Raw genomic sequence first — 56,071 nt, forward strand, 5'->3', positions numbered from 1 at the left:
AGGTCACACCCGTTCCCATACCGAACACGGAAGTTAAGCTCTCTAGCGCCGATGGTAGTTGGGACCTTGTCCCTGTGAGAGTAGGACGTCGCCAAGCAACTAAACACGAGTCAAATGACTCGTGTTTTTTCGTGTTTTCTTTTATAATCCATAGTAATTAAAAAATGTGTTTAAATAATTATTATTTTGATTAAATACAGGGGAATGTGGCTAGGATAGTGAATAAGCAAAAGAGTTGCAAATTTTATTAATACGTATATAATTAAAGTCAAAGATAGTCAAAGTCAATAAAGGTGGCGGATAAATGAGAAATATATCTGATATCATTGAGCAATATCTAAAGCAAGTTATTGACTTAAGTAATAATAATGTGATTGAAATCAAAAGAAATGAGATTGCGGATCGATTCGAGTGCGTACCATCTCAAATCAATTATGTAATCAATACCCGTTTTACGATAGAAAGAGGATTTGTAGTAGAAAGTAAACGTGGTGGAGGAGGTTACATTCGCATTATAAAAGTCAAACTGCATGACGATATAGACATGATTGATCAAATGCTTCATATGATTGATCATAGCGTTGCGCAAGGGAATGCAGAGAGTATGATTATACGTTTAATAGAAGAGGGAATCATAACAAATCGTGAAGCTAAACTTATGTTAAGTGTACTAGATCGTTCTGTATTATCAATGGATGTTCCTTCTCGAGATGAACTTAGGGCTCGAATATTATGCGCAATGTTAAGAACACTGAAATATAAATAAATATAGCTTTTGTAAAAGAATAATAACTAAGAGATAAGGCAGTTAAATATTGTAGAGGTTTTGAAAAAAGAACACGCACTTTTATTTAAACAAGTAAAGGAAAGTGAACAATCTAGTAATGTATGAAAAGTACTATCAGATAGATCGTTCCTATTGTAAAGGTGGGGATAGTGATGACTTGTCAAAACTGTAATATAAGACCAGCAACTTTACATTATACAAAAGTAATCAACGAAAAGAAGACGGAAGTTCATCTTTGTGAGCAATGTGCAGAACAAAGTGGCTATACGTCTTTCTTTCAATCACCGCAGTCTAACTTTTCATTCCATGATTTATTTGCTGGGTTATTACACGGTGAATCAACAATGTTTGAAGAAGGACAAAACGGGCTTTCGAATACAAGTATATTAAGGTGTCCAGATTGTAAGATGACATATGAGCAATTTACAAAGGTGGGACGGTTTGGATGTGCTTCTTGTTACGATACATTTAAGGAACATTTAAAGCCATTATTAAAACGTCTGCACGGTGGACATACAGATCATTGTGGAAAAATTCCGGAACGTATAGAAGGAAATCTTCACTTAAAGAAAGAATTAGATGAACTAAAACTCATTCTGAAACAATACGTACAGAAAGAGGAGTTTGAGAAAGCTGCTGAAGTAAGGGATAATATTCGAGGTCTTGAAAATCAGCTTAGTGAGCATAGAGAGGGGGAATAGTTCTATGTCACTGGACAAAATTATGAATGAAGCGATTAGTCCATGGATGAAGGGGGATGGCCCTGATTCTGATATTGTTTTAAGTAGTCGAATTCGTTTGGCTCGTAATTTTAAAAAATATCAATTCTCTACTATGCAAAACGAAGGAGAAGCTAGACAGATTCATGAATTATTTAAAAAGGAATTTATAAATAAAACGGTAGAACCTTTTGGAGATTTTGAACTATTAAAAATGAATGAATTAACGCCTCTTCAAAGGAGAGTATTAGTTGAAAAGCATTTAATTAGTCCTAACCTTGCAGGAACAGAATATGGAGCATGTCTATTATCAGAAAGCGAACATATTAGTGTTATGCTTAATGAAGAAGACCACATTAGGATACAGTGCTTATTTTCAGGGTTACAGTTATCAGAGGCCATTCAAAGTGCCAATCTAATAGATAATTGGATAGAGGAAGAGGTTGAATATGCTTTTGATGAATCACTTGGATATATAACGAGCTGCCCTACTAACGTTGGTACAGGATTGAGGGCTTCCGTAATGATTCACTTACCGGGACTCGTTTTAACGAAAAGAATTAGCCGCATTATACAAGTAATTCAAAAATTAGGGTTAGTAGTAAGAGGAATATACGGTGAAGGTAGCGAAGCGTTAGGTAATATATTTCAAGTGTCAAATCAAATGACGCTAGGAAAATCTGAAGAAGATATTATTGCAGATTTAAAAAGTGTCATTCAACAAATCATACAGCAAGAAAAAATGGCTAGAGAATTAATTGTACAAAATTCAAGTATTGAGCTTGAAGATAAGGTTTATCGCTCTTATGGCATACTAGCAAACAGTCGGTTAATTCAATCTGCAGAAGCGGCCACTTGCTTATCAGATGTACGACTTGGTATTGATTTAGGATATATAAAAGGTGTATCGAGAAATATTTTGACTGAGCTAATGGTTCTTACACAACCAGGCATTTTACAACAATATGCAGGCGGACCTTTAGGACCAGAAGAAAGAGATTATCGAAGAGCAACCTTAATCCGTGAGCGATTACGTATTGAAAAAAACTAAGCGCAAGTAGGAGGCGATTTCTATGATGTTTGGAAGATTTACAGAAAGAGCACAGAAAGTATTAGCTTTATCTCAAGAGGAAGCAATTCGTATTGGGCATAATAATATTGGAACAGAACACATTTTACTTGGGCTTGTACGCGAAGGGGAAGGAATTGCAGCAAAAGCGTTAATTGCTCTTGGGTTAAGTCCAGAGAAGGTTCAAAAAGAGGTAGAAGCGTTAATTGGACGCGGAACAGAAGCTTCTCAAACTGTACATTATACACCGCGTGCTAAAAAGGTTATTGAGTTGTCTATGGATGAAGCTCGTAAATTAGGTCATTCTTACGTTGGAACAGAACATATCTTACTTGGTTTAATCCGTGAAGGTGAAGGTGTAGCAGCACGTGTTTTAAATAACTTAGGCGTTAGCCTAAATAAGGCAAGACAACAAGTATTGCAACTTCTTGGAAGTAATGAAGCAAGTTCAGGTCACCAAGGTGGTTCTTCAACGAATGCAAATACACCAACACTGGATAGCTTAGCACGTGATTTAACAGTTGTTGCACGTGAAAACCGTCTAGATCCTGTTATCGGTCGTGGTAAAGAAATTCAACGTGTAATTGAAGTTTTAAGTCGTAGAACAAAAAACAATCCTGTATTAATTGGAGAACCTGGTGTAGGTAAAACGGCAATTGCAGAAGGATTAGCACAACAAATTGTAAATAATGAAGTTCCTGAAACATTAAGAGATAAGCGTGTTATGACACTAGATATGGGTACAGTTGTAGCTGGAACGAAATATCGTGGTGAATTTGAAGATCGTTTAAAGAAAGTTATGGATGAAATCCGTCAAGCTGGAAACATTATTCTATTTATTGATGAACTTCATACATTAATTGGTGCAGGTGGAGCAGAAGGTGCAATTGATGCATCGAACATTTTAAAACCATCTTTAGCACGCGGAGAGTTACAATGTATCGGGGCGACAACCTTAGATGAATATCGTAAATATATTGAAAAAGACGCGGCTTTAGAAAGACGTTTCCAACCAATTCACGTTGATGAGCCAAGTTTAGACGAATCAACTCAAATCTTGAAAGGTTTACGTGATCGTTACGAAGCGCATCACCGTGTATCTATTACAGATGATGCAATTGATGCAGCTGTAAAGCTTTCAGACCGCTATATTACAGATCGTTTCTTACCAGATAAAGCAATTGATTTAATTGATGAAGCTGCTTCAAAGGTTCGCTTACGCTCTTATACAACACCACCAAATCTAAAAGAGCTTGAAGTAAAACTTGAGGAAATTAGAAAAGAAAAAGATGCAGCTGTGCAAAGTCAAGAATTTGAAAAAGCTGCTTCCTTACGTGATATGGAACAACGCTTACGTGAAAAGTTAGAAGATACGAAGCGTCAATGGAAAGAGCAACAAGGAAAAGAAAACTCAGAAGTGACAGTAGAAGATATTGCAAATGTCGTTTCTACGTGGACTCGTATACCGGTTTCTAAACTTGCACAAACAGAGACTGATAAATTATTAAACTTAGAATCCATTCTTCACAACCGTGTTATTGGTCAAGATGAAGCGGTAGTAGCTGTAGCGAAAGCTGTTCGTCGTGCTAGAGCAGGATTGAAAGATCCGAAACGTCCGATTGGTTCATTTATTTTCTTAGGACCAACAGGTGTAGGTAAAACAGAACTAGCAAGAGCATTAGCAGAATCTATGTTCGGTGATGAGGATGCAATGATTCGCATCGATATGTCTGAGTACATGGAGAAGCATTCGACTTCTCGTTTAGTTGGATCTCCTCCAGGATATGTTGGATATGAAGAAGGTGGACAATTAACAGAAAAGGTTCGCCGTAAGCCATATTCAGTTGTCCTATTAGATGAAGTAGAGAAAGCTCATCCTGATGTGTTTAACATTTTACTACAAGTATTAGAAGATGGTCGCTTAACGGATTCTAAAGGGCGTACAGTTGATTTCCGTAATACAATTGTTATTATGACATCTAACGTTGGTGCAGATGCGTTAAAACGTAATAAACATCTTGGATTTAACGTACAAGATGAGAGCCGCGATTATTCAGATATGAAAGGTAAAGTAATGGATGAACTGAAAAAGGCATTTCGTCCAGAGTTCTTAAACCGTATTGATGAAATTATCGTGTTCCATATGCTTGAGAAAAAACATATTCAAGAGATTGTAACACTTATGGTGAATCAGTTAGTGAAGCGCTTAAAAGAGCAAGAGATTGAATTGCATTTAACAGAAGGAGCGATTTCAGCCATTGCTGATAAAGGGTTTGACCGAGAATATGGTGCTCGTCCGCTTCGTAGAGCAATTCAGAAACATGTAGAAGATAGACTATCGGAAGAACTTTTAAAAGGTGCTATTGAGAAAGGACAAAAAGTTATCTTTGATGTTGAAGGGGAATCATTTGTCATTCATAGCGCTGAAAAGGTAAAATAAGTATAGACAAACTAAGAGGGCTACGAGATAGCCCTCTTTCTTGTACGAGAAGGATAAACTGTTTATAGATGAAAGTGAAGTGAAATATAAAACGATATGGCTAAAAAGAAAACAAAATTCACATGTCAAGAGTGTGGTTATCAGTCACCAAAATATATGGGGAAATGCCCTGGTTGTGGTCAATGGAATACGCTTGTTGAAGAGATGGAACCGGTTGTATCATCAAGACGGCTTAATTATGCCAATGCAATTCAATCGGAAGTAACAAAACCAAGACGCCTAACAGAAGTAGAAACAAAATCTGAGGCACGTATTGAAACGAAATTCCAAGAGTTTAACCGTGTACTTGGTGGTGGGATTGTAGATGGATCCTTAGTACTTATTGGTGGAGACCCTGGGATCGGGAAATCAACATTGTTATTACAAATTTCATCGCAATTAGCAGATTCTTCATATGATGTACTATACATATCAGGTGAGGAGTCAGCAAAGCAGATTAAACTTCGTGCAGATCGTTTGCATGTAAAGGGTAGTAATCTATTTGTTGTAGCAGAAACTGATCTACAGCGAATTGCAGCGCACATTGAAGAGATGAATCCAGCTTTTGTTGTTATTGACTCTATTCAAACGATACATTTACCTGAAGTGACGTCAGCCCCAGGAAGTGTAGCGCAAGTACGTGAATGTACAGCGGAATTAATGAAACTTGCAAAAACGAAAGGAATTCCTATTTTTATCGTCGGACATGTAACAAAAGAGGGGGCAATTGCAGGACCTCGTATGTTAGAACATATGGTCGATGCAGTTCTTTACTTTGAAGGAGATCGTCATCATACATATCGTATCTTGCGAGCTGTGAAGAATCGTTTTGGTTCCACGAATGAAATGGGTATTTTTGAAATGAAAGAGCTTGGTCTTGCGGAAGTCTTAAACCCTTCTGAAATTTTTCTTGAGGAAAGACCCGTTGGAGTCGCAGGATCAACAGTAGTTGCCTCAATGGAAGGAACAAGACCGGTTTTAGTAGAAATACAAGCATTAATCTCCCCTACTAGTTTTGGAAACCCTCGAAGAATGGCGACGGGAATTGATCATAACCGTGTATCGCTTATTATGGCAGTGCTAGAAAAAAGAACAGGTTTATTATTGCAAAACCAAGACGCATATTTAAAAGTAGCAGGTGGTTTGAAATTAGATGAACCAGCAATTGATTTAGCTGTGGCTTTAAGTATTGCTTCAAGTTTTAGAGATAAATCTACGCCACCAACTGATGCAGTAATAGGAGAAGTAGGATTAACTGGAGAAATAAGAAGAGTATCAAGAATTGAACAACGTGTACAAGAAGCAGCTAAATTAGGATTTCAACGTGCTATTATTCCTAGAAAAAATTTGGGGGGATGGACAATTCCGGATGGGATTGAGGTAGTAGGTGTATCTAATTTAGGGGAAGCGCTTCGTTTGACATTAGGAGGCTAGGCTATGGAAGAAAACAAGCAACGTGTCAAAAGCATGATTAATATTTTACAGCTCGTGGCCCCAGGAACACCACTGCGCGAAGGGATAGATAACGTGCTTCGCGCACAAACAGGGGGACTAATTGTTCTTGGGTATAATGAACAAATTAAAAGTATTGTTGATGGGGGATTTCACATTAATTGTGCATTCTCTCCTGCTAGTTTATACGAATTAGCAAAAATGGATGGGGCACTTATTTTAAATGAAACTGGAAGTAAAATTTTAATTGCAAATGCACAGTTAGTTCCAGAGGCATCTATTGATTCTATTGAAACAGGTATGCGCCACCGGACGGCAGAGCGTGTAGCAAAGCAGACAGGTAGTCTTGTTGTGGCTATTTCACAAAGACGTAACGTAATTACACTATATCAAGGGAATTTACGTTATACACTAAAGGATATAGGTGTTATTTTAACAAAGGCAAACCAAGCTATTCAAACGTTAGAAAAATATAAGGCTGTATGGAATGATGGTATTACGAATTTGGGCATTCTAGAATTTGAAGAAGTCGTTACAATGTCCGAGGTGGTTCATGTGTTACATAGTGTTGAAATGGTACTGCGGATTAAAAATGAAATATTGAGCTATATTCATGAGCTAGGAACGGAAGGTAGGTTAATTCGTTTACAACTTACAGAACTACTAGCTGATTTAGAGGCAGAGGCAGCGTTATTAATTAAAGATTATTATCAAGAAAAAACACAAGACCATCATCAAATTTTGAAAAAGTTACAAGATCTTGCGAATACACAACTTCTAGAGGATAGCGATTTAGTTAAATTGCTTGGCTATCCAGGACAAATGAGTTTAGAAGAAAGTGTGACGCCGAGAGGATACCGAATCACGAGCAAAATTTCGCGCGTTCCGCCACTTATCATTGAAAATTTAATTAATCGATTTAAGACTTTGCAAGGTGTTTGTCGAGCAACTATTAATGAATTGGATGATGTGGAAGGAATTGGAGAAGTCAGGGCGAAGAAAATACGAGAAGGCCTAAAAAGAATCCAAGAGCATCTCTATATGAGTAGACACAATTAAGAATATTACATTGATTCCATAATATAACGACACTAGAACATTTTTGGTATATGATATGGTATATTGGTAAATAAAACTATTTATAAAAAAAAACACGTCCGCTTTTGCATTCGGCGTTTTGATTAGCGAAACAATGGTTAATAATGAGTAGGAGGTGGTTCGATGTTAAAACGGATTGTACAGCTCTTCTTTCTAGTAATTGGCGGAGCGTTAGGGATTTACTTAATCCCAAAAGTTATTAATGTATTAGACATCGGTGCTGTTCCATTATTGGAAGGATCGTATGTTCGTGCAATTATTGGTGCAATTATTTTATTTTTAACAACATTTTGGCTTGTAGATTATATTGTTCAACTTATTAAGCATATTGAAGAGGCTCTTGTAAAGGCGCCTGTAGCGGATGTTTTATTTGGTACATTAGGATTAATCTCTGGTCTTATTGTTGCATATTTAATTTTAATACCAATTCGTGAATTTACAATTCCAGTTATTAGTACAGTGTTGCAAGTGTTCTTTACTCTTTTACTTGGATATTTAGGATTCCAAGTAGGGTTTAAAAAGAGGAATGAATTACTAGGATTATTTACATTACCACAACGTGGGAAGAAGAAAAATAATAATAGTGAGAATGAAGAAACTGAGGTAGAAGAATCTACAACTCATTGGAAAATTCTCGATACGAGTGTAATTATTGATGGGCGTATTGCTGATATTTGCCAAACAAAGTTTTTAGAAGGAACAATTGTGATCCCACAATTCGTGTTAGAAGAACTTCAGCACATTGCCGATTCTTCTGATGCTTTAAAGCGTAATCGTGGTCGCAGAGGATTAGATATTTTAAATCGTATTCAAAAAGAGATGCCAATTCCGGTAGAAATTTATGAAGGCGATTTCGATGATATTCAAGAAGTGGATAGCAAACTTGTAAAGTTGGCGAAAATCACTGGTGGAACGGTAGTAACGAATGATTTCAACTTAAACAAAGTTTCGGAATTACAAGGGGTAACGGTGTTAAATATTAACGATTTAGCTAATGCAATTAAACCTGTTGTACTCCCAGGTGAAGAACTGAGTGTTTATGTTGTCAAAGATGGAAAAGAACAAAATCAAGGTGTTGCATATTTAGATGATGGCACGATGATTGTAGTAGAAGATGGTAGAGAATATGTAGGTTCACAACTCAATGTGCTCGTTACTAGTGTGTTACAAACATCGGCTGGGCGTATGATTTTCGCCAAACGTAAATTATTAGAAAAAGCATTATAAGTAGAGGATTATTAATATGTATACATTAATTATTCCAGCAGCTGGTCAAGGTAAGCGGATGGGTGCTGGTAAAAACAAGTTGTTTTTACTTATTAATGAAGTACCAATTATTGTGCATACGTTACGTGCTTTTGAAAAAGATAAAGCATGCAAAAGTATTATTATGGCCATTAACGAAGAAGAACGTCCGTATTTTGAAGAATTAATGCAGAAGTATCCAATTGAAAAGCCAGTACAATTTATTCAGGGCGGAGCCGAAAGACAAGATAGTGTATATAACGCCATTCAGCATACTAGTGATGTTGAGTATGTTCTTGTACATGACGGCGCGCGTCCATTTGTAACGAAAAAAGTGATTCAAGATGTATTAACTGCAGCGGAAAAATATGGAGCGTCCATTTGTGCGGTACCAGTGAAAGATACAGTTAAGAAAGTAGAGCAGGGTATCGTTGTCGAAACGGTAGAAAGATCTCAGCTTAAAGCTGTACAAACACCACAAGGGTTCGCTGTTTCTCTTTTGTTAGAAGCTCATAGAAGTGCAAAACAGGGTTGTTTCCTTGGTACAGATGATGCAAGCCTCGTAGAACGTATCGGGAAGCAAGTAGGTGTAGTAGAGGGGAGTTACTATAATATTAAAGTGACGACTCCAGAGGATTTATTAATTGCTGAAAGTTTCCTTCATGTTCAAAAGAAATGACATTGATGATTATAGCGAAAAAAAGCTCGGCAACAGCCGGGCTTTTCTTTATAAGGATAGCAATATAATATAGAATCATAAAGCTCTGTAGTTTAGCTTGAGGAGGATGTAAAAAATGTTTCGAATTGGACAAGGTTTTGATGTGCATGAGTTTGCGGAAGGTAGACCGTTAATTATTGGTGGAATTACAATTCCTCATGAGAAAGGATTAATTGGTCATTCAGATGCAGACGTATTGTTACATACGATTGCGGATGCATGTTTAGGTGCAATTGCAGCTGGGGATATTGGAAAGCATTTCCCTGATACAGATCCTGCTTTTAAAGATGCTGATTCAGCTGTATTGCTGCAAAAAGTTTGGGAATTTGTACGTGAGCAAGGTTACGAGTTAGGGAATCTAGATTGTACAATTATTGCTCAAAAGCCAAAGATGGCACCACATATTGAAAGTATGCGTAAACGTATTAGTGAACTATTAGAAACGTCTATTGACAATATCAATGTAAAAGCAACAACAACAGAAAAATTAGGATTTACAGGTAGAGAAGAAGGAATTGCTTCTCAAGCAGTTGTTTTATTACAGAAAAAATAATGGTTTTTAATTCGTAAGATGGATAATCACATTTTTTTGGTGTACAATTATAGAATGTGTTGACATTAAGAATGGAAGGTGTACCAATTATGGAAAAGCAAGTGAGAGTGCGCTATGCGCCAAGTCCAACAGGACACTTACATATCGGAAATGCGCGTACGGCATTATTTAATTATTTATTTGCTCGTCATCAAGATGGTAAGTTTATTATTCGTATTGAAGATACTGATGTGAAACGTAATGTTGCTGGTGGAGAAGAAAGCCAATTAAAATACTTGAAATGGCTCGGTATGGACTGGGATGAAGGTGTTGATGTTGGTGGTGAATTTGGACCATATCGTCAAACAGAGCGTTTAGATATTTATAAAAAATTATATGAAGATTTATTAGAGCGCGGTTTAGCTTACAAATGTTATATGACAGAAGAAGAGCTAGAAGCAGAGCGTGAAGGTCAAATCTCTCGTGGTGAAACACCGCGTTATGCTGGAAACCACCGTGATTTAACTGAGGAGCAAATGAAGGGATTTGAGGCTGAAGGCCGCATTCCGAGTATTCGTTTCCGTGTACCGGTTGATCGCGACTACACGTTTAAAGATATCGTAAAAGATGAAGTTGCATTCCACTCAAATGATTTCGGTGATTTCGTTATCGTGAAAAAAGATGGAATTCCAACTTATAACTTTGCGGTAGCAGTAGATGATCACTTAATGGAGATTACACATGTACTTCGTGGTGATGATCATATTTCAAATACGCCAAAACAAATGATGATTTACGAAGCTTTCGGTTGGGATATTCCGCAATTTGGTCATATGACTTTAATTGTAAACGAAAGCCGTAAAAAGTTAAGTAAGCGTGATGAATCTATTATTCAATTTATTGAGCAATATAAAGAGCTTGGATATCTTCCAGAAGCAATCTTTAACTTTATTGCACTATTAGGTTGGTCGCCAGTAGGAGAAGAGGAAATCTTCTCTCAAGATGAGTTTATCAAAATGTTCGATGCAGCTCGTTTATCAAAATCGCCTGCATTATTTGATTCTCAAAAACTAAAATGGATGAACAACCAATATATGAAAAAGCAAGACTTAGATATGGTGGTAGAGTTAAGTTTACCGCATCTAGTGAAAGCTGGACGTATAGGTGAAACTTTAAGTGAACAAGAACAAGCTTGGATTCGTGATGTAATTGCGTTATATCATGAACAAATGAGTTTTGGAGCTGAAATTGTAGAGCTTTCTGAAATGTTCTTCAAAGATCATGTTGATTATGAAGAAGAAGGACAAGAAGTATTAAAAGGTGAACAAGTACCAGAAGTACTTCGTGCATTTGCGGGTCAAGTAGAAGCACTAGAAGCGATGGAACCAGCAGCAATTAAGGCGGCTATTAAAGCAGTGCAAAAGGAAACAGGTCATAAAGGTAAAAACTTATTTATGCCAATCCGTGTTGCAACTACTGGTCAAACACATGGCCCAGAGCTTCCTAATGCTATTGCACTTCTTGGAAAAGAAAAAGTTTTAAATCGTCTTCAAAAAGTAATTGGTTAACATTTTCTAGATTTAGAAATATAATAAGTATACTTAAAACCTAATAAGGAAAAGCGACGAGAAGGAGAAGTAGAAAATCAGGCTTTTTACAGAGAGAACCACCTTTAGGCTGGAAGTGGTTTATAAGCGGATTTTTGAAATGCCCCTTCGAGTCTTCTGCTGAACAGCGAATTGTTTTGTGAAACGTCTTAGGGCGTAAAGTAAGCAGAAGCGGTGTAAACCGTTATCATAGATGAGTTTGAGGCTTTCTTTAGCCTAAACAGAGTGGAACCGCGCTTATAAGGCGTCTCTGTCAATATGACAGAGGCGTCTTTTTTATACCGTAAAAGTGGATATGAGTATAAGTTTTATCCCCGTGTATAAAAATTTAGGGGGATAAGTAGGGAGTTAGTTCACTCGAAAAAGCAGCCCATAAAGGGGAGGGAGCGTCGATGTTTAAGAGGCTTCGGGAAGATATTGAAGTCGTTTTTGAACAGGATCCAGCGGCAAGAAGTTATTTTGAAGTCATTTTGACTTACTCTGGATTACATGCAGTTTGGGCCCATCGAATTGCACATGCTTTTTATAAAAAGAATTTCTTCTTTATTGCACGTTGGATCTCACAAGTTAGTCGTTTTTTTACTGGTATTGAGATTCATCCAGGAGCAACAATTGGTCGTCGTTTTTTCATAGACCATGGAATGGGGGTTGTAATTGGAGAAACGTGCGAGATTGGTGATAATGTAACGATCTATCAAGGTGTTACATTAGGTGGTACGGGTAAAGAAAAGGGGAAGAGGCACCCTACAATTCAGGATAATGTATTAATTGCAACAGGTGCTAAAGTACTAGGTTCTATTACAGTTGGAGAGAATTCTAAAATTGGAGCAGGGTCTGTCGTATTAAAAGAAGTGCCTGCACATTCTACAGTTGTAGGTATACCTGGCCGAGTCGTTATTCAAAATGGAGTAAAGATCGGTCAAGAATTAAATCATTCTGACCTTCCAGACCCAATTTTTGATAAGTTAAAGGTCATGGAAGTAGAACTTGATAAATTGAAAAAACAACTTGAAGTAAAGGTAGAAAGGAAGGATAAAAATGACTATTCACATTTATAATACGTTAACGCGTCAAAAGGAAGAGTTTACTCCATTAGAAGAAAATAAGGTAAAGATGTATGTGTGTGGACCTACAGTTTATAACTATATTCACATTGGGAATGCAAGACCACCTATGGTATTTGATACGGTACGCCGTTATTTAGAATATAAAGGGTATGATGTGCAGTATGTATCTAACTTTACTGACGTAGATGATAAATTAATTAAAGCAGCAAATGAATTAGGTGAAGATGTGCCGACAATTGCTGACCGTTTCGTTGAAGCGTATTTTGAAGATGTAACGGCACTAGGTTGCAAACATGCAACAGTTCATCCGCGTGTAACGGAAAATATGGATATCATTATTGAATTTATTCAAGAACTTGTGAATAAAGGATATGCATATGAATCAGAAGGTGATGTGTACTTTAGAACGAAGGAATTTGAAGGATACGGTAAATTATCGCATCAACCAATCGCCGACTTACGTCACGGTGCACGCATTGAAGTAGGAGAAAAGAAACAAGATCCTCTTGATTTTGCTTTATGGAAAGCTGCGAAAGAAGGAGAAATCTTCTGGGAAAGCCCTTGGGGGAAAGGTCGTCCAGGCTGGCATATTGAATGCTCGGCAATGGCGCGTAAATACTTAGGAGATACAATCGATATTCATGCTGGTGGTCAAGACTTGGCATTTCCTCATCATGAGAATGAAATTGCGCAGTCTGAGGCATTAACAGGAAAAACATTTGCACGTTATTGGATGCACAATGGATATATTAATATTAATAATGAGAAGATGTCTAAGTCACTGGGGAACTTCATTTTAGTTCACGATATCATTAAGCAATATGATCCACAGCTAATTAGATTCTTTATGCTATCGGTACATTACCGTCACCCAATTAATTTCAGTGAAGATTTACTACAAAGCACAAATAATGGACTGGAAAGAATTAAAACGGCTTACGGTAATTTAAAACACCGTATGGAAAGTAGTACTGATTTAACAGATCATAATGAGAAATGGTTAGCGGAACTGGAAAAATTCCAGACTGCATTTGAAGAAGCAATGAATGATGACTTCAACACTGCTAATGCAATCACTGAGTTATATAATGTAGCAAATCATGCAAATCAATATTTACTGGAAGAACATACGTCTACAGTTGTAATTGAAGCATACGTAAAACAACTTGAAACATTATTTGATATTTTAGGGTTAGAATTAGCGCAAGAAGAGTTGCTTGATGAAGAAATTGAGGTACTTATTCAAAAGCGCATTGAAGCTCGTAAAAATCGTGATTTTGCGTTATCGGATCAAATTCGCGATGATTTAAAAGACCGTAATATTATTTTAGAAGATACCGCTCAAGGTACAAGATGGAAAAGAGGATAAGAATGATTGATGCAAAGCAATTAAACAGCTTAGCGTTAGCATATATGGGTGATGCGGTATATGAACAATATATCCGCTATCACCTACTTCAAAAAGGGAAAGTTCGTCCTAATCAATTGCATCGATTAGGGACAAGCTTTGTTTCGGCAAAAGCACAGGCGAAAGTTGTTTATCATTTATTAGAGACAGCATTTTTAACAGAGGAAGAAGAGGCGGTACTAAGAAGAGGGCGTAATGCAAATTCAGGTACTGTCCCGAAAAATACTGATGTACAAACATATCGATATAGTACAGCCTTTGAAGCGTTAATTGGCTATCATCACTTATTAAATAATCGTGAAAGATTAGACGAAATTGTATATAAGGCAATTGCTGTTTTAGAAGAAAAGGAAGGGGGCACATCATCATGAGTAGTGAATATATTATCGGACGTAACCCTGTAATTGAAGCGTTACGCTCAGGAAGAGATATTAATAAAATTTGGATCGCGGAAGGTGCTGCCAAAGGACAAATACAAATTGTACTAGCACTAGCGAAAGAAAATAAGATTATTTTACAACATGCACCAAAGAAGAAGTTAGATCAATTAGTTGAGGGGAACCATCAAGGTGTAATTGCTCAAGTGGCTGCATATCAATACGCTGAGCTAGAAGATCTATTTAAAGTGGCAGAGAAGCGTAACGAAGATCCGTTCTTCTTAATTTTAGATGAAATCGAAGACCCGCATAACCTAGGTTCTATTATGCGTACGGCGGATGCAACAGGAGCTCATGGAATTATTATTCCGAAAAGAAGAGCTGTGGGACTTACTGCATCAGTTGCGAAAGCATCGACTGGAGCAATTGAATATATTCCTGTTGCACGTGTAACGAATTTATCTCGTACAATCGATGAATTAAAAGAACGTGGACTTTGGATTGCTGGTACAGATGCAAAAGGGAAAACGGATTACCGTAATTTAGATGGTAAAATGCCAATTGGATTAGTAATTGGAAGTGAAGGAAAAGGTATGAGTCGTATTATTGGTGAAAAATGTGATTTCTTAATTACTTTACCGATGGTCGGTAAAGTTACATCCTTAAATGCTTCAGTAGCCGCAAGTTTGTTAATGTATGAGGTATATCGTAAGCGTCACGAAATTGGTAAATAAAAAATGAACGATATTTTAATCGTTGACGGTTACAACATTATCGGAGCTTGGGGAGACTTGAAGAAACTACGGGATGTAGATTTGCAATCATCAAGAGATGCACTGATTGATAAGATGGCGGATTACCAAGGATACACAGGTACAAAGGTAATGATAGTCTTTGATGCTTATACAGTCCAAGGTATTGAAAAAAAGATGAAACAATCGCGTGTGGAAGTCATATTCACGAGGAAGAATCAAACTGCAGATGAAAAGATAGAGCAGCTTGCGATTGAGCTTAGAAATATAAATACGCAAATATATGTTGCGACTTCTGATTATACGGAACAATGGGTTATATTTGCGCAAGGTGCTCTTCGGAAATCTGCACGTGAATTGGAGTTGGAAGTACAAGCGATGGAGCAACAAGTAAGAAGGCGTACACAAGACACAAAAGAAAAGCAACCCGCCATGCGAAAGATATTTAGTAAAGATATTACAGAAAAATTAGAAAAATTAAGAAGAGGAGAGCGTTGAAGCATTGACGCTCTTTATCTTTTTACTGTATAATATTGCTAAATAAATAGCGGTCGGAGGGATCAAGGTGGAAGCAGGCTTCGTAAGTGTAGGCGACGTTACATTTCGTGATTTAGAGGATGAGGCAATCGTTGAGTTAGTTCGAAAAGGTAATACTGACGCTCTAGAATATTTGATTCACAAATATAAGAACTTTGTTCGCGCGAAATCAAGATCTTATTTCTTAGTGGGTGCCGATCGAGAAGATATTGTTCAAGAAGGTATGATTGGATTGTTTAAAGCGATTCGTGATTATAAAGAGGACAAGCTGTCTTCATTCAAAGCATTTGCTGAACTGTGTATCACTCGGCAAATTATTACCGCTATTAAAACAGCAACAAGGCAAAAACATATTCCGTTAAATTCATATGTGTCTTTAGATAAGCCGATTTATGATGAGGAATCTGATCGGACATTATTAGATGTTATTTCGGAAGCGAAGGTAACGGATCCTGAAGAAATGATTATAAGTCAGGAAGAATATACAGACATAGAATCTAAAATATCTGAATTATTAAGCGATTTAGAAAGAAAAGTGCTTTCTTTATATCTGGATGGTCGTTCTTATCAAGAGATTTCGGAACAGTTAAACAGACATGTGAAATCTATTGATAACGCTTTACAGAGGGTGAAGCGGAAATTGGAACGATATATGGAAATGAGAGAGAGTACCACTTTAAATTCATAACAAATGCTACAGGTGTAAAAAATCACCTGTTTTCTTTTTGGAGAGAGTGCAAAAGGCATGTCATTGACATTGTCTTTTGTTGTATGATACATTTTTAGGGACATAATGTTACAAGGTTGGTGTAACTAATGAGAAAAAAAGTTGTACTCTCATGTGAAGAGTGTAAAAATCGAAACTACTCTACGATGAAAGATACGAGCTCAGTAGAGCGACTTGAAATAAAGAAGTTTTGTAAAACATGCAATCAGCATACAGTTCACAAGGAAACAAAATAAATAATTGAAATAATACACTGGAGGTCCCGTAGATGCGTTTAACGAACTTTTTCGGCGATGTAGGTCGCGAAATGAAAAAAGTAAGTTGGCCTAAAAAAGATGAATTACTCCGTTCAACAGCGACTGTTATCGCTACAGTTGTCTTCTTTGCGATTTTCTTCGCAGTGGTTGATATGGGCATTTCTTCTTTAATTCGGTTAATTCTTGGTTAATTCTTGAATAAGAAGCACTTATCCATGATATAATGTTATTTATAAGAACTGTGTAAAAGCCCGGTGAACGGGTTTTTTCATTTGCGCAAAAAAATGTACGTCAGGGAGGGAAGGACGCTCGTCCTAAATGAATGGAAAAAAGTTGGTATGTTGTCCATACTTATTCTGGATATGAAAATAAAGTAAAAGCAAACCTAGAGAAACGTGTAGAATCAATGGGTATGCAAGATAAAATTTTCCGTGTTGTTGTCCCGGAAGAAGTAGAAGTAGAAATGAAAAACGGTAAAGAAAAATTAATGAAAAGAAAAGTGTTCCCAGGTTATGTATTAGTAGAGTTAATCATGACTGATGACTCTTGGTATGTTGTACGTAACACGCCAGGTGTAACTGGGTTCGTTGGTTCTTCTGGTTCTGGATCTAAACCATCACCTCTATTAGAAGAAGAAGTGGTTACCATTATGAAGCATATGGGAATGGACAACGAAGTGGTTGATTTCGACTTTGAACTTCATGAGACAGTGCGTGTAAATGAGGGGCCATTCGCAGATTATACAGGTGCTATTGAAGAAATTGATGTGGAGAAGAAAAAGGTTAGCGTGCTTGTGGACATGTTTGGTCGCGAGACTCCAGTTGAGCTTGACTTCCATCAAATTGAAAAATTATAAAATGAAACTTGAAATGAATTGTAAAAAGTGATAATATCTTTTAAGTCAGTACGTCTTCGTTATCGGAGACGTTTTTTGAAAGATTTTATCCTTACAGATAAAATATGACGTGGGAGGGCAAATCACTGTCCAATTGACCACATCACGGACTTAAGGAGGTGTGTCTCGTGGCTAAAAAGGTAATTAAAATGGTAAAGCTTCAAATTCCTGCAGGTAAAGCTAACCCAGCTCCACCAGTTGGTCCAGCATTAGGACAAGCAGGTGTTAACATCATGGGCTTCTGTAAAGAGTTTAACGCTCGTACAGCTGATCAAGCTGGTCTTATCATCCCTGTTGAAATTACGGTATTTGAGGACCGTTCATTCACTTTCATTACTAAAACTCCTCCTGCTGCTGTTCTTCTTAAGAAAGTAGCTGGTATTGAGTCTGGTTCTGGTGAACCAAACCGTAATAAAGTGGCAACTGTTAAGCGTGATAAAGTACGCGAAATCGCTGAAACTAAAATGCCTGACCTAAACGCTGCTAGTGTAGAAGCTGCAATGCGTATGGTTGAAGGTACTGCACGCAGTATGGGCATCGTTATCGAAGACTAATTCGATTTGTTTTTAAAAAAGGTTGCGGGTCTGGAATTCCAATTCGCAACCTTTATTATCGTAAATGATTATCGTTTTTAAATAAATGGATGGCGCGCATCCTCAGGTTATACCTGAAAATAAGCGTAAACGTGGGAGGTTATTCCGCTAAAACCACATTCGAGGAGGAAATAAAAATGGCTAAAAGAGGTAAAAAGTACGTAGAAGCTGCAAAGCTTGTTGATCGTGCAACTGCTTACTCTGCAACAGAAGCAGTAGAATTAGTAAAGAAAACAAACACAGCTAAATTTGATGCGACTGTAGAAGTTGCATTCCGTTTAGGTGTTGACCCTAAGAAAGCTGACCAACAAATCCGTGGTGCAGTTGTTCTTCCACACGGTACTGGTAAAGTACAACGTGTATTAGTATTCGCTAAAGGTGAAAAGGCTAAAGAAGCTGAAGCTGCTGGAGCTGACTTCGTAGGCGATGCTGATTACATCGGTAAAATCCAACAAGGTTGGTTCGATTTCGATGTAGTAGTAGCAACTCCTGACATGATGGGTGAAGTTGGTAAACTTGGTCGCGTATTAGGACCTAAAGGTTTAATGCCAAACCCTAAAACTGGAACAGTTACTTTCGATGTAACTAAAGCTGTTAACGAAATCAAAGCTGGTAAAGTTGAATACCGCGTTGATAAAGCTGGTAACATCCACGTTCCAATCGGTAAAGTATCTTTCGAAGATGCTAAATTAGTAGAAAACTTCGGAACAATTGCTGACACTTTACAAAAAGTTAAGCCAGCTGCTGCAAAAGGTACTTACATGAAGAACGTAACAGTTGCTTCTACAATGGGACCTGGCGTACGTGTAGACGTTTCTACATTAGCGTAAAATTTGGAAGTTGACTTCATAAAGAAGTTTTTATATAATCATTTATGTTGTGAATTTAATTAGTGTACCGTAGACAGTAGGTGTCAATAGACTTAATTTCCTACCTAGGTGTTAATATACGAAACGGAATTTTTTTTCTGTGACTATATGCCTCCATGTCTACAAGTTGGGCATGGAGGTTTTTAGTGCACTTTCGGTACATCTTCTATATAATCTACAGGAGGTGTAATAACATGAGCAAAGTAATCGAAACTAAACAACAAGTTGTAACTGAAATCGCGGACAAACTTCGCGAAAGTAAATCTACAATCGTTGTTGACTACCGTGGTTTAACAGTTTCTGAAGTAACAGAATTACGTAAGAACTTACGTGAAGCTGGCGTTGAGTTCAAAGTTTACAAAAACTCTTTAACTCGTCGTGCTGCAGAGTCTGCTGAAATGGCTGAGTTAAACGAATTCTTAACAGGACCAAACGCAATCGCGTTCAGTAACGAGGATGTAGTTGCTCCTGCGAAAGTATTAAACGACTTCGCTACAAAACATGAAGCTTTAGAAATTAAAGCTGGTGTAATCGAAGGTAAACTTGTAACACTTGATGAGGTTAAAGCTATCGCTACTCTTCCATCACGTGAAGGCTTACTTTCTATGCTTCTTAGCGTTCTTCAAGCTCCAATCCGTAACCTTGCACTTGCTACTAAAGCAGTTGCAGAACAAAAGGAAGAGCAAGGCGCTTAATTTTTTAAAAGATAATTACTTGTTATCTATAAAACAATACAAACCTATTTAAGGGAGGATATTTACAATGACTAAAGAACAAATCATTGAAGCAGTTAAATCTATGACTGTATTAGAACTTAACGACTTAGTAAAAGCTATCGAGGAAGAATTCGGCGTAACTGCTGCTGCTCCTGTAGCTGTAGCTGGTGGCGCTGGTGAAGCTGCTGCTGAGAAAACTGAATTTGACGTAGTACTTGCAAGTGCTGGCGCTCAAAAAATCAAAGTTATCAAAGCTGTACGTGAAATCACTGGTCTTGGCTTAAAAGAAGCTAAAGAATTAGTTGACAACACTCCAAAAGCAATCAAAGAAGGCGTTTCTAAAGAGGAAGCTGAAGAAATGAAAGCTAAACTTGAAGAAGTTGGCGCTGCTGTAGAAGTTAAGTAATTAACTTTTGATGCTTTAAAAAAAGCTCGCTCTCATGCGAGCTTTTTTTTTTAACTGTAAAGAAAAGAGGTGGCCATATGGCAGACCATTATTTTTCTAACGACCCTTCTAGTAAAAGTGATCGTAAACGATGGGAATTTACACTTCGTGGATCTCAATTTACTTTCTTATCTGACCGTGGGGTGTTCTCGAAAAACGAAGTGGACTTTGGTTCTCGTCTTTTAATTGAAGCGTTTCAAGTGCCAGATATTAAAGGTGATATATTAGACGTAGGTTGTGGATATGGACCAATTGGTTTATCGTTGGCGAAAGAGTTTCAAGACCGTAAAGTTCACATGGTGGATGTGAATGAAAGGGCGCTTGAGCTTGCGAAAGAAAATGCCGCTAACAATAGAATTGGAAATGTACGCATTTTTCAAAGTAGCGTCTATGAAAATGTAGATGGTATGTATGCTGCTATTCTATCTAATCCTCCAATTCGTGCAGGTAAAGATATCGTGCATGAGATTTTAGAAAAGGCTGTAGAGTATTTAGTTCCAGGTGGAGAGTTGTGGATTGTTATTCAAAAGAAGCAAGGTGCACCATCTGCACTGAAGAAACTAGAGGAAGTATTTTCTGAAGTCGAAGTTGTAGAAAAGAAAAAAGGATATTATATCATAAAATCAAAAAAACGTTGACGGTTATTTTTGGCTATGTTAACATTATACAATGCCAATATATGATTTTCTGCGTTGAGAAAGATGTATATTTTTGTTTCTCTTGGAAAAGATAGTAAAATCAGCAGATTATGAAACAGAATGATGGTTTTCTTATAGAAGCCATTTTTCTTTTTTGAGCAGGTAGAAAGACTCAACGTATTTATCTTTAAGAGAAAAAAACTACGCTAATAGCAGTAGTTGTATTTATTTGTGATTTTGCACAAATTTTTTTGTGCATTTATAATACTCATGATTTGAGGGGTGAAGCAGTTGACAGGTCAACTAGTTCAATACGGACGCCACCGCCAACGAAGAAGTTATGCCCGTATTAGTGAAGTATTAGAGTTACCAAATCTTATCGAAATTCAAACCTCTTCTTATCAGTGGTTTCTTGATGAGGGTTTGCGAGAAATGTTCCAGGACATTTCTCCGATCGAAGACTTTACGGGAAATCTATCGCTTGAATTTATCGACTACAGCTTAGGTGAACCTAAATACTCTGTAGACGAATGCAAAGAGCGTGATGTGACGTATGCAGCACCACTTCGTGTAAAAGTGCGTCTAATCAACAAGGAAACTGGTGAAGTAAAAGAACAAGATGTGTTCATGGGAGATTTCCCACTCATGACAGAGACTGGAACATTCGTAATTAACGGTGCAGAACGTGTTATCGTTTCCCAGTTAGTTCGCTCTCCAAGCGTATACTATAGTGGCAAAGTGGATAAAAACGGAAAACGTGGTTTTACTGCTACTGTAATTCCAAACCGCGGAGCTTGGTTAGAGTATGAGACAGATGCTAAGGATGTTGTATATGTGCGTATTGACCGTACGCGTAAACTTCCTGTAACTGTTTTGTTACGCGCATTAGGGTTTGGCTCTGATCAAGAAATCACCGAGCTTTTAGGTGATAACGAATACTTAAGCAACACATTAGAAAAAGACAACACAGATAGCACAGAAAAAGCATTGCTTGAAATTTATGAGCGTCTACGTCCTGGTGAACCACCAACAGTAGAAAATGCTAAGAGCTTACTTGTGTCTCGTTTCTTCGATCCAAAGCGCTACGATTTAGCAAATGTAGGTCGCTATAAGATCAACAAGAAATTACACATTAAAAACAGATTGTTTAATCAACGTTTAGCTGAAACATTAGTGGATCCAGAAACTGGTGAAATTTTAGCGGCGGAAGGAACAATCTTAGATCGTCGTACACTTGATCGCATTTTACCTTACTTAGAGAAAAACATTGGATTCAAAACAGCGAAACCAATGGGTGGAGTGGTAGAAGGCGATGTTGAGCTGCAATCTATTAAGATTTATGCTCCTGAGTCAGAAGGCGAACGCGTAATTAATGTAATTGGTAATGCAAATATTACTCGTGATGTAAAACACATCACACCAGGTGATATCCTTGCTTCTATCAGTTACTTCTTCAACCTACTATACAAAGTGGGGGATACAGATGATATCGACCATTTAGGAAACCGTCGTCTGCGTTCTGTTGGAGAACTATTACAAAATCAATTCCGTATCGGGCTTTCTCGTATGGAACGTGTTGTTCGTGAGAGAATGTCGATTCAAGATACAAATGCAATTACACCGCAAGCGTTAATTAACATTCGCCCGGTTATTGCATCTATTAAAGAGTTCTTCGGAAGTTCTCAGTTATCTCAGTTCATGGATCAAACAAATCCATTAGCAGAGTTAACTCACAAACGAAGACTATCTGCATTAGGACCCGGTGGTTTAACGCGTGAGCGCGCAGGCTTTGAAGTACGTGACGTTCACTACTCTCACTATGGTCGTATGTGTCCGATTGAAACACCAGAGGGACCAAACATCGGTTTGATTAACTCATTATCATCGTTCGCGAAAGTAAATGAGTTTGGTTTCATTGAAACACCATACCGTCGTGTTGATCCAGAATCTGGTCTTGTAACAGGGCAGGTTGATTACTTAACAGCAGATGAAGAAGATAATTATGTTGTAGCCCAAGCGAATATGAAATTATCTGAAGAAGGAGAATTCCTTAGCGAAGATATCGTAGCTCGTTTCCGTGGTGAAAACATTGTCACAAATAAAGAACGCATCGACTACATGGATGTATCTCCAAAACAAGTAGTTTCGGCAGCGACAGCTTGTATTCCGTTCTTAGAAAACGATGACTCTAACCGCGCACTTATGGGAGCGAACATGCAACGTCAGGCGGTTCCGTTAATGAATCCGGAATCTCCGATTGTAGGTACAGGTATGGAGTACGTATCAGCAAAAGACTCAGGTGCTGCAGTAATCTGTAAACATCCTGGTGTTGTTGAACGCGTAGAAGCACGTGAAGTTTGGGTACGTCGCTATGTAGAAGTTGATGGTCAAACAGTAAAAGGTGACTTAGATCGCTACAAAATGCAAAAATTCATTCGTTCTAACCAAGGAACTTGCTACAACCAACGTCCAATCGTAAGTGTTGGAAATGAAGTTGTAAAAGGCGAGATTCTTGCGGATGGTCCTTCTATGGAATTAGGTGAACTAGCACTTGGACGTAACGTGCTTGTTGGCTTCATGACTTGGGACGGTTATAACTACGAGGATGCGATCATTATGAGTGAGCGCCTTGTAAAAGATGATGTGTACACTTCTATTCATATTGAAGAATATGAGTCAGAAGCTCGTGATACGAAGCTTGGACCAGAAGAAATTACACGTGACATTCCAAACGTTGGGGAAGATGCATTACGCAACCTTGACGAGCGCGGTATCATTCGCGTTGGTGCGGAAGTAAAAGATGGAGATTTACTTGTTGGTAAAGTAACACCTAAAGGTGTAACAGAATTAACAGCTGAAGAACGTCTATTACATGCTATCTTTGGAGAAAAAGCACGTGAAGTACGTGATACATCACTACGTGTACCACACGGTGGTGGCGGTATTATCTTAGACGTAAAAGTATTCAACCGTGAAGATGGCGATGAATTGCCACCAGGCGTGAATCAACTTGTACGTGCATATATCGTTCAAAAACGTAAAATCTCTGAAGGTGACAAGATGGCCGGACGTCACGGTAACAAAGGTGTTATCTCTCGTATTTTACCAGAAGAAGATATGCCTTACTTACCAGACGGTACGCCAATCGATATCATGTTAAACCCATTAGGGGTACCATCTCGTATGAATATCGGTCAGGTATTAGAGCTTCATCTTGGTATGGCAGCAAGATACCTTGGTATTCACATTGCAACACCAGTATTCGATGGTGCTCGTGAGGAAGATGTTTGGGGCACGATTGAAGAAGCTGGTATGGCAAATGACGCGAAAACAATCCTGTATGACGGACGTACTGGTGAACCATTCGATAACCGCGTATCTGTTGGTGTCATGTATATGATCAAACTTGCGCACATGGTTGACGATAAACTTCATGCTCGTTCTACTGGACCATACTCACTTGTAACGCAGCAGCCTCTTGGAGGTAAAGCTCAGTTCGGTGGACAGCGTTTCGGTGAGATGGAGGTTTGGGCACTTGAAGCTTACGGTGCTGCTTATACTCTTCAAGAAATCTTAACAGTGAAGTCTGATGATGTTGTTGGACGTGTTAAGACGTATGAAGCAATTGTTAAAGGCGAAAATGTTCCAGAACCGGGCGTTCCTGAATCATTCAAAGTATTGATTAAAGAGCTGCAAAGTTTAGGTATGGACGTTAAAATGATGTCTAGCGACGATAAAGAAATTGAAATGCGTGATACAGAAGATGACGATGATCATCAATCAGCAGATAAATTGAATGTCGAAGTTGAGACAACTAAAGAATAATTGGGATAACCTGTAGACTAAAAGGGAGGTAGGCCCCTTGATAGATGTAAATAACTTTGAATATATGAAGATTGGACTTGCTTCACCTGACAAGATTCGTTCTTGGTCATACGGTGAAGTTAAGAAACCAGAAACAATTAACTATCGTACGTTAAAGCCTGAAAAAGATGGCTTGTTCTGTGAACGTATTTTCGGACCACAAAAGGACTGGGAATGTCATTGCGGAAAATACAAACGTGTACGTTATAAAGGTGTAGTTTGTGATCGATGTGGCGTTGAAGTAACGCGTGCAAAAGTTCGTCGTGAACGTATGGGTCATATCGAATTAGCTGCTCCTGTATCTCATATTTGGTATTTCAAAGGTATCCCGAGCCGCATGGGACTTGTCTTAGACATGTCCCCTCGCGCGCTTGAAGAAGTAATTTATTTCGCTTCTTATGTTGTAACAGAAAGTGGAGATACACCACTTGATAAGAAGCAATTACTTTCTGAAAAAGAATACCGTGCATATCGTGATAGATATGGTAGCACATTCCAAGCTGCTATGGGTGCGGAAGCGATTAAAAAGCTACTACAAGACATCGATTTAGATAAAGAAGTAGACTTCTTAAAAGAAGAATTAAAAACAGCGCAAGGACAACGCCGTACTCGTGCTATTAAACGTCTAGAAGTATTAGAAGCATTCCGTAACTCTGGAAATCACCCATCTTGGATGATCCTAGATGTTCTTCCAGTTATCCCGCCAGAACTACGCCCAATGGTACAGTTGGATGGTGGACGTTTTGCTACTTCTGACTTAAACGACTTATACCGTCGTGTAATTAACCGTAATAATCGTTTAAAACGTCTATTGGACTTAGGTGCACCAAGCATCATCGTCCAAAACGAAAAACGTATGTTACAAGAAGCTGTAGACGCATTAATCGATAATGGTCGCCGTGGCCGTCCAGTTACTGGACCAGGTAACCGTCCATTAAAATCACTATCTCACATGCTTAAAGGTAAACAAGGACGTTTCCGTCAAAACTTATTAGGTAAACGTGTTGACTACTCTGGCCGTTCTGTAATCGTTGTAGGACCGAACTTAAAGATGTACCAATGTGGATTACCGAAAGAAATGGCGCTTGAATTGTTTAAGCCTTTCGTTATGAAAGAGTTAGTTGGAAAAGGTTTAGCACACAACATTAAGAGTGCTAAACGTAAAATTGAGCGTGTACAACCTGAAGTTTGGGACGTTTTAGAATCTGTGATCAAAGAGCATCCAGTACTTCTAAACCGCGCACCAACACTTCACCGTCTTGGTATCCAGGCGTTTGAACCTACATTAGTAGAAGGTCGCGCAATTCGTCTTCACCCACTTGTATGTACTGCATACAACGCGGACTTTGACGGTGACCAAATGGCAGTTCACGTACCGTTATCATCAGAGGCACAAGCAGAAGCTCGTATTCTTATGTTAGCGGCACAAAACATCTTGAATCCAAAAGACGGAAAACCAGTTGTTACTCCATCTCAGGATATGGTATTAGGTAACTACTACTTAACACTTGAGCGTGAAGGCGCAATCGGTGAAGGTATGGTCTTCAAAGATGCAAACGAAGCAATACTTGCATACCAAAATGGATATGTACATCTGCACACACGTGTTGCAGTTGCTGCAAGTTCGGTAAATAATGTAACGTTTACTGAAGAGCAAAAGAGTAAGCTTCTATTAACAACAGTTGGTAAATTAATATTTAACGAAATCTTACCAGAGTCGTTCCCTTATATTAATGAACCAACAAACTCAAACCTTGAAAAAGAAACACCAGCGGAATATTTCGTTGAAAAAGGTGCGAACATTAAAGAAATTATTGCTAGTCGCGAAGAAGTGGCGCCATTTAGCAAGAAGATCCTTGGTAACATCATTGCGGAAGTATTCAAGCGTTTCCAAATTACGGAAACATCTCGCATGCTTGACCGCATGAAAAACTTAGGATTTAAGTACTCTACAAAAGCTGGTATTACAGTTGGGGTATCTGACATTCTTGTATTAGGCGAAAAAGATGAAATTCTCCATGAAGCACAAGCAAAAGTGGATAATGTAATTAAACAATTCCGTCGCGGTTTAATCACGGAAGAAGAACGTTACGATCGCGTTATCTCTATTTGGAGTAATGCAAAAGATGTTATCCAAGGAAAACTGATGAAATCCTTGAATAAACGCAACCCAATCTTCATGATGAGTGATTCCGGTGCCCGTGGTAACGCATCGAACTTTACTCAGCTTGCTGGTATGCGTGGTCTGATGGCCAATCCATCTGGTCGTATTATCGAACTTCCAATTAAATCAAGTTTCCGTGAAGGTTTAACAGTACTTGAGTACTTCATCTCTACGCATGGTGCGCGTAAAGGTCTTGCCGATACAGCACTTAAAACTGCCGATTCTGGTTACTTAACACGTCGTCTTGTAGACGTTGCACAAGATGTAATTGTCCGTGAAGATGATTGTGGAACAGATCGTGGTCTATTAATTGGTGCGATTAAAGAGGGTAATGAAGTAATTGAGTCATTATATGATCGTCTTGTTGGACGTTTTGCAAGAAAGACTGTAAAACATCCTGAAACAGGTGAAGTATTAGTTAGTGAAAACCAACTAATTACTGAAGATATCGCGCATATCGTTGAAAACTCGGGTGTTGAAACTGTAAACATTCGTTCAGCGTTCACGTGTAACACTCGCCACGGTGTATGTAAGAAGTGTTATGGTCGAAACTTAGCAACTGGTACAGACGTAGAAGTAGGAGAAGCGGTAGGTATTATCGCAGCTCAATCTATCGGTGAGCCAGGTACACAGTTAACGATGCGTACGTTCCATACAGGTGGGGTTGCCGGAGATGATATCACTCAAGGTTTACCTCGTATCCAAGAGATCTTCGAAGCTCGTAACCCGAAAGGTCAGGCAGTTATCAGTGAAATCGATGGTGTTATCGCAGCGATTAACGATGTTAAAGATCGCCAAGAAGTAGTTGTACAGGGTGAAGTTGAAGCTCGTACGTATGCTATTCCTTACGGTGCACGTCTGAAAGTAACTCTAGGACAGCCAATTAGCCACGGTAAAGAGTTAACAGAAGGTTCTATTGATCCGAAAGAATTACTAAAAGTAACGGACATTACGGCGGTTCAAGAATACTTACTACGTGAAGTTCAAAAAGTATACCGTATGCAAGGGGTAGAAATTGGTGACAAACACGTAGAAGTAATGGTACGTCAAATGTTACGTAAAGTTCGTGTAAGTGATGCGGGTGAAACAGATGTATTACCAGGAACACTACTAGATATCCATCAGTTTACTGATGCGAATGCGAAGGTGTTACTGAAAGGTAAACAACCAGCAACGGCTAGACCTGTTCTACTTGGTATTACAAAAGCTTCACTTGAAACTGATTCATTCTTATCTGCAGCATCGTTCCAAGAAACGACACGTGTCTTAACTGATGCAGCGATTAAGGGTAAACGCGATGAGCTTCTAGGATTGAAAGAAAATGTTATTATCGGTAAACTTGTTCCTGCTGGAACAGGTATGAATCGTTATCGCAAAGTGGATCTTGTAAAAACAACACAAGGTGACATGAATGTAGAAAACGATGAAGTTTATGTGGAACAGTAAAATTTTCCGTCGTAAATTTTGTATAAAAACAGTTAATCCTAGTTGACATTGTATGAGTCAAAATGTTACTATAATCAAGGTTGCTCCTGAACGATGCTTTGGAGGATATTTATATGTCTTATCAAAAAGTGTCAAATGCCGAAAATGTAGTCGTTGGTCATAAACGCACATTGGAGGCAATCAAAAATGGTATAGTTAAAGAAGTTGTTATTGCGGAAGATGCTGATATGCGGTTAACCCATATGATCATTCGTACCGCCTTGCAACATAACATACCCATAACCAAAGTTGAATCAGTTCGTAAGCTTGGAAAAGTTTCGGGGATTCAAGTGGGAGCTTCAGCAATAGGAATAATAAGTTAAAACTGTTTTTGTGAGGAGAGAGCATTTGCTCTTCCTTGCAAAAACTTTGTTTTCAACTAATAATGAACCACCTGGATATGTGGTCATACAAACATGCGAAGGGAGGATAATCAAATGCCTACTATTAACCAATTAGTGAGAAATGGTCGTACTGATAAAGTATGGAAATCTAAATCACCTGCGTTAAACAAAGGGTTCAACTCTTTAAAGAAAAAATCAACTGATATCTCTGCACCTCAAAAACGTGGTGTATGTACTCGTGTTGGTACAATGACTCCAAAGAAACCTAACTCAGCGTTACGTAAATACGCTCGTGTACGTTTAACAAACGGTATCGAGGTTACAGCTTACATCCCAGGTATCGGTCATAACCTACAAGAGCATAGCGTAGTATTAATTCGCGGTGGTCGAGTAAAGGATTTACCAGGGGTACGTTACCACATCGTTCGTGGTGCGCTTGATACAGCTGGTGTTGACAAACGTATGCAAGGACGTTCTAAATATGGTACTAAGCGACCAAAACCTGCTAAAAAATAATAAACTTATAATGAAAGGAGGAACTCAATATGCCTCGTAAAGGACCTGTTGCGAAACGTGACGTGTTACCAGATCCAATGTACAAGTCTAAGCTAGTAACACGCCTTATCAACAAAATGATGGTTGACGGTAAAAAAGGTAAATCTCAAACAATTCTTTATAACGCTTTCGATATCGTTCGTGAACGTTCAGATAAAGACCCTATGGAAGTATTCGAGCAAGCTCTTAAGAACATCATGCCTGTTCTTGAAGTACGTGCTCGTCGTGTTGGTGGTGCTAACTACCAAGTTCCAGTTGAGGTTCGTCCAGAACGCCGTACAACTTTAGGTCTTCGCTGGTTAGTAAACTATGCTCGTCTTCGTGGTGAAAAAACTATGGAAGAGCGTCTAGCTTACGAAATCTTAGATGCAGCTAACAATGCTGGTGCATCTGTTAAGAAACGTGAAGACACTCATAAAATGGCAGAAGCTAACAAAGCATTTGCTCATTACCGTTGGTAGGATTCAACGTAAAATAAATGTAAGCATAAACCGCTTTATTTGTCGCTTATGGAAGTGTGGAGAGGGAGAATGCCTCTCCCTTTCGTTGGGCGCTCGTTTTACATAATGAGGGTACTGGACATACTGACATGTGTAACAATATAAAGTGGCTTTTTTGCTACTTAAAATAAAAAAATCCAATCCATATATGGAAGGAGCAAGACACCAAATGACAAGAGAGTTCTCTTTAGAAAACACTCGTAATATTGGTATCATGGCTCACATCGATGCTGGTAAAACAACAGCAACTGAGCGTATTCTGTATTATACAGGACGTATTCATAAAATCGGTGAAACTCATGAAGGTGCATCTCAGATGGACTGGATGGAGCAAGAGCAAGAGCGTGGTATCACAATTACTTCTGCTGCAACTACAGCTCAATGGAAAGGTCACCGTGTAAACATCATTGACACTCCAGGACACGTAGACTTCACAGTAGAAGTAGAACGTTCTTTACGCGTACTTGATGGTGCGGTAGCAGTACTTGATGCACAATCTGGTGTAGAACCACAAACAGAAACTGTTTGGCGTCAGGCTACTACTTACGGTGTACCTCGTATCGTATTCGTTAACAAAATGGATAAGATTGGTGCGGATTTCTTATACTCTGTAGGAACAATCCACGATCGTTTACAAGCAAACGCACACCCAATTCAGTTACCAATCGGTGCTGAAGATGAGTTCAATGGTATCATTGACCTTGTTGAAGAATGTGCTTACATGTACGGTAACGATTTAGGAACAGACATCGAGCGTGTTGAAATTCCTGAAGAGCATAAAGAATTAGCTGCAGAATACCGTGGAAAACTTATTGAAGCGGTAGCTGAGCTTGATGAAGAAATGATGATGAAGTACCTAGAAGGTGAAGAAATCACTGTAGAAGAGCTTAAAGCTGGTATCCGTAAGGCTACAACTTCTGTAGAATTCTTCCCAGTAATCTGTGGTTCTGCATTCAAAAATAAAGGTGTTCAAATTCTGTTAGACGCAGTTATCGACTACCTACCATCTCCATTAGACGTACCAGCTATTAAAGGTACTCTTCCGGATACAGATGAAGAAATCGAACGTAAGTCTAGCGATGAAGAACCATTCGCAGCTTTAGCATTCAAAATCATGACTGACCCTTATGTTGGTAAGTTAACGTTCTTCCGTGTGTATTCTGGTGTGTTAAACTCTGGATCATACGTGAAAAACTCAACTAAAGGTAAGCGTGAGCGTGTAGGTCGTATCCTACAAATGCACGCTAACAGCCGTGAAGAGATTTCAACAGTTTACGCTGGTGATATCGCTGCTGCTGTAGGTTTAAAAGATACTACTACAGGTGATACTCTTTGTGATGAGAAGAGTCTTGTTATCCTTGAGTCTATGGAATTCCCAGAGCCAGTTATCTCTGTAGCTATCGAACCAAAATCTAAAGCTGACCAAGATAAAATGGGTACAGCATTATCTAAGCTTTCTGAAGAAGATCCAACATTCCGTGCTCACACTGACCAAGAAACTGGCCAAACAATCATCGCTGGTATGGGTGAACTTCACCTTGATATCATCGTTGACCGTATGCGCCGTGAATTCAAAGTGGAAGCAAACGTTGGTGCTCCTCAGGTAGCATACCGTGAGACTTTCCGCGCTGCTGCGAAAGTTGAAGGTAAGTTCGCTCGTCAATCTGGTGGTCGTGGACAATTCGGTCACGTTTGGATTGAGTTTGAACCTAATGAAGAAGGTAAAGGTTTTGAATTCCAAAACAAAATCGTCGGCGGTGTAGTTCCACGTGAATACATCCCAGCTGTTGGAGCGGGTCTTGAAGACTCACTTAAAAATGGTGTACTAGCTGGTTATCCACTAGTTGACATCAAAGCTGCGTTAGTTGACGGATCTTACCATGATGTCGATTCATCTGAGATGGCGTTCAAAATCGCTGCATCTATGGCACTTAAAGCTGCGGTTTCTAAATGTAGCCCAGTAATTCTTGAGCCAATGATGAAAGTTGAAGTTGTAATTCCTGAAGAGTACATGGGTGACATTATGGGCGACGTAACATCTCGTCGTGGACGTGTAGAAGGTATGGAAGCTCGCGGTAACGCACAAGTTGTTCGCGCTATGGTTCCACTTTCTGAAATGTTCGGTTATGCAACGGCATTACGTTCTAACACTCAAGGACGCGGAACATTCTCAATGACATTTGATCATTATGAAGAAGTACCGAAGTCTGTTTCTGAAGAAATTATTAAAAAAAATAAAGGTGAATAATTGATTTTTATCGATTGTTCAAGTATAACTACTTATGTAAGCTTAGAAAGTGGGACGTAAGTTTCACTTTCTAGTCTAAATATAAAATAACCTATATAAACTAAGGAGGAATTTAGAATGGCTAAAGCTAAATTCGAACGTTCTAAACCCCATGTTAACATCGGTACAATCGGCCACGTTGACCATGGTAAAACTACATTAACTGCTGCGATCACTACAGTTCTTGCAAAAGCTGGTGGTGCTGAAGCACGCGGATACGATCAAATCGACGCTGCTCCAGAAGAAAGAGAGCGCGGAATCACAATCTCAACTGCACACGTTGAGTACGAAACTGAAACTCGTCACTATGCACACGTTGACTGCCCAGGTCACGCTGACTATGTTAAAAACATGATCACTGGTGCTGCTCAAATGGACGGCGGTATCTTAGTAGTATCTGCTGCTGATGGCCCAATGCCTCAAACACGTGAGCACATCCTTCTTTCTCGTCAAGTAGGTGTTCCTTACATCGTTGTATTCTTAAACAAATGCGACATGGTAGACGACGAAGAATTATTAGAATTAGTAGAAATGGAAGTTCGCGACCTATTATCTGAATACGGATTCCCAGGCGACGATATTCCTGTAATCAAAGGTTCTGCTCTTAAAGCTCTTCAAGGAGAAGCTGATTGGGAAGCAAAAATCATTGAATTAATGACTGAAGTTGATGCTTACATCCCAACTCCAGAACGTGAAACTGACAAACCATTCTTAATGCCTATCGAGGATGTATTCTCTATCACAGGTCGTGGTACAGTTGCAACTGGTCGTGTAGAGCGCGGAATCGTTAAAGTTGGTGACGTAGTAGAAATCATCGGTCTTGCTGAAGAAAATGCTTCTACAACTGTAACTGGTGTAGAGATGTTCCGTAAACTTCTTGACCAAGCTCAAGCTGGAGACAACATCGGTGCTTTACTTCGTGGGGTTGCTCGTGAAGACATCCAACGTGGACAAGTTCTTGCTAAAACTGGCTCTGTAAAAGCTCACGCTAAATTCAAAGCTGAAGTTTTCGTATTATCTAAAGAAGAAGGTGGACGTCACACTCCATTCTTCGCTAACTACCGTCCTCAGTTCTACTTCCGTACAACTGACGTAACTGGTATCATCCAATTACCAGAAGGTACTGAAATGGTAATGCCTGGTGACAACATCGAAATGACTATCGAACTTATCGCTCCAATCGCTATCGAAGAGGGAACTAAATTCTCTATTCGTGAAGGTGGACGTACAGTAGGTTACGGTGTAGTTGCTACTATCGTTGAGTAATCTTAACTGATATAAAAAAACCAAGGGATTTTCCCTTGGTTTTTTTGTTTGTATTTATATAATGAATGAAATGATTTTTTTATATTTTGACGAGTTTCTTCTATAGTAATACAAAATCAATAAAACCAAAATCCAGAAACTGTAAAATGGATTCTATGAGATGAAAACTTGAAATTCTTTAAAGTGCCATGTATAATAGCAAAAGTAGAGAAAAGCAGATGCAAACAAAAAGATGCTTGCATCTAGACGAATAACATTGTATAATAGACAATGTTGGTCTTTGACTGCGATGAAGTGGAAGGTTGCTGACACACCCGGCCGCTTTGCCATGGCATGGTGTGGGGAAATTTCCATGGAGAAGGTCTATTTTAGAAATAGGCGAACGAAGGAGGGAAAATAATGGCAAAAGAAAAAATTCGTATCCGTTTAAAAGCTTATGATCACCGTATTCTTGATCAATCAGCTGAGAAAATTGTAGAAACAGCTAAGCGTTCTGGGGCAACAGTTTCTGGTCCGATCCCATTACCAACTGAGAAGACTATTTACACAATTCTTCGTGCTGTTCATAAGTACAAAGATTCTCGTGAGCAATTCGAAATGCGCACACACAAACGTTTAATCGATATCGTGAGTCCTACTCCACAAACAGTAGATTCATTAATGCGTTTAGACTTACCGTCTGGTGTAGATATCGAAATCAAACTATAATTCATATAACTTAAAAATGTAGGAGGTGTAACTCATGACCAAAGGAATCTTAGGAAGAAAGATCGGTATGACTCAAGTATTTGCTGAGAACGGTGAGTTAATCCCAGTAACAGTTATCGCTGCTAATCCAAACGTTGTTCTTCAAAAGAAAACAACTGAAACTGATGGCTACAATGCAATCCAGTTAGGATTTGAAGATAAACGTGAAAAGTTAACTAACAAACCTGAACAAGGCCACACTGCTAAAGCATCTACAACTCCTAAGCGCTTCATTCGCGAAATCCGCGATGCAGACGTGGACGGATTAGAGGTTGGTCAAGAGGTAAAAGTTGAAGTTTTCGCTGCAGGTGAAATCGTTGACGTAACAGGAATTTCTAAAGGTAAAGGTTTCCAAGGTGTTATCAAACGCCACGGACAATCTCGCGGACCTATGTCTCATGGTTCTCGCTATCACCGTCGTCCAGGTTCAATGGGCCCAGTTGCTCCGAACCGTGTATTCAAAGGCAAAAAACTTGCTGGACGTATGGGTGGAGACCAAGTTACTATCCAAAACTTAGAAATCGTTCAAGTTGACACTGAGCGCAACTTATTACTAGTAAAAGGTAACGTTCCAGGTGCTAAGAAATCTCTTGTAGTTGTTCAAGGCGCTGTGAAGGTTAGCAAATAATTCACAATAGGAAGGAGGAATTCCAATGCCAAAAGTTACTGTATATAACCAAACTGGTTCACAGGTTGGTGAAATCGAATTAGCTGAAGCTATTTTCGGTATCGAACCAAATGAAGCTGTACTTTTCGAAGCTGTAATGATGCAACGTGCATCTTTACGTCAAGGTACACACAAAGTAAAAACTCGTTCTGAAGTTCGTGGTGGTGGTCGTAAACCATGGCGTCAAAAAGGAACTGGACGTGCTCGTCAAGGGTCTATCCGCTCTCCTCAATGGCGTGGTGGTGGTACGGTATTCGGACCTACACCAAGAAGCTATGCGTACAAACTTCCTAAGAAGGTTCGTCGTTTAGCAATCAAATCTGCATTAGCTACTAAAGTAGTTGAGAACAACATTGTAGTTCTTGAAGACCTAGTGTTAAATGCACCAAAAACAAAAGACATGCTAGCAGTACTTAAAGGATTAACTGTTGAGAAGAAAGCTCTTATCGTAACTGCTGATGCAAACGAATCTGTAGAGTTATCTGCTCGCAATATCCCTGGAGTAACAGTAATCACTGCTGATGGCGTAAACGTTTTAGACGTGCTTCATCATGATAAGCTAATCATGACAAAAGCGGCAGTGGAAAAAGTAGAGGAGGTGCTTGCATAATGAGAGATCCTCGTGATATCATTAAGCGCCCAGTTATCACTGAACGTTCTATGGAAATGATGGCTGAAAAAAAATACACGTTCGATGTGGACGTTAAATCTAATAAAACAGAAGTTAAAGATGCTCTTGAAGCGATCTTTGGTGTTAAAGTAGAAAAAGTGAACATCATGAACTACAAGCCGAAAGCAAAACGCGTTGGTCGTCACGCTGGTTTTACTAGCCGTCGTCGTAAAGCAATCGTTAAGCTAACTGCTGACAGCAAAGAAATCGAAATCTTCCAAGGTGTTTAATTCTTACTAAAGAAGGAGGGAAATTGAGATGGGAATTAAAAAGTATAATCCAACTACTAACGGTCGTCGTAATATGACTACGAATGATTTCGCTGAAATCACGACTGACAGACCAGAAAAGTCATTACTTGCTCCTTTAAGCAAGAAGGCTGGTCGTAATAACCAAGGTAAAATTACTGTACGTCATCAAGGTGGCGGACATAAGCGTCAATACCGTATCATCGACTTTAAGCGTAACAAAGATGGAATTCCAGGACGCGTTGCTACGATCGAATACGATCCAAACCGCTCTGCGAATATCGCATTAATTAACTACGTTGACGGTGAAAAACGTTACATTCTTGCTCCTAAATCTTTAGAAGTAGGTATGGAAGTTATGTCTGGCCCAGAAGCTGACATCAAAATCGGTAACGCATTACCATTAATCAACATTCCAGTAGGTACTGTTGTTCATAATATCGAGCTTAAGCCTGGTCGTGGCGGACAATTAGTTCGTTCTGCTGGTACTTCTGCTCAAGTACTTGGTAAAGAAGGTAAATACGTACTTGTACGTTTAACTTCTGGTGAAGTACGTCTTGTATTATCTGCTTGTCGCGCTTCAATCGGTCAAGTAGGTAACGAACAGCACGAACTTATCAAAATCGGTAAAGCAGGTCGCTCTCGCTGGTTAGGTAAACGCCCAACAGTTCGTGGTTCTGTAATGAACCCGGTTGATCACCCACACGGTGGTGGTGAAGGACGTTCTCCAATCGGACGTAAGTCTCCAATGTCTCCATGGGGTAAACCAACTCTTGGATTCAAGACTCGTAAGAAAAACAAAGCGTCTGACAAATTCATCGTTCGTCGTCGTAAAAAATAATGGGATTGTAGTACGGTTCATTTCTAGAACCGTACGCCAATCACGAAGGGAGGCACCAAAATGGCTCGTAGCTTAAAAAAAGGACCATTTGTCGATGATCACTTAATGAGCAAAATGGAAAAATTAGTTGCATCTGAGCAAAAACAAGTTGTTAAAACTTGGTCTCGCCGTTCAACAATCTTCCCTCAGTTCATCGGACACACAATCGCTGTATATGATGGTCGTAAACACGTACCTGTGTACATCACTGAGGATATGGTTGGCCATAAGTTAGGTGAATTCGCACCAACTCGTACGTATAAAGGTCACCTTGCTGACGATAAGAAAACTAGAAGATAATGAGAGGAGGCACTTCAATGCAAGCTAAAGCAGTAGCGAGAACAGTTCGTATTGCTCCTCGTAAAGTTCGTTTAGTAGTAGACTTAATCCGAGGTAAGCAAGTGGGTGAAGCGATTGCTATCCTTAACCACACACCAAAAACTGCTTCTCCAGTTGTAGAGAAAGTTTTAAAATCTGCAATCGCAAATGCAGAGCACAATTATGAGATGGATATTAACAACCTAGTTGTTGAAAAAGTTTTCGTTGACGAAGGTCCAACGTTGAAACGTTTCCGTCCACGTGCAATGGGTCGTGCAAGCCAAATTAACAAACGCACAAGCCACATTACAGTTGTGGTATCAGAAAAGAAGGAGGGATAATCGATGGGTCAAAAGGTTAATCCAATTGGTCTTCGTGTCGGCGTTATCCGTGACTGGGAATCTCGTTGGTTCGCAGAGAAAGATTATGCTACATTACTACATGAAGACATCAAAATCCGTGAGTACATTACTGTACGCTTAAAAGATTCTGCTGTTGCTAAAGTAGAAATCGAACGTGCAGCAAATCGTGTAAATGTTACAATTCACACTGCAAAACCTGGTATGGTAATTGGTAAAGGTGGTACTGAAGTTGAAGCACTTCGTAAAGCTCTTAACCAATTAACAGGCAAGCGTGTACACATCAACATTTTAGAAGTTAAGAGAGCTGATCTTAACGCTAAATTAGTAGGCGAAAACATCGCTCGTCAATTAGAAAACCGTGTATCATTCCGTCGTGCACAAAAGCAAGTTATTCAACGTGCTATGCGTGCAGGTGCTAAAGGTATTAAAACACAGGTTTCTGGTCGTCTTGGCGGAGCTGATATCGCTCGTGCAGAATCTTACAGTGAAGGAACTGTTCCACTTCATACACTTCGCGCTGATATTGACTATGCAGCAGTTGAAGCTGATACAACATACGGTAAATTAGGCGTAAAAGTATGGATCTACCGTGGAGAAGTCCTTCCTACAAAAAAGAAAGCTTCTGAGGAAGGAGGAAAATAATATGTTAATGCCAAAACGCGTAAAATATCGTAGAGAGCATCGTGGTAAAATGCGTGGTCGTGCAAAAGGTGGAACTGAAATTGCTTTCGGTGAATTCGGTTTACAAGCACAAGCTGCTTCATGGATTACAAACCGTCAAATCGAAGCTGCTCGTCGTGCAATGACTCGTTACATGAAACGTGGCGGTAAAGTATGGATTAAAATTTTCCCTTCTAAACCTTACACTGCAAAACCTCTAGAAGTACGTATGGGTTCCGGTAAAGGGGCACCAGAAGGCTGGGTAGCAGTAGTAAAACCTGGGAAAATTATGTTCGAAATCGCGGGTGTATCTGAAGAGGTAGCACGCGAAGCATTACGTCTTGCAGCTCACAAGTTACCTGTGAAATGTAAATTCGTAAAACGTGAAGAAAATGGTGGTGAATCTAATGAAAACTAATGATATTCGTGAATTAACCACTGCCGAAATCGAAACAAAAGTTAAAGCTTTAAAGGAAGAATTGTTCAATCTTCGCTTCCAACTTGCTACAGGACAATTAGAGAATCCAACTCGCATTCGTGAAGTGCGTAAAGCAATTGCTCGTATGAAAACTGTAGTTCGTGAAAGAGAGATCGGAATTAATCGATAAATTGAGGGGAGGTTTGCATAGTGAGCGAACGTAACCAACGCAAAGTTTATACTGGTCGTGTTGTGTCTGACAAAATGGACAAAACGATTACAGTTTTAGTTGAAACTTACAAAACTCATTCCTTGTACGGAAAACGTGTTAAGTATTCTAAGAAGTACAAAGCCCATGATGAGCAAAACCAAGCGAAACTTGGCGATATCGTTAAAATCATGGAAACTCGCCCGCTTTCTGCTACTAAGCGTTTCCGTTTAGTTGAAATCGTTGAAGAAGCGGTTATTATCTAAATAGACGAATCGGAATTTTTAGTCCGAAGGGAGGTTTCATAACATGATCCAACAAGAATCTCGTTTGAAAGTTGCTGACAACTCTGGTGCACGTGAACTTTTAACAATTAAAGTATTAGGCGGCTCTGGTCGTAAATATGCTAACATTGGTGACATTATCGTTGCTACGGTAAAACAAGCAACACCAGGTGGCGTTGTTAAAAAAGGTGACGTTGTTAAAGCAGTAGTGGTACGTACGAAGAGCGGAGCTCGTCGTCCGGACGGTTCTTATATCAAATTTGATGAAAACGCAGCGGTTATCATCAAAGACGATAAGAGCCCACGTGGTACTCGTATCTTCGGACCAGTAGCTCGTGAATTACGTGATAGCAACTTCATGAAGATCGTTTCTTTAGCTCCAGAAGTTCTATAATTTAAGGTATTGCCTTGCTAAGGAGGTGCAGAATTAAGATGCATGTAAAAAAAGGTGATAAAGTACAGGTAATCACTGGAAAAGACAAAGGAAAACAAGGCGTTATCCTTGTGGCTTTCCCAAAGCAAAACCGTGTTATCGTTGAGGGTGTTAACATCGTTAAAAAACACTCTAAGCCATCTCAATTAAATCCACAAGGTGGAATTATTACTAAAGAAGCACCTATTCACGTTTCTAACGTTATGGTTTTAGATCCGAAAACAGGTGAACCTACTCGCGTAGGCTTCAAAGTAGAAGATGGTAAAAAAGTTCGTATTGCAAAAAAATCTGGTGAATTATTAGATAAATAATTTTCTTAAGAAAGGAGGTCACTTCATTGAATCGCCTTAAAGAGAAGTTCCAAAAGGAAATTACTCCTGCTCTAGTGAGCAAGTTTAACTATAAATCTGTGATGGAAGTACCGAAAATCGAAAAGATCGTAATCAACACTGGTGTTGGTGACGCGGTATCTAACTCAAAAGCTTTAGACAATGCAGTAGAAGAATTAACACAAATCGCAGGTCAAAAACCTGTTGTAACTCGTGCTAAAAAATCAATCGCTGGTTTCCGTCTTCGTGAAGGTATGCCAATCGGTGCGAAAGTAACTTTACGCGGCGAGCAAATGTATGAGTTCTTCGACAAATTAGTATCAGTTTCTTTACCACGTGTACGTGATTTCCGTGGTGTTTCTAAGAAATCATTCGATGGTCGTGGGAACTACACATTAGGTGTTAAAGAGCAACTTATCTTCCCTGAGATTGATTATGATAAAGTAAGCAAAGTCCGCGGTATGGACATCGTAATCGTTACTACAGCGAAAACTGATGAAGAAGCTCGTGAACTTTTAACACAATTCGGTATGCCATTCCAAAAATAATGGAAACCAACGCTAAGTAGAGGAGGCGAAAACGTGGCTAAAAAATCTATGATAGCGAAACAAAAGCGTACTCCTAAGTTTAAAGTACAAGAGTATACACGTTGCGAACGCTGCGGTCGTCCGCATTCTGTATACCGCAAATTTAAGCTTTGCCGTATTTGTTTCCGTGAACTTGCATATAAAGGTCAAATTCCTGGTGTTAAAAAAGCTAGTTGGTAAAACCCACAAATGGGAAGGAGGTAAAACACATGGTGATGACAGATCCAATTGCAGACATGCTTACTCGCATCCGTAATGCGAACATGGTACGTCATGAGAAATTAGAGGTTCCTGCTTCTAAAATCAAAAAAGAGATCGCTGAACTTTTAAAACGTGAAGGTTTCATTCGTGATGTAGAATACATCGAGGATAACAAACAAGGTATCCTTCGTATTTTCCTGAAATATGGTGCAAACAATGAACGTGTAATCACTGGATTAAAACGTATCAGTAAACCTGGCTTACGCGTTTACGCTAAAGCTGATGAAGTACCACGTGTACTTAACGGATTAGGTATCGCTCTTGTTTCTACATCTAAGGGAGTAATGACAGACAAAGACGCTCGTCAATTACAAACTGGTGGAGAAGTAGTAGCATACGTTTGGTAATATATATTTAAAACGAACGGAGGTGTGACCACATGTCTCGTATTGGTAAAAAGATTCTTGAAATCCCTGCAGGTGTTACTATTACAATTGCAGAAGACAATACTGTAGCAGTAAAAGGCCCTAAAGGTGAATTAACTCGTAAATTCAATGCTGATATGTCTATCAAAATTGAAGAAAATACACTAACAGTTGAGCGTCCATCTGAACAGAAGGAACACCGTGCATTACACGGTACAACTCGTGCTTTAATCGGAAACATGGTTGAAGGTGTAACTACAGGTTTCGCACGCGGACTTGAATTAGTCGGTGTTGGTTACCGTGCTCAAAAACAAGGAGATAAACTTGTATTAAGCGTAGGTTATTCTCATCCAGTAGAAATGACTCCGGAAGCAGGTCTTGAAGTTGAAGTACCTGTACCAACTAAAATCGTAATCAAAGGTATCGACAAGCAACGTGTTGGCGAATTTGCTGCTAACATCCGTGCTGTACGTGCTCCTGAGCCTTATAAAGGTAAAGGTATTCGTTACGAAGGCGAAGTTGTTCGTCGTAAAGAAGGTAAAACTGCTAAGTAAACCCGTTAGGTGAGAGAAAGGAGTGACAAGAATGATCACTAAAGCTGATAAAAATGCGACTCGTAAGAAAAGACATGCACGTGTACGTGCTAAACTTACTGGTACTGCAGAACGTCCACGTTTAAACGTGTTCCGTTCTAACCAACATATTTACGCTCAAGTTATTGATGATGTAAATGGTGTAACGTTAGTAAGTGCATCTACTCTTGATAAAGACCTTGCTCTTAACGGTACTAGCAATACTGAAGCTGCTACGAAAGTAGGAGAATCAGTTGCTAAGCGTGCTGTAGAGAAAGGCGTTAAAGAAGTAGTATTCGATCGCGGTGGTTACTTATACCATGGCCGTGTTAAAGCTCTAGCTGAGGCTGCTCGTGAGGCTGGATTACAATTTTAATGGTCAAAGGAGGGAAAATTGATGCATCGCATTGACCCAAGTAAATTAGAACTTGAAGAACGTGTAGTTACGATAAATCGTGTCGCGAAAGTTGTTAAGGGTGGTCGTCGTTTCCGCTTTGCTGCACTAGTTGTAGTTGGCGATAAAAACGGTCATGTTGGATTCGGTACTGGTAAAGCACAAGAGGTACCAGACGCAATCCGCAAAGCTATCGAAGACGCTAAGAAAAACTTAATCGCTGTACCATTAGTTGGTACAACAATTCCACACACAATCAACGGTCATTTTGGAGCTGGTGAAGTATTCTTAAAACCTGCTGCTGAAGGTACTGGTGTTATTGCTGGTGGACCTGTTCGTGCGGTACTTGAATTAGCTGGTGTACAAGATATTCTTTCGAAATCTCTTGGTTCTAACACACCAATCAACATGATTCGCGCTACTGTGAACGGATTAAGCGAACTTAAGCGTGCTGAAGATGTTGCAAAATTACGCGGTAAATCTGTAGAAGAGCTACTAGGTTAAGGAGGGAAAACAAATGGCGAAAAAGTTAGAAATTACCCTCACTCGTAGTGTAATTGGTCGTCCACAAGATCAACGTGCGACGGTAGAAGCTTTAGGTCTTAAAAAGTTGAATTCAACTGTAGTTAAGGAAGAAACTCCTGCTATTCTTGGTATGATCAACAAAGTTTCTCACCTTATAACTGTAACAGAAGCTTAAGGATAACTCATTAATATAAGGAGGTGCCTGGGAATGAAACTTCATGAATTAAAACCTGCAGAAGGTTCTCGTAAAGTACGTAACCGTGTCGGTCGTGGTATCGGTTCTGGTAACGGTAAAACTGCTGGTAAAGGTCATAAAGGACAAAACGCACGTTCTGGTGGCGGTGTTCGTCTTGGCTTCGAAGGTGGTCAAACTCCATTATTCCGTCGTTTACCAAAACGCGGCTTCACAAACATTAACCGTAAAGAGTTTACTATTGTAAACTTATCAACGTTAAATCGTTTTGAAGATGGTACAGAAGTAACACCTGAATTATTGCTGGAAACTGGCGTTATCAGCAAGTTAAACGACGGTGTTAAAATTCTTGCAAGCGGCGCAGTAGAGAAAAAATTAACTGTTAAAGCGCACAAGTTCTCTTCAAGTGCTAAAGAAGCAATTGAAGCAGCTGGCGGATCAGTTGAGGTGATCTAATGTTTCGTACAATCTCCAACTTTATGCGCGTTGCTGAGATAAGACGTAAAATATTATTCACTTTAGCGATGTTAATCGTATTCAGGATTGGCACGTTTATCCCAGTGCCATTTACAAATGGAGACGTACTGAAAGCACAAGATCAATTAAATGCCTTAGGTATCCTAAATACATTTGGCGGTGGCGCCTTGAAAAACTTCTCCATCTTCGCGATGGGAATCATGCCGTATATTACAGCATCCATCATCGTGCAATTATTGCAGATGGATGTTGTTCCTAAATTTTCGGAATGGTCGAAGCAAGGTGAAATGGGCCGTCGTAAACTAACGCAATTCACGCGTTACTTTACAATTGTTCTTGCGTTTATTCAGGGGTTTGGTATGTCAATCGGTTTTAACGGTATGGTAGGTGGGCAATTAATTTTGAATCCTGGTTGGAGCACTTATTTATACATTGCTACGGTACTGACTGCTGGTACTGCATTTTTAATGTGGTTAGGTGAACAGATTACAGCTAAAGGTGTAGGTAATGGTATTTCCATCCTTATCTTTGGCGGTATTGCCGCAGCGATCCCAAGTGTTATATCTCAAGTGTATCAACAACAGTTTCAAAATATCGGAGATCAATTGTTCATGAGTATCGTTAAAGTTGCATTGATCTTACTAGCTGTGCTAGCGGTTATTGTTGGTGTTATTTTCATTCAACAGGCTGTTAGAAAGATCCCAATTCAATATGCGAAGCGTGTAACAGGAGGGAATGGGAATCATGCTGGAGCACAAAACACACATTTACCGCTTAAGGTAAATAGTGCGGGTGTTATTCCAGTCATTTTTGCTGTTTCATTCTTAATTACGCCTCCAACTATTGCACAGTTCTTCCCGAATCATGATGTATCGCAGTGGATCATTGCAAACTTTAACTATTCTCACCCAGTGGGAATGATCATATATGTTGCGCTCATTGTAGCCTTCACATATTTCTATGCGTTTGTTCAGGTTAATCCAGAGCAAATGTCAGAGAATCTAAACAAACAAGGTGGATATGTTCCAGGTATTCGTCCGGGTAAGAATACGGAACAATATCTAACAAAAATCTTGTATCGTTTGACCTTTGTAGGATCAATTTTCCTAGCAGCGATTGCAATCTTACCAGTTATCTTTACGAAATTGGGAAATCTTCCTCCATCTGCACAGATTGGTGGAACGAGTATGTTAATCGTTGTCGGCGTTGCTTTAGAAACAATGAAGCAGCTAGAAAGTCAACTGGTAAAACGCCATTACAAAGGGTTTATCAAGCAATGAGTAAGTGGGAAGAATTGTCTTCCCTACATGCTCATGTACTCTGAGGGGGAACAAGGATGAACTTAATTTTAATGGGGCTTCCTGGTGCTGGTAAAGGTACACAAGCCGAACAGATTGTTGCCAAGTATAACATCCCTCACATTTCAACAGGAGATATGTTCCGTGCAGCTATGAAGGCTGAAACTGAAATGGGTCTACAAGCAAAATCTTTTATTGATAAAGGTGCACTTGTTCCAGATGAAGTTACAATCGGAATCGTTCGTGAACGTTTAAGTCAAGAAGACTGCGTAAGAGGTTTCTTACTAGACGGTTTCCCACGAACTGTTGCACAAGCATCAGCTCTTGAAGAGATTATGAAAGATCTTGGTAAAAAAATCGACTATGTTTTAAACATTAATGTGGATTCAGGGTTGTTATTAACACGCCTTACAGGCCGTCGCATTTGTAAAGAGTGCGGTGCGACTTACCACTTAGAATTCAATCCACCAGCAAAAGCTGATGTGTGCGATAAATGTGGTGGCGAATTATATCAACGCTCTGATGACAATGAAGAAACTGTGGCAAATCGTTTAGATGTAAATATTAAGCAAACAAAACCTTTGCTTGATTTCTACGAGGAGCTTGGTTACTTACAAAGCATTAATGGTGAGCAAGATATCAATAAAGTATTTGCTGATATCGATGTTCTCATCGGAGGCTTAGCGTAATGATCATCTGCAAAACTCCTCGCGAGATAGAAATCATGCGAGAAGCTGGCAGGATCGTTGCTTTAACTCATCAAGAGTTGAAACAGCATATTACTCCAGGAATTACAACGAAAGAGCTCGATCAAATAGCGGAAAAGACGATTCAAAAATATGGTGCTACGCCATCTTTTAAAGGATACAACGGATTTCCGGGGAGCATATGTGCTTCTGTAAATGAAGAGCTTGTACACGGAATTCCAGGGAAGCGCAAGCTCGAAGAGGGCGATATCATCAGTATCGATATTGGTGCGAAATACAATGGGTACCATGGAGATTCTGCATGGACGTATCCAGTTGGAAACATTTCTGAATCTGTTCAAAAGCTACTTGATGTCACAGAAAAATCGTTGTATCTTGGTCTAGAACAAGTAAAACCAGGCGAAAGATTATCAAATATCTCACATGCGGTTCAAACCCATGCTGAAGAGAATGGGTTCTCGATCGTTAGGGAGTATGTTGGTCACGGAATCGGGCAAGACTTACATGAGGACCCTCAAATCCCGCACTATGGTCCACCAAATAGAGGCCCTAGATTAAAGCCGGGAATGGTCATCTGTGTTGAGCCGATGGTGAATCAAGGAAGACGATATGTAAAAACACTATCTGATGACTGGACAGTGGTAACGGTAGATGGTAAATGGTGTGCACACTTTGAGCACACGATTGCTCTTACAGAAGCAGGATACGAAATCCTTACCACTTTATAAGTAGCTGGCTCTCCGGGATTTCAGAGCAGTGTAAAATGTTACTGATTTGAAGAAGGGAGAACTATTGAATGGCTAAAGATGATGTAATTGAAGTCGAAGGTACCGTTCTTGAAACGTTGCCAAATGCTATGTTCAAAGTAGAATTAGAGAATGGGCATGTCGTATTGGCTCACGTTTCTGGTAAAATCCGTATGAACTTCATTCGTATTTTACCAGGAGACAAAGTTACGGTAGAATTATCTCCGTACGATTTAAATCGTGGTCGTATTACGTACCGTTTTAAATAATATAGCACTCCGTAATCTTTAAGGAGGTTCGAGACATGAAAGTAAGACCGTCAGTTAAACCAATCTGCGAAAAATGTAAAGTTATTCGTAGACGTGGAAAAGTAATGGTTATTTGTGAAAACCCTAAACATAAACAAAAACAAGGTTAATCAGAAGGAGGTGCATTCAGAATGGCACGTATCGCAGGTGTAGATATTCCTCGAGACAAACGCGTTGTTATTTCTTTAACTTACGTATTCGGCATTGGTCGCACAACTGCTGAAAAAATTCTAACTGAAGCTGGTATTTCTTCAGAAACACGAGTTCGTGATTTAACGGAAGACGAACTAGGACGTATCCGTGATATCATCGATCGTATTAAAGTTGAGGGAGACCTTCGTCGTGAAGTATCTCTTAACATTAAACGTCTAATGGAGATCGGTTCTTACCGTGGTCTTCGTCACCGTCGTGGTTTACCAGTTCGTGGTCAAAACTCTAAAAACAATGCTCGTACACGTAAAGGTCCACGTCGTACAGTAGCAAATAAAAAGAAATAATAAGTAAAGGAGGTTGAACTAACAATGGCACGTAAAACAAACACTCGTAAAAAACGTGTGAAAAAGAATATTGAAGCTGGTATAGCTCATATTCGTTCTACTTTCAACAACACAATCGTAACACTTACAGATACTCATGGTAACGCACTTTCTTGGTCTAGTGCTGGTGCACTTGGTTTCCGTGGATCTCGTAAGTCTACTCCATTCGCTGCGCAAATGGCTGCTGAAGCTGCTGCTAAAGTTGCAATGGAGCACGGTTTAAAAACTTTAGAGGTTACTGTTAAAGGTCCTGGTGCTGGTCGTGAAGCTGCAATTCGTGCTCTTCAAGCTGCAGGTCTAGAAGTAACAGCAATTAGAGATGTTACTCCAGTTCCTCATAATGGATGTCGTCCACCAAAACGTCGTCGTGTGTAATTTTTCTGTATAGAATTTTCCCTTTTGTCTATAATGGATATGATGCATTATCGAGAAATTTCGTACAGAAACATCGCTTGTTGTGCACAATCGGGAACTGCCTAAGGGGGACTTTCGGTTAGACAGGGGGTATCCCTTTGTTTAACCGGGGTTTCGACGTTTTGAAGGAGGGTTTAGTTAATGATTGAAATCGAAAAGCCGAAAATCGAAACGGTTGAACTTAACGAAGATGCTAAATATGGTAAATTCGTAATTGAACCGCTTGAGCGTGGATATGGTACTACTTTGGGTAACTCCTTACGTCGTATTCTTTTATCCTCACTCCCTGGTGCCGCTGTTACTGCTATCCAAATCGATGGCGTATTACATGAATTTTCAACAGTTGAGGGCGTAGTAGAAGACGTTACGACGATCATCTTAAACTTGAAAAAGTTAGCTCTTAAAATCTACTCTGAAGAAGAGAAGACGTTGGAAATTGATGTGCAGGGCGAAGGTATTGTCACAGCTGCTGATATTACTCACGATAGTGATGTAGAAATCTTAAATCCAGATTTACACATTGCAACGTTAGCAAAAAATGCGCATTTCCGCATGCGTTTAACTGCAAAGCGTGGCCGTGGGTATACGCCAGCTGATGCAAATAAAAGCGAAGATCAACCAATAGGAGTAATTCCTATTGATTCTATTTATACTCCAGTATCACGTGTGACTTACCAAGTGGAAAAGACACGTGTCGGACAAGTGGCTAATTATGATAAGCTTACGCTTGATGTATGGACGGATGGAAGCATCGGGCCAAAAGAAGCTATCTCTTTAGGTGCCAAAATCTTAACTGAGCATTTAAATATCTTTGTTGGTTTAACTGATGAAGCACAAAATGCTGAGATTATGGTCGAGAAGGAAGAAGATCAAAAAGAGAAAGTTCTTGAGATGACTATCGAAGAACTAGATCTTTCTGTTCGTTCTTATAATTGCCTAAAACGTGCAGGAATTAATACTGTACAAGAGCTTGCGAACAAAACAGAAGAAGATATGATGAAAGTTCGTAACTTAGGACGTAAATCCTTAGAAGAAGTTAAACATAAACTTGAGGAATTAGGTTTAGGTTTACGTAAAGACGACTGAGGATTTAAACCCATCAACAAAGGAGGGAACTACGAATGGCATACAGAAAATTAGGCCGTACAAGTGCGCAACGTAAAGCTATGTTACGTGATTTAGCTACTGATTTAATTATCAACGAGCGCATCCAAACGACAGAAACTCGTGCAAAAGAACTTCGTTCTGTAGTGGAAAAAATGATCACTTTAGGTAAACGCGGAGATCTTCACGCTCGTCGTCAAGCAGCAGCTTTCATTCGCAATGAAGTAGCTAACGCTGAGACTGGTCAAGATGCACTTCAAAAATTATTCGCTGATGTAGCTCCACGCTATGCTGAGCGCCAAGGCGGATACACTCGTATTGCAAAAATTGGTCCACGTCGCGGAGACGCAGCACCAATGGTAATTATCGAGTTAGTATAATGATAATTAAAAGGGCAGGACAGTTCTTTTCAAGAAACTGGTCATGGCCCTTTTTTTTAAATATAAAAATAGGCTAACTTGGCGAAGGAAAGGGTGCCTTGTATTGAAAAAAGAGAAACTTCGGACAGAGAATATATCATTTCAATATCCTGGGGCAGCCACTTATGCATTAAAAGATGTTTCATTTTCCTTGTATGAGGGAGAATGGGTATCTGTTATTGGACAAAACGGTTCAGGGAAGTCTACACTTGCAAAATTATTGAATGGTTTGTTTTTGCCGGAAGCAGGGACTATTACAGTAAATGATACAATGGTTTTATCAGAGGAAACGGTATGGGATGTTCGAAAACAAATTGGGATGGTATTTCAAAATCCAGATAATCAATTTGTTGGAACGACAGTGCAAGACGACGTTGTTTTTGGCTTAGAGAATATCGGAATGCCAAGAGAGAAAATGGTAGAAAGATTAGATCAGGCTCTCAAACTTGTCCGTATGGAAGATTTTCTTAATGATGAACCTCATTCGTTATCTGGTGGGCAAAAGCAGCGAGTGGCAATAGCAGGCGTTTTAGCACTTCAGCCATCTATTTTGATATTAGATGAAGCAACGTCAATGCTAGATCCTCAAGGGAGACGTGAAGTAGTAGAAACGGTTAGACAACTTGTTAATCAAAAAGGTATTACCGTGTTATCAATTACGCACGATTTAGAAGAAGCGGCGCAATCAGACCGTGTCATTATTTTAAATAAGGGAGAAATATTAGAGGAAGGGACTCCTAAGCAAATATTCAAGTCCTCTCATATGCTCCAAGAAATTGGATTAGATGTACCATTTTCAGTGAAAATAGCAGAATTATTAAAAAGAAATGAAATTCTCTTGCAAAATACGCATCTTACAATGGAAAGCTTGGTGAACGAACTTTGGAGATTACATTCCAAAAAGTAGAACATCGTTATCAATATAAAACTCCATTTGAAAGACGCGCGCTTTATGATGTAGACGTGTCGTTTCCAAGTGGGGGCTATTATGCCATTATCGGTCATACTGGTTCAGGTAAGTCGACGATGATTCAACATTTAAATGGTTTATTGCAGCCGACGAATGGCACAGTTCAAATTGGTGAACATTTCATTTCGGCAGGAAAGAAAGAAAAAAAGCTAAAGCCACTACGTAAAAAGGTAGGGGTTGTCTTTCAATTCCCAGAACATCAGTTGTTTGAAGAGACTGTGGAGAAGGATATTTGTTTCGGCCCTACTAATTTTGGGGTATCTGTAGAAGAAGCGAAGCAAAAGGCAAGAGAGGCAATTGAACTTGTAGGGTTAGAGCCAGAACTGTTAACACGTTCACCGTTTGAGTTAAGTGGTGGGCAAATGAGGCGTGTTGCGATAGCGGGTGTATTGGCGATGGAACCCGAAGTGCTTGTATTAGATGAACCTACAGCAGGACTAGATCCAAAAGGGCAGAATGAACTTATGGAGATGTTTTATAAGCTGCATAAGGAAAAAGGTCTTACAGTTATCCTAGTAACACATAATATGGAGGATGCTGCTAAGTATGCGGAGCAGATTGTAGTCATGCATAAAGGAACGGTCTTTTTGCAAGGAAGTGCAGAGGAAGTATTTTCACATGCTGATGAACTAGAGAAAATTGGCGTGGATCTTCCTATGTCTTTAAAGTATAAACGTGCAATTGAAGAGAAGTTTGGCATTTCAATCCCAAAGGCTACCTTATCTTTAGAGGATCTTACTCATGAAGTTGTGCAGGTGTTACGAAAAGGTGGTCATGAATCATGCAGCAGTTGATTATTGGAAGATATATTCCAGGGAAGTCTCTTATTCATCAACTTGATCCACGTACGAAGCTGCTGATTGTCTTTTTATATGTATTTGTTGTTTTCTTAGCAAATAATGCGATTTCATATGGATTTTTATTTTTATATGCACTCATTGCTTTATTTTTTGCAAAAGTGCCGATTCGTTATGTACTTTCGGGCTTAAAACCAATTCTATGGATTTTTCTTTTTACATTTTTCCTGCATATTTTTACAAATAAAGAAGGGGAAGTACTATTCCAGCTTGGTTGGTTTTCGATACATGAAAAAGGATTAGAGCAAGGGATATACATTTCTATACGATTCTTCGTTATTATTTTAATGACGACATTATTAACGTTAACGACAACACCTATTGAGATTACAGATGGTTTGGAGACGTTATTAAAGCCGTTGAAACGTATAAAAGTTCCTGTTCATGAAATCGCATTAATGATGTCAATTTCTCTTCGTTTTATTCCGACATTAATGGATGAAACAAGTAAAATAATGAAGGCACAAGCTTCACGTGGTATTGATTTCGCAGGAGGACCGATAAAAGATAGGATAAAAGCTATTATCTCACTACTCGTTCCTCTATTTATCAGTGCTTTTAAGCGTGCTGAGGACTTAGCAATTGCTATGGAAGCACGTGGGTATCAAAATGGCGAAGGACGTACTAAATTTAGGCAACTACGCTGGAAAACAAGCGATACAGTAACGATTATAAGCTTACTTTGTTTAGCTTGTATTTTGGCATGGGTGCGATCGTAATGGAGAATAGAGAAATGGATAGAATAAAATGTACGGTTGCATATGATGGCATGCATTTTTGTGGTTATCAAATTCAGCCGCAGCATCGTACTGTTCAACAAGAGATTGAGAAAGCTTTGCAGAAATTGCATAAAGGAGAACTTGTTCGTGTTCAGGCATCGGGCAGAACGGATTCTACTGTTCACGCTAAAGGACAAGTCATACACTTTGATACACCGTTGTCTCTTGAAGAGTGGCAATGGAGTAATGCATTAAACACAATGTTGCCAGATGATATTGTTATCAGACAGGTAGAGAAAAAAACAGAAGAATTTCATGCGCGTTACGGTGTCGAGAGAAAAGAATATCGTTATCGTGTATTATTATCAAAGACTGCGGATGTATTCCGTAGAAATTACGTATATCAATATCCATATCCGCTCGAAATAAGCTCTATAAGAAAAGCGATTCCTTATTTTATTGGAACGCATGATTTCACTTCTTTTTGTTCGGCAAAAACTGACAAAAAAGATAAAGTGCGAACGATTTATGAAATTGAGTTAATTGAGCAAGGCGATGAATTAATTTTTCGTTTTGTAGGTAATGGATTTTTATATAATATGGTCAGAATTATTGTTGGTACGTTACTTAGCGTAGGGCAAGGAAAGCTTGATCCTGATAGTATTCCAGAGATTTTAGCGAAACAAAATCGTCAGTTTGCTGGAAAGATGGCTCCAGGTCATGGACTTTACTTATGGCAGGTAAACTATAACAACTAATCCTGGTGTAACATTTGCTTGACATTAGAAACTCAAAAGTATATCATAACATATGGTATTGTTTCTAAAACCACGATTAGCCCCGGAAGGAAATCGTGTTTAAGATAAACAATAGATTTTTTCTATGGAAAAGATAACGAGGAGGGAAACACATGCGTACGACTTTTATGGCAAAAGCTAACGAAGTTGAGCGTAAATGGTATGTGGTTGATGCTGAAGGTCAAACTTTAGGTCGCCTATCTACTGAAGTAGCATCTATTTTACGCGGTAAAAACAAACCTACATTTACACCACACGTTGACACGGGTGATCATGTAATTATTATTAACGCTGAAAAAATTCATTTAACAGGTAATAAATTAAACGATAAAATTTACTACCGTCACACTAACCACCCAGGTGGACTTAAACAAAGAACAGCTCTAGAAATGCGTACAAACTACCCTGTACAAATGTTAGAGCTTGCAATTAAAGGGATGCTTCCAAAAGGACGTTTAGGACGTCAAGTATCTAAGAAATTAAACGTGTATGCTGGAGCAGAGCATCCACACCAAGCACAAAAACCAGAAGTTTACGAACTTCGCGGATAATCAATTAAAGGAGGGCTTACTTTGGCACAGGTTCAATACTATGGCACTGGACGTCGTAAGAGTTCAGTAGCGCGCGTACGCCTAGTTCCAGGCGAAGGACGCGTTATCATTAACGGTCGTGATTTTGAAAACTATATCCCATTTGCTGCATTACGTGAAGTAGTGAAACAACCTCTAGTTGCAACAGAAACTTTAGGTAACTACGATGTACTTGTAAACGTAAATGGTGGTGGATACACTGGTCAAGCTGGTGCTATTCGTCACGGTATTTCTCGCGCTTTATTAAAAGCTGATCCAGAATACCGTCTAACACTAAAACGTGCAGGTCTATTAACTCGTGACGCACGTATGAAAGAGCGTAAAAAATACGGTCTTAAAGGCGCACGTCGTGCACCTCAGTTCTCAAAACGTTAATTTTTGCGAACTACAAACCCCAACCATTTTGGTTGGGGTTTTTTTATGTTTCATTCCTCTTTTGTAATTTTTGTAGTTTGGAATATTTTAGTGCTATTCTCTCGCGTATGCTTCTTCTTTAGAAGTTTAGACTAATACGTATTAGGGAGGTTTATAAGTACTATGAATGTCATTGTCAGCTTACAAGAAAAACAAAAAGAAAAGCAGTTGAAATATGAACGGAAGATGCTGCGAGAACTATCATTAAAAACATTACGTTCAAATATTAGGGATGCCTTTCAGATGCAGGAACTTCATCGTCAGTATGAAGATTACTGTATTGAATTAGGGATAGAATCGTATTTATTAGGAGCGAGATACAGTAAGTTTGGTTATTATGGTGAATCATTCTTTGATGTGAAATATAGAGCCTTAGAAGAAGAGCAACAATTAACGGAAACACTATTTCAATTTTTAACGAGCATGACTATGCGGGAAATTAAGTTACAAGATGAGGAATTACTTTTTGAATCTTGCCAGCAGTTTATCGGCTTATGGTGGCAGGAAGGATATGAAAAAGGTGAAAGAAGATATCGATTAAAGCTTCATTAAGACAAGCATAAACTTTCCTCTTCTCCCATATAAGTAATTAGAGGGACTAGCTGGAGGAGGAAAGGTATGAAGAGAATTCGAATTATCTCTTTTGCACTCGCTGCGGTTGTTTTGTTTTTTTTAGTTAAACAAGAATTTCAAATTACAAAATCGTGGCGAGCTTGGAATTTACCCTTATCGGGGAAAGTGATTGTATTGGATGCTGGGCATGGTGGGCCAGACGGAGGGGCTGTTGGTGGAAAAGATATTATAGAAAAAGATATTACGCTTGAGATTACAAAGAAGGTACAAGATTATTTACAAGAACAAGGTGCACTAGTTATTTTAACACGTGAGGGAGATTATGATTTAGCTCAGAAAGATACAAAATCATATAGTAGACGTAAAGCAGAGGATTTAAAAAAGCGTGTAGAGATTATTAATAAGCCTGATGTAGACTTTTTTGCGAGTATTCATTTAAATGCTTTAACTAGCAGTGGATCGAAAGGCGCACAAACGTTCTACTATCGTTCTTCGGTTGAAAATGAACGTGCTGCGAAATTTATACAAGCTGAATTGAGAACGAGTTTAGAGAATACGAATCGTTCTGCTAAAACAATTTCTCATGTGTATTTATTAAAGTATGCGAAAACACCAGGTGCTTTAATTGAAGCTGGCTTTTTATCGAATGTAAACGAAAGGTATATGTTAAATTCGGAGAAATATCAGCAAAAGGTAGCGGCTGCAGTATATCGTGGTATATTACGTTATTTCACGGAAAAAGGGAATCCTCCAGAATAAGGAGGATTTTTTGAGTTTCTCTCGTTAACGAAGTTTTCCGAAAATATGTTATACTGGAAATGTAAACGCATTTATTTCAAAAATAAAGAGAGATAAATTTAATTAACATTACGTTATTTTTCATACAGGGGGCTGGGCTAACAATGGTAACGAAAGAGCAAGTAGTGGAAGCGTTAGAAGGGATTGTAGATCCGTTTTTACATAAAACGTTAAAAGAAACAGGTGCAATTAAAGAGGTAACAGTTAAGCCTGAGAAGGAACATGTAAGTGTTAAAATTGCAATTGTAAAAACCGGAACAGCGGAACAAATGCAATTGCAATCTGGAATTGTAAAATTAGTAAAAGAACTAGGAGCAGCAACAGTAGGGCTTCGCTTTGCAGAATTTACAGAAGAGGAATTAGCTCAGTTTGCACCGGAACAGGAAGAAGAGCAAACTGAATCTTTATTGTCACCAAATTCAAAAACAACATTTTTAGCAGTGGCGAGTGGAAAAGGTGGAGTCGGAAAATCAACAGTTTCTGTTAACCTTGCCATTGCTTTAGCTCGTCTAGGTAAAAAGGTTGGTATCATTGATGCTGATATTTATGGTTTTAGCGTACCGGATATGATGGGGATAGAAAAACGTCCTGTTGTAAGAGGAGATAGAATCATTCCAGTGGAGCGTCTAGGTGTAAAGGTAATTTCAATGGGATTCTTTGTAGAAGATAATGCACCGGTTATTTGGAGAGGCCCTATGCTTGGGAAAATGTTAAATCACTTCTTTACAGAAGTAGAGTGGGGCGATTTAGACTATTTAGTTTTAGATTTACCACCGGGTACAGGTGATGTTGCGCTAGACTTACACTCAATGTTGCCAGCTTGTAAAGAGATTATTGTAACAACGCCACATCCAACAGCGGCATTTGTGGCAGCGCGTGCTGGAGCTATGGCTTTACGTACAGAACATAGTATTCTTGGTGTTGTTGAAAATATGGCGTATTTTGAAAGTAAAACAACTGGTGAAAAAGAATATGTGTTTGGAAGAGGTGGAGGAGATAAATTAGCTACAGAACTTCAAACAGAAGTACTTGGCCGAATTCCGCTTCAACAACCTGATTGGAATAAAGATGACTTTGCGCCTTCAGTATATGAAGATACACATACGACGGGTCTTATTTATCGTACGATAGCTGAGACAGTAATTGATAAAATAGCTGTCGCGCAAAAATAAAATAATAATGAGTGGACGATACATATATTGTCCACTCATTATTATAATTATTATTTTTACTGTTGCTCCTTTTTACCGTCTTGGGAACCACCTGCACCGCCTGCTTCTTTTTTATCAGATCCACTTTTTTCGGCCTTTTGTACACCTTTACTAATAATATCAATCATCTTAGCTTGGAAGAGTGGGCTTTCAGCAGTTTCTGTTAGTACTTGTTGTAAATATTGGCGGTATTCTTTACTCTTCATTGTTTGTAACATTATTTTTTCTACTTCAGGGTTTTTCATAATTTCTATAACGCCTGCTTGGTATTCAGGGTCTTTTAGTAATGTTTTCATTAAGGTTGTTTGTTCTTTCCCCATACTTTTAGCGAATTTCGATGAGAACTCAGGGTCTTTAAAGAGCTTTTCCCAGAATTGTTGCCCTTTGTCGGATACCATTGCATCTTCAATCGTTTTCTTTACTACTGTTTCATCTAGTATGAGTGCTTGTTTCATTTTTTCATCAGTTAACACATCTTGAATGGCTTTCTTACCTTGGTCGGTTTTTAAAATATCAACAATCATTTTCTTCGTTTGATCATAATCAAGTTCGGACTTTGC

At 39.1% G+C, this 56,071-nt stretch carries 71 protein-coding genes, 1 rRNA gene and 2 other annotated features (1 of these 74 cut by a window edge); of the genes, 71 read left to right on the plus strand and 1 reads right to left on the minus strand.

The genetic code is table 11. The annotated features are described in order from the left end of the window. The 71 genes from rrf to ACLBWW_RS27095 all read left to right on the plus strand — a co-directional run. Positions 1-97: ribosomal RNA gene (gene rrf, locus ACLBWW_RS26745) — 5S ribosomal RNA — on the plus strand; the annotation flags it as partial. Between the two features lie 207 nt (positions 98-304). Next, positions 305-766: a transcriptional regulator CtsR gene (gene ctsR / locus ACLBWW_RS26750; protein WP_001244556.1), complete on the plus strand. Its 462-nt coding sequence runs from the start codon at positions 305-307 to the stop codon at positions 764-766. A 173-nt stretch (positions 767-939) separates the two neighbouring features. Next, positions 940-1,488, plus strand: a complete 549-nt coding sequence (locus ACLBWW_RS26755; protein WP_000128404.1) for a UvrB/UvrC motif-containing protein — start codon at positions 940-942, stop codon at positions 1,486-1,488. Between the two features lie 4 nt (positions 1,489-1,492). Continuing rightward, positions 1,493-2,557, plus strand: a complete 1,065-nt coding sequence (locus ACLBWW_RS26760; RefSeq protein ID WP_048543022.1) for a protein arginine kinase — start codon at positions 1,493-1,495, stop codon at positions 2,555-2,557. Positions 2,558-2,579: 22 nt separating this feature from the next. Beyond that, on the plus strand, positions 2,580-5,015 hold the full coding sequence (gene clpC, locus ACLBWW_RS26765; protein WP_000971181.1) for an ATP-dependent protease ATP-binding subunit ClpC: 2,436 nt from the start codon (positions 2,580-2,582) through the stop codon (positions 5,013-5,015). Positions 5,016-5,111: 96 nt separating this feature from the next. Beyond that, entirely contained in the window at positions 5,112-6,488 is a 1,377-nt protein-coding gene (radA, locus tag ACLBWW_RS26770; protein ID WP_048543024.1) for a DNA repair protein RadA, read from the plus strand. Between the two features lie 3 nt (positions 6,489-6,491). After that, positions 6,492-7,565, plus strand: coding sequence for a DNA integrity scanning diadenylate cyclase DisA (disA, locus tag ACLBWW_RS26775; protein WP_000392165.1), 1,074 nt, complete (start codon positions 6,492-6,494; stop codon positions 7,563-7,565). 162 nt (positions 7,566-7,727) lie between these two features. Continuing rightward, positions 7,728-8,831, plus strand: coding sequence for a PIN/TRAM domain-containing protein (locus ACLBWW_RS26780; protein ID WP_000919686.1), 1,104 nt, complete (start codon positions 7,728-7,730; stop codon positions 8,829-8,831). 16 nt (positions 8,832-8,847) lie between these two features. Further along, positions 8,848-9,528: a 2-C-methyl-D-erythritol 4-phosphate cytidylyltransferase gene (gene ispD, locus ACLBWW_RS26785; RefSeq protein ID WP_048543026.1), complete on the plus strand. Its 681-nt coding sequence runs from the start codon at positions 8,848-8,850 to the stop codon at positions 9,526-9,528. 115 nt (positions 9,529-9,643) lie between these two features. Next, the gene (gene ispF, locus ACLBWW_RS26790) at positions 9,644-10,120 is read left to right on the plus strand and encodes a 2-C-methyl-D-erythritol 2,4-cyclodiphosphate synthase (RefSeq protein ID WP_000488386.1); all 477 of its coding nucleotides are present in this window, start codon (positions 9,644-9,646) and stop codon (positions 10,118-10,120) included. 89 nt (positions 10,121-10,209) lie between these two features. Continuing rightward, complete coding sequence (gltX, locus tag ACLBWW_RS26795; protein ID WP_000415158.1) at positions 10,210-11,667, plus strand: glutamate--tRNA ligase; 1,458 nt, start codon at positions 10,210-10,212, stop codon at positions 11,665-11,667. 47 nt (positions 11,668-11,714) lie between these two features. Further along, positions 11,715-11,961, plus strand: a binding site (T-box leader). A gap of 137 nt (positions 11,962-12,098) precedes the next feature. After that, on the plus strand, positions 12,099-12,764 hold the full coding sequence (gene cysE, locus ACLBWW_RS26800) for a serine O-acetyltransferase (protein ID WP_000476500.1): 666 nt from the start codon (positions 12,099-12,101) through the stop codon (positions 12,762-12,764). Then, positions 12,745-14,142, plus strand: a complete 1,398-nt coding sequence (gene cysS, locus ACLBWW_RS26805; protein ID WP_000152265.1) for a cysteine--tRNA ligase — start codon at positions 12,745-12,747, stop codon at positions 14,140-14,142. Before cysE ends, cysS begins: the two co-directional genes overlap by 20 nt. A gap of 2 nt (positions 14,143-14,144) precedes the next feature. Continuing rightward, the gene (locus tag ACLBWW_RS26810; RefSeq protein ID WP_000564263.1) at positions 14,145-14,552 is read left to right on the plus strand and encodes a Mini-ribonuclease 3; all 408 of its coding nucleotides are present in this window, start codon (positions 14,145-14,147) and stop codon (positions 14,550-14,552) included. Further along, a complete protein-coding gene (rlmB, locus tag ACLBWW_RS26815; RefSeq protein ID WP_000093757.1) occupies positions 14,549-15,292 on the plus strand; it encodes a 23S rRNA (guanosine(2251)-2'-O)-methyltransferase RlmB in 744 nt (247 codons plus the stop codon). The genes ACLBWW_RS26810 and rlmB overlap by 4 nt, the downstream gene beginning before the upstream one ends. A gap of 3 nt (positions 15,293-15,295) precedes the next feature. Next, positions 15,296-15,808 (plus strand): NYN domain-containing protein, encoded by a 513-nt coding sequence (locus tag ACLBWW_RS26820; RefSeq protein WP_000997888.1) that lies wholly within the window; start codon positions 15,296-15,298, stop codon positions 15,806-15,808. A 67-nt stretch (positions 15,809-15,875) separates the two neighbouring features. Further along, positions 15,876-16,535 (plus strand): RNA polymerase sporulation sigma factor SigH, encoded by a 660-nt coding sequence (locus ACLBWW_RS26825; RefSeq protein ID WP_000387198.1) that lies wholly within the window; start codon positions 15,876-15,878, stop codon positions 16,533-16,535. A 128-nt stretch (positions 16,536-16,663) separates the two neighbouring features. After that, a complete protein-coding gene (gene rpmG / locus ACLBWW_RS26830; protein WP_002070160.1) occupies positions 16,664-16,810 on the plus strand; it encodes a 50S ribosomal protein L33 in 147 nt (48 codons plus the stop codon). Positions 16,811-16,842: 32 nt separating this feature from the next. Then, complete coding sequence (secE, locus tag ACLBWW_RS26835; protein WP_001241321.1) at positions 16,843-17,022, plus strand: preprotein translocase subunit SecE; 180 nt, start codon at positions 16,843-16,845, stop codon at positions 17,020-17,022. Positions 17,023-17,153: 131 nt separating this feature from the next. Next, entirely contained in the window at positions 17,154-17,687 is a 534-nt protein-coding gene (gene nusG, locus ACLBWW_RS26840) for a transcription termination/antitermination protein NusG (protein ID WP_000415794.1), read from the plus strand. Positions 17,688-17,854: 167 nt separating this feature from the next. Next, positions 17,855-18,280: a 50S ribosomal protein L11 gene (gene rplK, locus ACLBWW_RS26845; RefSeq protein ID WP_001085872.1), complete on the plus strand. Its 426-nt coding sequence runs from the start codon at positions 17,855-17,857 to the stop codon at positions 18,278-18,280. A 176-nt stretch (positions 18,281-18,456) separates the two neighbouring features. Then, positions 18,457-19,149, plus strand: a complete 693-nt coding sequence (gene rplA / locus ACLBWW_RS26850; protein ID WP_002096939.1) for a 50S ribosomal protein L1 — start codon at positions 18,457-18,459, stop codon at positions 19,147-19,149. 49 nt (positions 19,150-19,198) lie between these two features. Beyond that, positions 19,199-19,343 (plus strand) — a sequence feature (ribosomal protein L10 leader region). A 39-nt stretch (positions 19,344-19,382) separates the two neighbouring features. Beyond that, the gene (gene rplJ / locus ACLBWW_RS26855; RefSeq protein WP_000048721.1) at positions 19,383-19,883 is read left to right on the plus strand and encodes a 50S ribosomal protein L10; all 501 of its coding nucleotides are present in this window, start codon (positions 19,383-19,385) and stop codon (positions 19,881-19,883) included. Positions 19,884-19,950: 67 nt separating this feature from the next. Next, a complete protein-coding gene (gene rplL / locus ACLBWW_RS26860; protein ID WP_000159737.1) occupies positions 19,951-20,310 on the plus strand; it encodes a 50S ribosomal protein L7/L12 in 360 nt (119 codons plus the stop codon). A 77-nt stretch (positions 20,311-20,387) separates the two neighbouring features. Beyond that, positions 20,388-20,987, plus strand: a complete 600-nt coding sequence (locus ACLBWW_RS26865; protein WP_048543031.1) for a class I SAM-dependent methyltransferase — start codon at positions 20,388-20,390, stop codon at positions 20,985-20,987. Between the two features lie 291 nt (positions 20,988-21,278). Further along, the gene (gene rpoB, locus ACLBWW_RS26870; protein WP_000147550.1) at positions 21,279-24,812 is read left to right on the plus strand and encodes a DNA-directed RNA polymerase subunit beta; all 3,534 of its coding nucleotides are present in this window, start codon (positions 21,279-21,281) and stop codon (positions 24,810-24,812) included. 37 nt (positions 24,813-24,849) lie between these two features. Next, the gene (gene rpoC, locus ACLBWW_RS26875) at positions 24,850-28,461 is read left to right on the plus strand and encodes a DNA-directed RNA polymerase subunit beta' (protein WP_000567950.1); all 3,612 of its coding nucleotides are present in this window, start codon (positions 24,850-24,852) and stop codon (positions 28,459-28,461) included. Positions 28,462-28,574: 113 nt separating this feature from the next. Next, entirely contained in the window at positions 28,575-28,823 is a 249-nt protein-coding gene (locus ACLBWW_RS26880) for a 50S ribosomal protein L7ae-like protein (protein ID WP_000121828.1), read from the plus strand. Positions 28,824-28,937: 114 nt separating this feature from the next. Beyond that, the gene (gene rpsL / locus ACLBWW_RS26885) at positions 28,938-29,360 is read left to right on the plus strand and encodes a 30S ribosomal protein S12 (RefSeq protein ID WP_001142341.1); all 423 of its coding nucleotides are present in this window, start codon (positions 28,938-28,940) and stop codon (positions 29,358-29,360) included. A 29-nt stretch (positions 29,361-29,389) separates the two neighbouring features. Continuing rightward, complete coding sequence (rpsG, locus tag ACLBWW_RS26890) at positions 29,390-29,860, plus strand: 30S ribosomal protein S7 (protein ID WP_001137489.1); 471 nt, start codon at positions 29,390-29,392, stop codon at positions 29,858-29,860. A gap of 208 nt (positions 29,861-30,068) precedes the next feature. After that, positions 30,069-32,147: an elongation factor G gene (gene fusA / locus ACLBWW_RS26895; RefSeq protein WP_000196381.1), complete on the plus strand. Its 2,079-nt coding sequence runs from the start codon at positions 30,069-30,071 to the stop codon at positions 32,145-32,147. 117 nt (positions 32,148-32,264) lie between these two features. Beyond that, positions 32,265-33,452 (plus strand): elongation factor Tu, encoded by a 1,188-nt coding sequence (tuf, locus tag ACLBWW_RS26900; protein ID WP_001029617.1) that lies wholly within the window; start codon positions 32,265-32,267, stop codon positions 33,450-33,452. A gap of 399 nt (positions 33,453-33,851) precedes the next feature. After that, the gene (rpsJ, locus tag ACLBWW_RS26905) at positions 33,852-34,160 is read left to right on the plus strand and encodes a 30S ribosomal protein S10 (RefSeq protein ID WP_001040595.1); all 309 of its coding nucleotides are present in this window, start codon (positions 33,852-33,854) and stop codon (positions 34,158-34,160) included. A gap of 34 nt (positions 34,161-34,194) precedes the next feature. Beyond that, positions 34,195-34,827, plus strand: a complete 633-nt coding sequence (gene rplC / locus ACLBWW_RS26910; protein ID WP_000160209.1) for a 50S ribosomal protein L3 — start codon at positions 34,195-34,197, stop codon at positions 34,825-34,827. A 25-nt stretch (positions 34,828-34,852) separates the two neighbouring features. Further along, on the plus strand, positions 34,853-35,476 hold the full coding sequence (gene rplD, locus ACLBWW_RS26915; protein WP_001127258.1) for a 50S ribosomal protein L4: 624 nt from the start codon (positions 34,853-34,855) through the stop codon (positions 35,474-35,476). Next, complete coding sequence (gene rplW, locus ACLBWW_RS26920) at positions 35,476-35,766, plus strand: 50S ribosomal protein L23 (RefSeq protein WP_001205558.1); 291 nt, start codon at positions 35,476-35,478, stop codon at positions 35,764-35,766. The genes rplD and rplW overlap by 1 nt, the downstream gene beginning before the upstream one ends. Positions 35,767-35,794: 28 nt before the next feature. Then, positions 35,795-36,625, plus strand: a complete 831-nt coding sequence (gene rplB / locus ACLBWW_RS26925) for a 50S ribosomal protein L2 (protein WP_000511583.1) — start codon at positions 35,795-35,797, stop codon at positions 36,623-36,625. Positions 36,626-36,685: 60 nt separating this feature from the next. After that, complete coding sequence (gene rpsS, locus ACLBWW_RS26930; RefSeq protein ID WP_000124454.1) at positions 36,686-36,964, plus strand: 30S ribosomal protein S19; 279 nt, start codon at positions 36,686-36,688, stop codon at positions 36,962-36,964. 17 nt (positions 36,965-36,981) lie between these two features. Further along, entirely contained in the window at positions 36,982-37,323 is a 342-nt protein-coding gene (rplV, locus tag ACLBWW_RS26935; RefSeq protein WP_001148024.1) for a 50S ribosomal protein L22, read from the plus strand. Between the two features lie 3 nt (positions 37,324-37,326). Further along, entirely contained in the window at positions 37,327-37,986 is a 660-nt protein-coding gene (gene rpsC, locus ACLBWW_RS26940) for a 30S ribosomal protein S3 (RefSeq protein WP_000529958.1), read from the plus strand. A gap of 1 nt (position 37,987) precedes the next feature. Continuing rightward, positions 37,988-38,422, plus strand: coding sequence for a 50S ribosomal protein L16 (gene rplP / locus ACLBWW_RS26945; RefSeq protein WP_000928969.1), 435 nt, complete (start codon positions 37,988-37,990; stop codon positions 38,420-38,422). Further along, positions 38,412-38,612 carry a 50S ribosomal protein L29 gene (gene rpmC, locus ACLBWW_RS26950; RefSeq protein ID WP_000855718.1) on the plus strand — a complete coding sequence of 67 codons (201 nt, stop codon included), beginning with the start codon at positions 38,412-38,414 and terminating at the stop codon, positions 38,610-38,612. The genes rplP and rpmC overlap by 11 nt, the downstream gene beginning before the upstream one ends. Positions 38,613-38,632: 20 nt before the next feature. Continuing rightward, positions 38,633-38,896 (plus strand): 30S ribosomal protein S17, encoded by a 264-nt coding sequence (gene rpsQ / locus ACLBWW_RS26955; RefSeq protein WP_000004106.1) that lies wholly within the window; start codon positions 38,633-38,635, stop codon positions 38,894-38,896. Between the two features lie 43 nt (positions 38,897-38,939). Further along, positions 38,940-39,308, plus strand: coding sequence for a 50S ribosomal protein L14 (gene rplN, locus ACLBWW_RS26960; RefSeq protein WP_000615912.1), 369 nt, complete (start codon positions 38,940-38,942; stop codon positions 39,306-39,308). Positions 39,309-39,346: 38 nt separating this feature from the next. Continuing rightward, positions 39,347-39,658: a 50S ribosomal protein L24 gene (gene rplX, locus ACLBWW_RS26965; protein ID WP_000558201.1), complete on the plus strand. Its 312-nt coding sequence runs from the start codon at positions 39,347-39,349 to the stop codon at positions 39,656-39,658. A gap of 26 nt (positions 39,659-39,684) precedes the next feature. Then, complete coding sequence (gene rplE, locus ACLBWW_RS26970) at positions 39,685-40,224, plus strand: 50S ribosomal protein L5 (protein WP_001080829.1); 540 nt, start codon at positions 39,685-39,687, stop codon at positions 40,222-40,224. Between the two features lie 33 nt (positions 40,225-40,257). Beyond that, positions 40,258-40,443, plus strand: coding sequence for a 30S ribosomal protein S14 (rpsN, locus tag ACLBWW_RS26975; RefSeq protein WP_001085700.1), 186 nt, complete (start codon positions 40,258-40,260; stop codon positions 40,441-40,443). 29 nt (positions 40,444-40,472) lie between these two features. After that, on the plus strand, positions 40,473-40,871 hold the full coding sequence (rpsH, locus tag ACLBWW_RS26980; protein WP_000245511.1) for a 30S ribosomal protein S8: 399 nt from the start codon (positions 40,473-40,475) through the stop codon (positions 40,869-40,871). 32 nt (positions 40,872-40,903) lie between these two features. Beyond that, a complete protein-coding gene (gene rplF / locus ACLBWW_RS26985; protein WP_000086550.1) occupies positions 40,904-41,443 on the plus strand; it encodes a 50S ribosomal protein L6 in 540 nt (179 codons plus the stop codon). A gap of 31 nt (positions 41,444-41,474) precedes the next feature. Next, positions 41,475-41,837, plus strand: a complete 363-nt coding sequence (gene rplR, locus ACLBWW_RS26990; protein WP_000628818.1) for a 50S ribosomal protein L18 — start codon at positions 41,475-41,477, stop codon at positions 41,835-41,837. 21 nt (positions 41,838-41,858) lie between these two features. After that, positions 41,859-42,359, plus strand: coding sequence for a 30S ribosomal protein S5 (gene rpsE, locus ACLBWW_RS26995; protein ID WP_000554646.1), 501 nt, complete (start codon positions 41,859-41,861; stop codon positions 42,357-42,359). A 13-nt stretch (positions 42,360-42,372) separates the two neighbouring features. Further along, complete coding sequence (rpmD, locus tag ACLBWW_RS27000; RefSeq protein ID WP_001085232.1) at positions 42,373-42,555, plus strand: 50S ribosomal protein L30; 183 nt, start codon at positions 42,373-42,375, stop codon at positions 42,553-42,555. Between the two features lie 33 nt (positions 42,556-42,588). After that, positions 42,589-43,029: a 50S ribosomal protein L15 gene (gene rplO / locus ACLBWW_RS27005; protein WP_000766083.1), complete on the plus strand. Its 441-nt coding sequence runs from the start codon at positions 42,589-42,591 to the stop codon at positions 43,027-43,029. After that, positions 43,029-44,330: a preprotein translocase subunit SecY gene (secY, locus tag ACLBWW_RS27010; RefSeq protein ID WP_000490119.1), complete on the plus strand. Its 1,302-nt coding sequence runs from the start codon at positions 43,029-43,031 to the stop codon at positions 44,328-44,330. Before rplO ends, secY begins: the two co-directional genes overlap by 1 nt. 56 nt (positions 44,331-44,386) lie before the next feature. Beyond that, positions 44,387-45,037, plus strand: a complete 651-nt coding sequence (locus ACLBWW_RS27015) for an adenylate kinase (protein ID WP_001048998.1) — start codon at positions 44,387-44,389, stop codon at positions 45,035-45,037. Beyond that, positions 45,037-45,783, plus strand: coding sequence for a type I methionyl aminopeptidase (gene map / locus ACLBWW_RS27020; protein ID WP_000582534.1), 747 nt, complete (start codon positions 45,037-45,039; stop codon positions 45,781-45,783). Before ACLBWW_RS27015 ends, map begins: the two co-directional genes overlap by 1 nt. Before the next feature lie 68 nt (positions 45,784-45,851). After that, positions 45,852-46,070 (plus strand): translation initiation factor IF-1, encoded by a 219-nt coding sequence (infA, locus tag ACLBWW_RS27025; RefSeq protein ID WP_001029884.1) that lies wholly within the window; start codon positions 45,852-45,854, stop codon positions 46,068-46,070. A gap of 35 nt (positions 46,071-46,105) precedes the next feature. After that, positions 46,106-46,219 (plus strand): 50S ribosomal protein L36, encoded by a 114-nt coding sequence (rpmJ, locus tag ACLBWW_RS27030; RefSeq protein ID WP_000868344.1) that lies wholly within the window; start codon positions 46,106-46,108, stop codon positions 46,217-46,219. A 21-nt stretch (positions 46,220-46,240) separates the two neighbouring features. Beyond that, positions 46,241-46,606, plus strand: coding sequence for a 30S ribosomal protein S13 (rpsM, locus tag ACLBWW_RS27035; RefSeq protein WP_000090790.1), 366 nt, complete (start codon positions 46,241-46,243; stop codon positions 46,604-46,606). A 24-nt stretch (positions 46,607-46,630) separates the two neighbouring features. Continuing rightward, on the plus strand, positions 46,631-47,020 hold the full coding sequence (gene rpsK / locus ACLBWW_RS27040) for a 30S ribosomal protein S11 (protein ID WP_000101797.1): 390 nt from the start codon (positions 46,631-46,633) through the stop codon (positions 47,018-47,020). Positions 47,021-47,200: 180 nt separating this feature from the next. Continuing rightward, the gene (locus ACLBWW_RS27045) at positions 47,201-48,145 is read left to right on the plus strand and encodes a DNA-directed RNA polymerase subunit alpha (protein ID WP_000569644.1); all 945 of its coding nucleotides are present in this window, start codon (positions 47,201-47,203) and stop codon (positions 48,143-48,145) included. 35 nt (positions 48,146-48,180) lie between these two features. Then, complete coding sequence (rplQ, locus tag ACLBWW_RS27050) at positions 48,181-48,543, plus strand: 50S ribosomal protein L17 (RefSeq protein ID WP_000331490.1); 363 nt, start codon at positions 48,181-48,183, stop codon at positions 48,541-48,543. A 103-nt stretch (positions 48,544-48,646) separates the two neighbouring features. Beyond that, positions 48,647-49,489 carry an energy-coupling factor ABC transporter ATP-binding protein gene (locus tag ACLBWW_RS27055; protein WP_000711780.1) on the plus strand — a complete coding sequence of 281 codons (843 nt, stop codon included), beginning with the start codon at positions 48,647-48,649 and terminating at the stop codon, positions 49,487-49,489. Then, on the plus strand, positions 49,465-50,346 hold the full coding sequence (locus ACLBWW_RS27060) for an energy-coupling factor ABC transporter ATP-binding protein (protein WP_000406519.1): 882 nt from the start codon (positions 49,465-49,467) through the stop codon (positions 50,344-50,346). Before ACLBWW_RS27055 ends, ACLBWW_RS27060 begins: the two co-directional genes overlap by 25 nt. After that, on the plus strand, positions 50,334-51,128 hold the full coding sequence (locus ACLBWW_RS27065) for an energy-coupling factor transporter transmembrane component T family protein (RefSeq protein WP_001186519.1): 795 nt from the start codon (positions 50,334-50,336) through the stop codon (positions 51,126-51,128). The genes ACLBWW_RS27060 and ACLBWW_RS27065 overlap by 13 nt, the downstream gene beginning before the upstream one ends. Before the next feature lie 14 nt (positions 51,129-51,142). Continuing rightward, the gene (truA, locus tag ACLBWW_RS27070) at positions 51,143-51,886 is read left to right on the plus strand and encodes a tRNA pseudouridine(38-40) synthase TruA (RefSeq protein WP_002096935.1); all 744 of its coding nucleotides are present in this window, start codon (positions 51,143-51,145) and stop codon (positions 51,884-51,886) included. Positions 51,887-52,038: 152 nt separating this feature from the next. Further along, positions 52,039-52,476, plus strand: a complete 438-nt coding sequence (gene rplM, locus ACLBWW_RS27075; RefSeq protein ID WP_001260795.1) for a 50S ribosomal protein L13 — start codon at positions 52,039-52,041, stop codon at positions 52,474-52,476. 21 nt (positions 52,477-52,497) lie between these two features. Then, a complete protein-coding gene (rpsI, locus tag ACLBWW_RS27080; RefSeq protein ID WP_000079986.1) occupies positions 52,498-52,890 on the plus strand; it encodes a 30S ribosomal protein S9 in 393 nt (130 codons plus the stop codon). Between the two features lie 162 nt (positions 52,891-53,052). Further along, entirely contained in the window at positions 53,053-53,481 is a 429-nt protein-coding gene (locus ACLBWW_RS27085) for a YbaK family protein (protein WP_001101006.1), read from the plus strand. Between the two features lie 66 nt (positions 53,482-53,547). Beyond that, positions 53,548-54,261 (plus strand): N-acetylmuramoyl-L-alanine amidase CwlD, encoded by a 714-nt coding sequence (gene cwlD, locus ACLBWW_RS27090; protein WP_000822446.1) that lies wholly within the window; start codon positions 53,548-53,550, stop codon positions 54,259-54,261. A 143-nt stretch (positions 54,262-54,404) separates the two neighbouring features. Then, complete coding sequence (locus ACLBWW_RS27095; protein WP_000256609.1) at positions 54,405-55,472, plus strand: Mrp/NBP35 family ATP-binding protein; 1,068 nt, start codon at positions 54,405-54,407, stop codon at positions 55,470-55,472. Positions 55,473-55,528: 56 nt separating this feature from the next. On the opposite strand, the gene gerD is transcribed toward ACLBWW_RS27095, so the two are convergent. Continuing rightward, a protein-coding gene (gerD, locus tag ACLBWW_RS27100) for a spore germination protein GerD (protein ID WP_048543034.1) crosses the window boundary here: on the minus strand, positions 55,529-56,071 show its 3' portion. Its footprint extends 75 nt past the window's final position; 543 of the gene's 618 nt are visible here — the last part of the coding sequence; the start codon falls outside the window, past its right edge — the gene reads right to left on this strand; its stop codon occupies positions 55,529-55,531.

The sequence above is a fragment of the Bacillus sp. M5A3_1b genome (assembly GCF_053345335.1).

Coding starts and splice junctions, on each gene's coding strand:
- rplQ (WP_000331490.1), top strand. CDS start 48,181: ATGGCATACAGAAAATTAGGCCGTACAAGTGCGCAACGTAAAGCTATG.
- rplX (WP_000558201.1), top strand. CDS start 39,347: ATGCATGTAAAAAAAGGTGATAAAGTACAGGTAATCACTGGAAAAGAC.
- ACLBWW_RS26780 (WP_000919686.1), top strand. CDS start 7,728: ATGTTAAAACGGATTGTACAGCTCTTCTTTCTAGTAATTGGCGGAGCG.
- rpmD (WP_001085232.1), top strand. CDS start 42,373: ATGGCGAAAAAGTTAGAAATTACCCTCACTCGTAGTGTAATTGGTCGT.
- ispD (WP_048543026.1), top strand. CDS start 8,848: ATGTATACATTAATTATTCCAGCAGCTGGTCAAGGTAAGCGGATGGGT.
- ispF (WP_000488386.1), top strand. CDS start 9,644: ATGTTTCGAATTGGACAAGGTTTTGATGTGCATGAGTTTGCGGAAGGT.
- rpsH (WP_000245511.1), top strand. CDS start 40,473: ATGGTGATGACAGATCCAATTGCAGACATGCTTACTCGCATCCGTAAT.
- secE (WP_001241321.1), top strand. CDS start 16,843: ATGCGTTTAACGAACTTTTTCGGCGATGTAGGTCGCGAAATGAAAAAA.
- ACLBWW_RS27065 (WP_001186519.1), top strand. CDS start 50,334: ATGCAGCAGTTGATTATTGGAAGATATATTCCAGGGAAGTCTCTTATT.
- rplD (WP_001127258.1), top strand. CDS start 34,853: ATGCCAAAAGTTACTGTATATAACCAAACTGGTTCACAGGTTGGTGAA.
- cwlD (WP_000822446.1), top strand. CDS start 53,548: ATGAAGAGAATTCGAATTATCTCTTTTGCACTCGCTGCGGTTGTTTTG.
- ACLBWW_RS26880 (WP_000121828.1), top strand. CDS start 28,575: ATGTCTTATCAAAAAGTGTCAAATGCCGAAAATGTAGTCGTTGGTCAT.
- rplN (WP_000615912.1), top strand. CDS start 38,940: ATGATCCAACAAGAATCTCGTTTGAAAGTTGCTGACAACTCTGGTGCA.
- rplB (WP_000511583.1), top strand. CDS start 35,795: ATGGGAATTAAAAAGTATAATCCAACTACTAACGGTCGTCGTAATATG.
- rplA (WP_002096939.1), top strand. CDS start 18,457: ATGGCTAAAAGAGGTAAAAAGTACGTAGAAGCTGCAAAGCTTGTTGAT.
- ACLBWW_RS26760 (WP_048543022.1), top strand. CDS start 1,493: ATGTCACTGGACAAAATTATGAATGAAGCGATTAGTCCATGGATGAAG.
- ACLBWW_RS26810 (WP_000564263.1), top strand. CDS start 14,145: ATGATTGATGCAAAGCAATTAAACAGCTTAGCGTTAGCATATATGGGT.
- rplC (WP_000160209.1), top strand. CDS start 34,195: ATGACCAAAGGAATCTTAGGAAGAAAGATCGGTATGACTCAAGTATTT.
- rplO (WP_000766083.1), top strand. CDS start 42,589: ATGAAACTTCATGAATTAAAACCTGCAGAAGGTTCTCGTAAAGTACGT.
- rpmC (WP_000855718.1), top strand. CDS start 38,412: ATGAAAACTAATGATATTCGTGAATTAACCACTGCCGAAATCGAAACA.
- gltX (WP_000415158.1), top strand. CDS start 10,210: ATGGAAAAGCAAGTGAGAGTGCGCTATGCGCCAAGTCCAACAGGACAC.
- fusA (WP_000196381.1), top strand. CDS start 30,069: ATGACAAGAGAGTTCTCTTTAGAAAACACTCGTAATATTGGTATCATG.
- rplV (WP_001148024.1), top strand. CDS start 36,982: ATGCAAGCTAAAGCAGTAGCGAGAACAGTTCGTATTGCTCCTCGTAAA.
- rpmG (WP_002070160.1), top strand. CDS start 16,664: ATGAGAAAAAAAGTTGTACTCTCATGTGAAGAGTGTAAAAATCGAAAC.
- rpsG (WP_001137489.1), top strand. CDS start 29,390: ATGCCTCGTAAAGGACCTGTTGCGAAACGTGACGTGTTACCAGATCCA.
- disA (WP_000392165.1), top strand. CDS start 6,492: ATGGAAGAAAACAAGCAACGTGTCAAAAGCATGATTAATATTTTACAG.
- clpC (WP_000971181.1), top strand. CDS start 2,580: ATGATGTTTGGAAGATTTACAGAAAGAGCACAGAAAGTATTAGCTTTA.
- rpsS (WP_000124454.1), top strand. CDS start 36,686: ATGGCTCGTAGCTTAAAAAAAGGACCATTTGTCGATGATCACTTAATG.
- radA (WP_048543024.1), top strand. CDS start 5,112: ATGGCTAAAAAGAAAACAAAATTCACATGTCAAGAGTGTGGTTATCAG.
- rpsC (WP_000529958.1), top strand. CDS start 37,327: ATGGGTCAAAAGGTTAATCCAATTGGTCTTCGTGTCGGCGTTATCCGT.
- rplJ (WP_000048721.1), top strand. CDS start 19,383: ATGAGCAAAGTAATCGAAACTAAACAACAAGTTGTAACTGAAATCGCG.
- cysS (WP_000152265.1), top strand. CDS start 12,745: ATGACTATTCACATTTATAATACGTTAACGCGTCAAAAGGAAGAGTTT.
- rpsK (WP_000101797.1), top strand. CDS start 46,631: ATGGCACGTAAAACAAACACTCGTAAAAAACGTGTGAAAAAGAATATT.
- ACLBWW_RS26755 (WP_000128404.1), top strand. CDS start 940: ATGACTTGTCAAAACTGTAATATAAGACCAGCAACTTTACATTATACA.
- rplF (WP_000086550.1), top strand. CDS start 40,904: ATGTCTCGTATTGGTAAAAAGATTCTTGAAATCCCTGCAGGTGTTACT.
- ACLBWW_RS26865 (WP_048543031.1), top strand. CDS start 20,388: ATGGCAGACCATTATTTTTCTAACGACCCTTCTAGTAAAAGTGATCGT.
- infA (WP_001029884.1), top strand. CDS start 45,852: ATGGCTAAAGATGATGTAATTGAAGTCGAAGGTACCGTTCTTGAAACG.
- secY (WP_000490119.1), top strand. CDS start 43,029: ATGTTTCGTACAATCTCCAACTTTATGCGCGTTGCTGAGATAAGACGT.
- rplM (WP_001260795.1), top strand. CDS start 52,039: ATGCGTACGACTTTTATGGCAAAAGCTAACGAAGTTGAGCGTAAATGG.
- ACLBWW_RS27095 (WP_000256609.1), top strand. CDS start 54,405: ATGGTAACGAAAGAGCAAGTAGTGGAAGCGTTAGAAGGGATTGTAGAT.
- rplL (WP_000159737.1), top strand. CDS start 19,951: ATGACTAAAGAACAAATCATTGAAGCAGTTAAATCTATGACTGTATTA.
- map (WP_000582534.1), top strand. CDS start 45,037: ATGATCATCTGCAAAACTCCTCGCGAGATAGAAATCATGCGAGAAGCT.
- rplW (WP_001205558.1), top strand. CDS start 35,476: ATGAGAGATCCTCGTGATATCATTAAGCGCCCAGTTATCACTGAACGT.
- truA (WP_002096935.1), top strand. CDS start 51,143: ATGGATAGAATAAAATGTACGGTTGCATATGATGGCATGCATTTTTGT.
- rpsL (WP_001142341.1), top strand. CDS start 28,938: ATGCCTACTATTAACCAATTAGTGAGAAATGGTCGTACTGATAAAGTA.
- ctsR (WP_001244556.1), top strand. CDS start 305: ATGAGAAATATATCTGATATCATTGAGCAATATCTAAAGCAAGTTATT.
- rpsM (WP_000090790.1), top strand. CDS start 46,241: ATGGCACGTATCGCAGGTGTAGATATTCCTCGAGACAAACGCGTTGTT.
- rpmJ (WP_000868344.1), top strand. CDS start 46,106: ATGAAAGTAAGACCGTCAGTTAAACCAATCTGCGAAAAATGTAAAGTT.
- rpsJ (WP_001040595.1), top strand. CDS start 33,852: ATGGCAAAAGAAAAAATTCGTATCCGTTTAAAAGCTTATGATCACCGT.
- ACLBWW_RS26820 (WP_000997888.1), top strand. CDS start 15,296: ATGAACGATATTTTAATCGTTGACGGTTACAACATTATCGGAGCTTGG.
- nusG (WP_000415794.1), top strand. CDS start 17,154: ATGGAAAAAAGTTGGTATGTTGTCCATACTTATTCTGGATATGAAAAT.
- ACLBWW_RS27015 (WP_001048998.1), top strand. CDS start 44,387: ATGAACTTAATTTTAATGGGGCTTCCTGGTGCTGGTAAAGGTACACAA.
- tuf (WP_001029617.1), top strand. CDS start 32,265: ATGGCTAAAGCTAAATTCGAACGTTCTAAACCCCATGTTAACATCGGT.
- rlmB (WP_000093757.1), top strand. CDS start 14,549: ATGAGTAGTGAATATATTATCGGACGTAACCCTGTAATTGAAGCGTTA.
- rplP (WP_000928969.1), top strand. CDS start 37,988: ATGTTAATGCCAAAACGCGTAAAATATCGTAGAGAGCATCGTGGTAAA.
- rplR (WP_000628818.1), top strand. CDS start 41,475: ATGATCACTAAAGCTGATAAAAATGCGACTCGTAAGAAAAGACATGCA.
- ACLBWW_RS27045 (WP_000569644.1), top strand. CDS start 47,201: ATGATTGAAATCGAAAAGCCGAAAATCGAAACGGTTGAACTTAACGAA.
- cysE (WP_000476500.1), top strand. CDS start 12,099: ATGTTTAAGAGGCTTCGGGAAGATATTGAAGTCGTTTTTGAACAGGAT.
- rpsE (WP_000554646.1), top strand. CDS start 41,859: ATGCATCGCATTGACCCAAGTAAATTAGAACTTGAAGAACGTGTAGTT.
- ACLBWW_RS27085 (WP_001101006.1), top strand. CDS start 53,053: ATGAATGTCATTGTCAGCTTACAAGAAAAACAAAAAGAAAAGCAGTTG.